53 protein-coding genes (2 of these 53 cut by a window edge) are annotated in these 57,671 nt (G+C 68.3%); 25 read left to right on the forward strand and 28 right to left on the reverse strand.

Features of this window, described 5'->3' with window-relative positions; all coding sequences use genetic code 11:
- The 4 genes in view from rhaI to AMD30_RS05430 are tightly spaced (at most 48 nt apart) and all read left to right on the forward strand, a layout consistent with a single transcriptional unit that may run on beyond the window.
- Positions 1–665, forward strand: the 3' portion of a protein-coding gene (gene rhaI / locus AMD30_RS05415) for an L-rhamnose isomerase (protein ID WP_055474925.1). It extends 496 nt beyond the left edge of the window; only the last 665 of its 1,161 coding nucleotides appear in the window; its start codon lies off the left edge, out of view; the stop codon is at positions 663–665.
- A gap of 48 nt (positions 666–713) precedes the next feature.
- The gene (locus tag AMD30_RS05420) at positions 714–2,750 is read left to right on the forward strand and encodes a bifunctional rhamnulose-1-phosphate aldolase/short-chain dehydrogenase (RefSeq protein ID WP_055474926.1); all 2,037 of its coding nucleotides are present in this window, start codon (positions 714–716) and stop codon (positions 2,748–2,750) included.
- Positions 2,747–4,234, forward strand: a complete 1,488-nt coding sequence (locus tag AMD30_RS05425) for a rhamnulokinase (protein ID WP_055474927.1) — start codon at positions 2,747–2,749, stop codon at positions 4,232–4,234. Before AMD30_RS05420 ends, AMD30_RS05425 begins: the two co-directional genes overlap by 4 nt.
- A gap of 20 nt (positions 4,235–4,254) precedes the next feature.
- Entirely contained in the window at positions 4,255–5,490 is a 1,236-nt protein-coding gene (locus AMD30_RS05430; protein WP_055474928.1) for an alpha-hydroxy acid oxidase, read from the forward strand.
- A gap of 40 nt (positions 5,491–5,530) precedes the next feature.
- On the opposite strand, the gene AMD30_RS05435 is transcribed toward AMD30_RS05430, so the two are convergent.
- A complete protein-coding gene (locus AMD30_RS05435; protein WP_055474929.1) occupies positions 5,531–6,988 on the reverse strand; it encodes an MFS transporter in 1,458 nt (485 codons plus the stop codon).
- A gap of 119 nt (positions 6,989–7,107) precedes the next feature.
- On the opposite strand from AMD30_RS05435, the gene AMD30_RS05440 reads away from it, so the two are divergent.
- The 3 genes from AMD30_RS05440 to AMD30_RS05450 all read left to right on the forward strand — a co-directional run bounded on the left by AMD30_RS05440 (position 7,108) and on the right by AMD30_RS05450 (position 11,253).
- A complete protein-coding gene (locus AMD30_RS05440; protein WP_055474930.1) occupies positions 7,108–8,121 on the forward strand; it encodes a LacI family DNA-binding transcriptional regulator in 1,014 nt (337 codons plus the stop codon).
- 104 nt (positions 8,122–8,225) lie between these two features.
- Complete coding sequence (locus tag AMD30_RS05445; protein ID WP_055474980.1) at positions 8,226–8,885, forward strand: TetR/AcrR family transcriptional regulator; 660 nt, start codon at positions 8,226–8,228, stop codon at positions 8,883–8,885.
- Between the two features lies 1 nt (position 8,886).
- Positions 8,887–11,253, forward strand: coding sequence for an MMPL family transporter (locus AMD30_RS05450; protein WP_055474931.1), 2,367 nt, complete (start codon positions 8,887–8,889; stop codon positions 11,251–11,253).
- A 6-nt stretch (positions 11,254–11,259) separates the two neighbouring features.
- Here the strand turns inward: AMD30_RS05450 and AMD30_RS05455 are convergent, their stop codons facing one another.
- The gene (locus AMD30_RS05455; RefSeq protein ID WP_010841768.1) at positions 11,260–11,580 is read right to left on the reverse strand and encodes a putative quinol monooxygenase; all 321 of its coding nucleotides are present in this window, start codon (positions 11,578–11,580) and stop codon (positions 11,260–11,262) included.
- Between the two features lie 183 nt (positions 11,581–11,763).
- On the opposite strand from AMD30_RS05455, the gene AMD30_RS05460 reads away from it, so the two are divergent.
- The 5 genes from AMD30_RS05460 to AMD30_RS05480 all read left to right on the forward strand — a co-directional run bounded on the left by AMD30_RS05460 (position 11,764) and on the right by AMD30_RS05480 (position 17,416).
- Positions 11,764–13,188, forward strand: coding sequence for an aldehyde dehydrogenase family protein (locus AMD30_RS05460; protein WP_055474932.1), 1,425 nt, complete (start codon positions 11,764–11,766; stop codon positions 13,186–13,188).
- A gap of 309 nt (positions 13,189–13,497) precedes the next feature.
- Entirely contained in the window at positions 13,498–14,433 is a 936-nt protein-coding gene (locus AMD30_RS05465; protein WP_055474981.1) for an alpha/beta hydrolase, read from the forward strand.
- 52 nt (positions 14,434–14,485) lie between these two features.
- Positions 14,486–15,298 carry an alpha/beta fold hydrolase gene (locus tag AMD30_RS05470; protein WP_055474933.1) on the forward strand — a complete coding sequence of 271 codons (813 nt, stop codon included), beginning with the start codon at positions 14,486–14,488 and terminating at the stop codon, positions 15,296–15,298.
- Between the two features lie 75 nt (positions 15,299–15,373).
- On the forward strand, positions 15,374–16,855 hold the full coding sequence (locus AMD30_RS05475; protein WP_055474934.1) for an alpha/beta hydrolase: 1,482 nt from the start codon (positions 15,374–15,376) through the stop codon (positions 16,853–16,855).
- A gap of 111 nt (positions 16,856–16,966) precedes the next feature.
- Positions 16,967–17,416 carry a hypothetical protein gene (locus AMD30_RS05480; protein WP_055474935.1) on the forward strand — a complete coding sequence of 150 codons (450 nt, stop codon included), beginning with the start codon at positions 16,967–16,969 and terminating at the stop codon, positions 17,414–17,416.
- A 15-nt stretch (positions 17,417–17,431) separates the two neighbouring features.
- On the opposite strand, the gene AMD30_RS05485 is transcribed toward AMD30_RS05480, so the two are convergent.
- The 3 genes from AMD30_RS05485 to AMD30_RS05495 form a co-directional block, all read right to left on the reverse strand.
- Positions 17,432–18,268, reverse strand: a complete 837-nt coding sequence (locus tag AMD30_RS05485) for an alpha/beta hydrolase (protein WP_055474936.1) — start codon at positions 18,266–18,268, stop codon at positions 17,432–17,434.
- 21 nt (positions 18,269–18,289) lie between these two features.
- Positions 18,290–18,679 (reverse strand): hypothetical protein, encoded by a 390-nt coding sequence (locus AMD30_RS05490; protein WP_010841761.1) that lies wholly within the window; start codon positions 18,677–18,679, stop codon positions 18,290–18,292.
- A gap of 140 nt (positions 18,680–18,819) precedes the next feature.
- Positions 18,820–19,749 carry an LLM class F420-dependent oxidoreductase gene (locus AMD30_RS05495; RefSeq protein ID WP_055474937.1) on the reverse strand — a complete coding sequence of 310 codons (930 nt, stop codon included), beginning with the start codon at positions 19,747–19,749 and terminating at the stop codon, positions 18,820–18,822.
- 128 nt (positions 19,750–19,877) lie between these two features.
- Between AMD30_RS05495 and AMD30_RS05500 the strand changes: the two genes are divergently transcribed.
- A complete protein-coding gene (locus AMD30_RS05500; protein WP_010841759.1) occupies positions 19,878–20,291 on the forward strand; it encodes a hypothetical protein in 414 nt (137 codons plus the stop codon).
- A gap of 88 nt (positions 20,292–20,379) precedes the next feature.
- Here AMD30_RS05500 and AMD30_RS05505 read toward each other — a convergent pair whose 3' ends face one another.
- Positions 20,380–20,883, reverse strand: coding sequence for a mycothiol transferase (locus AMD30_RS05505; RefSeq protein ID WP_014926057.1), 504 nt, complete (start codon positions 20,881–20,883; stop codon positions 20,380–20,382).
- Between the two features lie 69 nt (positions 20,884–20,952).
- Between AMD30_RS05505 and AMD30_RS05510 the strand changes: the two genes are divergently transcribed.
- The 5 genes from AMD30_RS05510 (at position 20,953) to AMD30_RS05535 (ending at position 26,766) form a co-directional block, all read left to right on the forward strand.
- On the forward strand, positions 20,953–22,533 hold the full coding sequence (locus AMD30_RS05510; protein WP_197282743.1) for an LLM class flavin-dependent oxidoreductase: 1,581 nt from the start codon (positions 20,953–20,955) through the stop codon (positions 22,531–22,533).
- Entirely contained in the window at positions 22,530–23,612 is a 1,083-nt protein-coding gene (locus AMD30_RS05515) for a methionine ABC transporter ATP-binding protein (RefSeq protein WP_055474938.1), read from the forward strand. The genes AMD30_RS05510 and AMD30_RS05515 overlap by 4 nt, the downstream gene beginning before the upstream one ends.
- A complete protein-coding gene (locus AMD30_RS05520) occupies positions 23,609–24,316 on the forward strand; it encodes a methionine ABC transporter permease (protein ID WP_010841755.1) in 708 nt (235 codons plus the stop codon). Before AMD30_RS05515 ends, AMD30_RS05520 begins: the two co-directional genes overlap by 4 nt.
- Before the next feature lie 168 nt (positions 24,317–24,484).
- Complete coding sequence (locus tag AMD30_RS05530) at positions 24,485–25,345, forward strand: MetQ/NlpA family ABC transporter substrate-binding protein (RefSeq protein WP_055474940.1); 861 nt, start codon at positions 24,485–24,487, stop codon at positions 25,343–25,345.
- 83 nt (positions 25,346–25,428) lie between these two features.
- The gene (locus AMD30_RS05535; protein ID WP_010841753.1) at positions 25,429–26,766 is read left to right on the forward strand and encodes a YibE/F family protein; all 1,338 of its coding nucleotides are present in this window, start codon (positions 25,429–25,431) and stop codon (positions 26,764–26,766) included.
- Positions 26,767–26,769: 3 nt separating this feature from the next.
- Here AMD30_RS05535 and AMD30_RS05540 read toward each other — a convergent pair whose 3' ends face one another.
- From AMD30_RS05540 to AMD30_RS05550, 3 genes are all read right to left on the reverse strand, one after another.
- Positions 26,770–27,615: a hypothetical protein gene (locus tag AMD30_RS05540; RefSeq protein ID WP_197282747.1), complete on the reverse strand. Its 846-nt coding sequence runs from the start codon at positions 27,613–27,615 to the stop codon at positions 26,770–26,772.
- A 163-nt stretch (positions 27,616–27,778) separates the two neighbouring features.
- Positions 27,779–28,723, reverse strand: coding sequence for a hypothetical protein (locus AMD30_RS05545; protein WP_055474942.1), 945 nt, complete (start codon positions 28,721–28,723; stop codon positions 27,779–27,781).
- Positions 28,723–30,414, reverse strand: coding sequence for a serine/threonine-protein kinase (locus tag AMD30_RS05550; protein WP_055474943.1), 1,692 nt, complete (start codon positions 30,412–30,414; stop codon positions 28,723–28,725). Before AMD30_RS05550 ends, AMD30_RS05545 begins: the two co-directional genes overlap by 1 nt.
- A 395-nt stretch (positions 30,415–30,809) precedes the next feature.
- On the opposite strand from AMD30_RS05550, the gene AMD30_RS05555 reads away from it, so the two are divergent.
- Complete coding sequence (locus AMD30_RS05555) at positions 30,810–32,036, forward strand: TerD family protein (protein ID WP_055474944.1); 1,227 nt, start codon at positions 30,810–30,812, stop codon at positions 32,034–32,036.
- Positions 32,037–32,046: 10 nt separating this feature from the next.
- Here the strand turns inward: AMD30_RS05555 and AMD30_RS05560 are convergent, their stop codons facing one another.
- From AMD30_RS05560 to AMD30_RS05575, 4 genes are all read right to left on the reverse strand, one after another.
- Positions 32,047–33,315, reverse strand: coding sequence for an SfnB family sulfur acquisition oxidoreductase (locus AMD30_RS05560; protein ID WP_055474945.1), 1,269 nt, complete (start codon positions 33,313–33,315; stop codon positions 32,047–32,049).
- Positions 33,312–34,439: a dimethylsulfone monooxygenase SfnG gene (gene sfnG, locus AMD30_RS05565; RefSeq protein WP_055474946.1), complete on the reverse strand. Its 1,128-nt coding sequence runs from the start codon at positions 34,437–34,439 to the stop codon at positions 33,312–33,314. The genes AMD30_RS05560 and sfnG overlap by 4 nt, the downstream gene beginning before the upstream one ends.
- Positions 34,440–34,492: 53 nt before the next feature.
- Complete coding sequence (locus AMD30_RS05570) at positions 34,493–35,671, reverse strand: LLM class flavin-dependent oxidoreductase (protein ID WP_035717112.1); 1,179 nt, start codon at positions 35,669–35,671, stop codon at positions 34,493–34,495.
- A 194-nt stretch (positions 35,672–35,865) separates the two neighbouring features.
- Positions 35,866–36,528, reverse strand: coding sequence for a TetR family transcriptional regulator (locus AMD30_RS05575; RefSeq protein ID WP_014926048.1), 663 nt, complete (start codon positions 36,526–36,528; stop codon positions 35,866–35,868).
- A 160-nt stretch (positions 36,529–36,688) separates the two neighbouring features.
- Here AMD30_RS05575 and AMD30_RS05580 point away from each other — a divergent pair, with 160 nt between their 5' ends.
- The 4 genes from AMD30_RS05580 to AMD30_RS05595 all read left to right on the forward strand — a co-directional run bounded on the left by AMD30_RS05580 (position 36,689) and on the right by AMD30_RS05595 (position 40,296).
- A complete protein-coding gene (locus tag AMD30_RS05580; RefSeq protein WP_055474947.1) occupies positions 36,689–37,810 on the forward strand; it encodes a ferredoxin reductase in 1,122 nt (373 codons plus the stop codon).
- 67 nt (positions 37,811–37,877) lie between these two features.
- Entirely contained in the window at positions 37,878–39,089 is a 1,212-nt protein-coding gene (locus AMD30_RS05585; protein WP_055474948.1) for a fatty acid desaturase family protein, read from the forward strand.
- A gap of 104 nt (positions 39,090–39,193) precedes the next feature.
- The gene (locus AMD30_RS05590) at positions 39,194–39,682 is read left to right on the forward strand and encodes a hypothetical protein (protein WP_035717111.1); all 489 of its coding nucleotides are present in this window, start codon (positions 39,194–39,196) and stop codon (positions 39,680–39,682) included.
- Positions 39,683–39,798: 116 nt separating this feature from the next.
- Complete coding sequence (locus AMD30_RS05595) at positions 39,799–40,296, forward strand: DUF4395 domain-containing protein (RefSeq protein WP_055474949.1); 498 nt, start codon at positions 39,799–39,801, stop codon at positions 40,294–40,296.
- A 93-nt stretch (positions 40,297–40,389) separates the two neighbouring features.
- Here the strand turns inward: AMD30_RS05595 and AMD30_RS25220 are convergent, their stop codons facing one another.
- The 15 genes from AMD30_RS25220 to AMD30_RS05665 all read right to left on the reverse strand — a co-directional run bounded on the left by AMD30_RS25220 (position 40,390) and on the right by AMD30_RS05665 (position 55,154).
- Positions 40,390–40,566: a hypothetical protein gene (locus AMD30_RS25220; protein ID WP_010841742.1), complete on the reverse strand. Its 177-nt coding sequence runs from the start codon at positions 40,564–40,566 to the stop codon at positions 40,390–40,392.
- 30 nt (positions 40,567–40,596) lie between these two features.
- Positions 40,597–41,544, reverse strand: a complete 948-nt coding sequence (locus tag AMD30_RS05600; protein ID WP_055474950.1) for a Ppx/GppA phosphatase family protein — start codon at positions 41,542–41,544, stop codon at positions 40,597–40,599.
- The gene (locus tag AMD30_RS05605; protein WP_055474951.1) at positions 41,541–42,086 is read right to left on the reverse strand and encodes a DUF501 domain-containing protein; all 546 of its coding nucleotides are present in this window, start codon (positions 42,084–42,086) and stop codon (positions 41,541–41,543) included. Before AMD30_RS05605 ends, AMD30_RS05600 begins: the two co-directional genes overlap by 4 nt.
- Positions 42,087–42,096: 10 nt before the next feature.
- On the reverse strand, positions 42,097–42,780 hold the full coding sequence (locus AMD30_RS05610; protein ID WP_055474952.1) for a septum formation initiator family protein: 684 nt from the start codon (positions 42,778–42,780) through the stop codon (positions 42,097–42,099).
- A gap of 12 nt (positions 42,781–42,792) precedes the next feature.
- Positions 42,793–44,076, reverse strand: coding sequence for a phosphopyruvate hydratase (eno, locus tag AMD30_RS05615; protein WP_010841738.1), 1,284 nt, complete (start codon positions 44,074–44,076; stop codon positions 42,793–42,795).
- A gap of 185 nt (positions 44,077–44,261) precedes the next feature.
- Positions 44,262–45,050, reverse strand: coding sequence for a lytic transglycosylase domain-containing protein (locus tag AMD30_RS05620; RefSeq protein WP_014926039.1), 789 nt, complete (start codon positions 45,048–45,050; stop codon positions 44,262–44,264).
- Between the two features lie 234 nt (positions 45,051–45,284).
- Complete coding sequence (locus tag AMD30_RS05625) at positions 45,285–46,082, reverse strand: formylglycine-generating enzyme family protein (RefSeq protein WP_055474953.1); 798 nt, start codon at positions 46,080–46,082, stop codon at positions 45,285–45,287.
- Positions 46,083–46,213: 131 nt separating this feature from the next.
- A complete protein-coding gene (cysC, locus tag AMD30_RS05630; RefSeq protein WP_055474954.1) occupies positions 46,214–48,151 on the reverse strand; it encodes an adenylyl-sulfate kinase in 1,938 nt (645 codons plus the stop codon).
- Positions 48,151–49,137, reverse strand: coding sequence for a sulfate adenylyltransferase subunit CysD (gene cysD / locus AMD30_RS05635; RefSeq protein WP_014926036.1), 987 nt, complete (start codon positions 49,135–49,137; stop codon positions 48,151–48,153). The genes cysC and cysD overlap by 1 nt, the downstream gene beginning before the upstream one ends.
- A complete protein-coding gene (gene stf0 / locus AMD30_RS05640; protein WP_055474955.1) occupies positions 49,134–49,943 on the reverse strand; it encodes a trehalose 2-sulfotransferase in 810 nt (269 codons plus the stop codon). Before stf0 ends, cysD begins: the two co-directional genes overlap by 4 nt.
- Before the next feature lie 142 nt (positions 49,944–50,085).
- Complete coding sequence (locus tag AMD30_RS05645; RefSeq protein ID WP_055474956.1) at positions 50,086–51,492, reverse strand: sulfatase family protein; 1,407 nt, start codon at positions 51,490–51,492, stop codon at positions 50,086–50,088.
- A gap of 190 nt (positions 51,493–51,682) precedes the next feature.
- Positions 51,683–52,333, reverse strand: a complete 651-nt coding sequence (locus AMD30_RS05650) for a GntR family transcriptional regulator (RefSeq protein WP_055474957.1) — start codon at positions 52,331–52,333, stop codon at positions 51,683–51,685.
- Between the two features lie 52 nt (positions 52,334–52,385).
- Positions 52,386–53,417 (reverse strand): isopenicillin N synthase family dioxygenase, encoded by a 1,032-nt coding sequence (locus AMD30_RS05655; protein WP_055474958.1) that lies wholly within the window; start codon positions 53,415–53,417, stop codon positions 52,386–52,388.
- A 76-nt stretch (positions 53,418–53,493) separates the two neighbouring features.
- Entirely contained in the window at positions 53,494–54,378 is an 885-nt protein-coding gene (locus AMD30_RS05660) for an ABC transporter permease (RefSeq protein WP_014926032.1), read from the reverse strand.
- On the reverse strand, positions 54,375–55,154 hold the full coding sequence (locus tag AMD30_RS05665; RefSeq protein ID WP_010841728.1) for an ABC transporter ATP-binding protein: 780 nt from the start codon (positions 55,152–55,154) through the stop codon (positions 54,375–54,377). The genes AMD30_RS05660 and AMD30_RS05665 overlap by 4 nt, the downstream gene beginning before the upstream one ends.
- A 302-nt stretch (positions 55,155–55,456) precedes the next feature.
- Here AMD30_RS05665 and AMD30_RS05670 point away from each other — a divergent pair, with 302 nt between their 5' ends.
- Positions 55,457–56,638, forward strand: a complete 1,182-nt coding sequence (locus AMD30_RS05670; protein ID WP_055474959.1) for a hypothetical protein — start codon at positions 55,457–55,459, stop codon at positions 56,636–56,638.
- 41 nt (positions 56,639–56,679) lie between these two features.
- A protein-coding gene (locus AMD30_RS05675) for an isopenicillin N synthase family dioxygenase (RefSeq protein ID WP_055474983.1) crosses the window boundary here: on the forward strand, positions 56,680–57,671 show its 5' portion. The gene runs 31 nt beyond the window's last position; the window shows 992 of its 1,023 coding nt (coding positions 1–992); it begins with the start codon at positions 56,680–56,682; its stop codon lies beyond the right edge, outside the window.

Below are 57,671 nucleotides of genomic sequence, written 5' to 3' on the forward strand. Positions count from 1 at the left end.
AGCACATCGGCGACGACCAGCGACTCGTGTTGGAGTACAAGTTCTTCGAGCCCGCGACGTATGTCACCGACGTCCCCGACTGGGGCACCTCCTACGCCCATGTGACCGCGCTCGGCGAGCGGGCGATGGTCTGCCTCGACACCGGCCATCACGCGCCGGGAACCAACATCGAGTTCATCGTCGCGCAGCTGCTTCGCCTCGGAAAGCTGGGTTCCTTCGACTTCAACTCGCGCTTCTACGCCGATGACGACCTCATCGTCGGTGCCGCGGATCCGTTCCAGCTCTTCCGGATCCTGTTCGAGGTGATCCGCGGCGGCGGGCTCGACGCCGGGTCGCCGGTCGCTCTCATGCTCGATCAATGCCACAACGTCGAGGAGAAGATCCCCGGCCAGCTCCGTTCGGTGCTGAACGTCGAGGAGATGACGGCCCGCGCACTACTCGTCGACACCGATGCGCTGACCGAGGCACAGGCCGCCGGAGACGTGTTGGGCGCGAACGCGATCGTGATGGACGCGTTCTACACCGACGTCCGTCCGATGCTCGCCGAGCGTCGTGTCCGTCGCGGCCTGCCCGCAGACCCGATGGCCGCATACGTCGACTCCGGATACCACGAGCGCATCGTCGCCGAGCGTGTCGGCGGTACCCAGTCGTCCTGGGGCGCCTGAGCCCTCCCCCAGCCCCAGTTCCCTGAACTCCCGAGGAGATCACCCCTAATGACCAATCCCGCAGTCGCCGCCCTCATCGAGCGGTCCAACCGACTCGGATCGGATCCGAAGAACACCAACTACGCCGGCGGCAACACCTCCGCCAAGGGCTCCGACACCGACCCGGTCACCGGTGAAGACGTCGAACTGCTCTGGGTGAAGGGCTCCGGCGGTGATCTCGGCACCCTCACCGAGAAGGGCCTGGCCGTGCTCCGGCTCGATCGCATGCGTGCGCTCGTCGACGTCTATCCCGGCCTCGACCGTGAGGACGAGATGGTCGCCGCCTTCGATTACTGCCTGCACGGAAAGGGCGGTGCCGCACCGTCGATCGACACCGCGATGCACGGCCTCGTCGACGCCGCGCACGTCGACCACCTGCACCCGGACTCCGGTATCGCCATCGCGACCGCGGCCGACGGCGAGGTCTTGACGCACAAGATCTTCGGTGACCGCGTCGTGTGGGTGCCGTGGCGTCGTCCGGGTTTCCAGCTCGGGCTGGACATCTCGGCGATCAAGAAGGACAACCCGCAGGCCATCGGTTGCATCCTCGGCGGCCACGGGATCACCGCCTGGGGCGACACCTCCGATGAGGCGCAGGCACATTCGCTGGAGATCATCCGCACCGCCGAGGAGTACATCGCCGCCAACGGTCGCCCGCAACCCTTCGGCGGCCCGATCGACGGCTACGGCGCATTGCCCGCCGAGGAACGCCGGGCCAAGGCCGCGGCGCTCGCCCCGTTCATCCGCGGCCTCGCCTCGATGGACAAGCCGCAGGTCGGTCACTTCACCGACGTCGACCCGGTCCTCGAATTCCTGGCGGCAGAGGAGCATCCGCGCCTGGCCGCACTCGGCACCAGTTGCCCGGACCACTTCCTGCGCACCAAGGTCAAGCCGATGGTCCTCGACCTCCCGGCCGACACGAGCGTCGAGGAGTGCAAGGAGCGCCTCACGGCACTGCACGAGGCCTACCGCGAGGACTACCGCGCGTACTACGACCGTCACGCCACCGCGGACAGCCCCGCGATGCGCGGCGCCGACCCGGCCATCGTGCTGATCCCGGGCGTCGGAATGTTCAGCTTCGGCAAGGACAAGCAGACCGCACGTGTCGCCGGCGAGTTCTACCTGAACGCCATCAAGGTGATGCGCGGCGCCGAGGCCATCTCGACCTACGCACCGATCGACGAGTCGGAGAAGTTCCGGATCGAGTACTGGTTGCTCGAGGAGGCCAAGCTCGCCCGCATGCCGAAGCCCAAGCCGCTCGCGACCCGCATCGCCCTGGTCACCGGGGCGGCATCCGGCATCGGCAAGGCCATCGCGACGCGTCTGGCCGCCGAAGGTGCATGCGTGGTGATCGCCGACCTCGACGCCGAGAAGGCACGGGCGGCCGCCGAGGAGATCGGTTCGACCGATGTCGCCATCGGGGTGGCCGCCGACGTCACCGACGAAGCGGCCGTACAGTCCGCGATCGACGCGACGGTGCTCGCCTTCGGCGGCATCGACCTCGTCGTGAACAACGCCGGCCTGTCGCTGTCGAAGTCGTTGCTGGACACCACCGCCGCCGACTGGGACCTCCAGCACAACGTGATGGCCCGCGGTTCGTTCCTGGTGAGCAAGGCCGCCGCACGCGCCCTCATCGATCAGAAGCTCGGCGGCGACATCCTGTACATCTCGTCGAAGAACTCGGTCTTCGCCGGGCCGAACAACATCGCCTACTCGGCGACGAAGGCCGACCAGGCCCATCAGGTCCGTCTCCTGGCCGCCGAGCTCGGCGAGCACGGGGTCAAGGTCAACGGCATCAATCCCGATGGCGTGGTGCGTGGTTCGGGGATCTTCGCCGGCGGCTGGGGCGCCAAGCGCGCTGCCGTCTACGGCGTCGAGGAGAAGGATCTCGGCAAGTTCTACGCGCAGCGCACCCTGCTCAAGCGCGAGGTGCTGCCGGAGAACATCGCCAACGCCGCGTTCGCACTCTGCACGTCCGACTTCTCGCACACCACCGGCCTGCACGTGCCGGTGGACGCGGGCGTCGCCGCCGCGTTCCTGCGATGAGCCGATCCACCCGGTCCGCCCAGGTCGCCGCGATCGACCTGGGCGCGACCAGCGGCCGGGTCATGCTGGCCGACGTCTCGCGCGGACGACTCGAGCTCGAACAGGTCGCCCGGTTCACCAACGACCCGGTCCACATCTGGAACGGGCGCAGGTCCGCTCTGCACTGGGATGTCCCGGCGCTGTTCCGCGCCGCGTCGGCCGGCCTCGCCGAGGCGGGCAGGCAGTCCGACGATCTGGTCGGGATCGGGGTGGACTCCTGGGCGGTGGACTACGCGCTCCTGCGGGAGGGCCGCATGATCGGGTTGCCGCACCACTACCGGGACACCCGGAGCGTGGTCGGGGTCGACGCCGTGCACGCCGAACTCGGTCCCGCGGACCTGTACGTGCGCAACGGCTTACAGTTCCTGCCGTTCACCACCGTGTACCAATTGGCCGCCGAAAAGGCCGACGGGTTGCTCGATCAGGCCGACACCGCCCTGCTGATCCCGGACCTCATCACATACTGGCTCACGGGCCGACGCGGCACCGAACGCACCAACGCCTCGACCACCGGATTGCTCGGCATCAACGGGCGGTGGGACACCGCGATGATGGAGCGTCTCGGATTGCCCGTCGGCTTGTTCCCCGACCTCGTGGAGACCGGCACCGACCAGGGCCCGTTGCTCGGCGACGTCGCCGAGCGCCTCGGACTGTCGACGTCGACCCGCGTCACCGCGGTCGCGTCCCACGACACCGCGTCGGCGGTCGCCGCCATCCCGATGGACCCGTCGCGGTCGGCGTACATCTCGTGCGGGACCTGGGGTCTGGTCGGCGTCGAACTCGAGCAGCCGGTCGTCTCCCGCGACGGGTGGAAGGCCAACTTCACCAACGAGGTCGGCGCCGACGGCCGTATCCGCTACCTGCACAACGTGATGGGCCTGTGGCTGCTCAGCGAGACGGTCCGCCAGTACCAGCGCGAAGGGTATCGCGCCGAACTCGGTGAACTGCTCGCGCAGGCCGCCGAGGCGCCGGCGACGGTCGAGATCTTCGACACCGACGACGCCCGGTTCCTCCCGCCGGGAGACATGCCCGGACGCATTCGCGACTGGTACGACGAGCGCGGCATGCGTCCGCCGATGACGCGCGCCGAGATGGTGCGCACGATCGTCGAGAGCCTCGCGGCGGCCTTCGCCGACGGGGTGGCGCGAGCGGCCGAACTGTCCGGCACGACGGTGGAGACCGTCCATCTCGTCGGCGGCGGCTCGCAGAACCGGCTGCTGTGCCAACTCACCGCCGATCGGCTGGGCCTGCCGGTGCAGGCCGGTCCGGTGGAGGCGACCGCGCTGGGCAACGTGCTGATCACCGCCCGCGCCCACGGTCTCATCGATGGCGACCTCGAGGCGATGAGGTCTATCGTCGTCGACAGGTTCCCGCCGCAACACTACGCACCCCGACACTCCCGCGGCACGCGCTCCCGCACCGCGGTGGGGACAGGAAAGGCATGACCATGCAAGGCAGTTCTCCCATGAAGCGTCGAGTTCCCAAGCCGCGCGACCTCGCGCCGCTGATGCAGTTCAAGAAGCCCCAGTTCGACGCGAAGAAGCGCCGCCTCGACGCCGCCCTCACCATCGAGGACCTGCGCGCGATCGCCAAGCGCCGCACCCCGAAGGCGGCCTTCGACTACACCGACGGTTCGGCCGAGGCCGAGCTGTCCATCGGACGGGCACGACAGGCGTTCGCCGACATCGAGTTCCATCCGGCCATCCTGCGTGACGTGTCCAAGGTCGACACCTCGTGCACGATCCTCGGCGGGCGTTCGGAACTGCCGTTCGGCATCGCACCCACCGGGTTCACCCGGATGATGCAGACCGAGGGCGAATACGCTGGTGCGCGCGCGGCCGGCCGGGCCGGGATCCCCTTCTCGCTGTCGACGATGGGTACGGCGTCGATCGAGGACGTCCGGGATGCGAATCCGCACGGCCGCAACTGGTTCCAGCTGTACATGTGGAAGGACCGGGAGCGCTCGATGGCCCTGGTCGACCGCGCGGCGAAGGCCGGGTACGACACCCTGCTGGTGACCGTCGACGTGCCGGTCGCCGGGGCTCGTCTGCGCGACAAGCGCAACGGCATGTCGATCCCGCCGGCGCTGACCGCCAAGACCGTGCTCAACGCCATCCCGCGCCCGCAGTGGTGGATCGACTTCCTCACCACCGAGCCCCTGGCGTTCGCCTCGCTCGATCGATGGTCAGGAACGGTGGCCGAACTGCTGGACACGATGTTCGACCCCACCGTCACCTTCGACGATCTGGCGTGGATCAAGTCGCAGTGGCCGGGCAAGCTGGTGGTCAAGGGCATCCAGACCGTCGACGACGCCAAGGCCGTCACTGCCCTCGGCGCCGACGGCATCGTATTGTCGAATCACGGTGGGCGCCAACTCGACCGCGCACCGATCCCGTTCCACCTCCTGCCCGAGGTGGCCCGCGAGGTCGGCGCGGACACCGATGTCATGCTCGACACCGGCATCATGAGCGGTGCCGACATCGTGGCGTCGGTCGCCCTCGGCGCGCGGTTCACGCTCGTCGGCCGGGCCTACCTGTACGGCCTGATGGCCGGCGGGGAGGCCGGGGTGGACCGGATGATCGAGATCCTCGGCGAGCAGATCGCACGCACGATGCGGCTGCTCGGTGTCGCCTCGCTCGACGAGCTGACCCCCGCGCACGTGACCCAGCTCGAGCGGCTGGTGCCCCGGGCGCGTTCCTGAGGCTCGACTGCCGAGGTCGCGTGGGCATCAGACCGGCCGCCTACGCGACCTCCGCGTCCTCGCGGCGGTGGGCGAAGTGATCCACGAGGCCCACCACCAGCGCGATCAGCACCAGGACCGCGGCCGTCGCCAGTCCGATCTGGAACGCCCGCGCCCAGTCGCCGCCGGTGTTCGCGACCTGGGCGAAGAACACCGCACCGACGAGCGCGATCCCCGCGGCGGCCCCGATGCGCTGACCGGTCTGCAGGACGCCACCGGCGATGCCCGCCTTGGTGACCGGCACCTGGTCGAGGCTGAGCGTGAGATTGGGCGAGATCACGAGACCGGAACCGATACCCGCCACCAGCAGCGGCAGCGCGGCGGCGTACCCGACACCGGGACCGGACACGAACGCGACGGCGACGATCGTCGCGATCATCCCCACGACCACCAGGCCCAGACCCAGCAACACCAGCGAGCGCCCGACCCGGTTGACGATGTTGCCGCCGACGCTGGCCGACACCGCCGAACCGAGCGCGAACGGGGTCACCGCCAGACCGGCCTGCAGTGCCGAATAGCCCAGGCCCTGCTGGACGAACAGCGTGTAGATGAAGAACACCGTGGTGAACCCGGCGAAGTAGACCATCGCGATGATGCACCCCAGCGTGTACGACCGCATGGAGAACAACGAGAGGTCGACGAGTTGCTGGCGGCCGACGCGGCCCTGCCGGCGTTCCCACAGGACGAACGCGCCGATCAGCACGGCCGCGAGGACGAGCAACAACCATTTACGCCCGCCGGGCCATTCCTGTTCCTGGACCATCGGCAGCATCAGTGCGAACACCCCGGTACCCAGGAGCACGACGCCAACGGGATCGAAACTCCCCCGCAGTGGTTGTTTGAGTTCCTCGGGCCGAGCGGGGATCAACCGTATCGCGGCGACGAAGGCCGCGATGCCGATCGGCACGTTCACGAAGAAGATCCAGCGCCACCCGTCGGCGGACCCGCCCAGCTGGATGAGGACCCCACCGAGCAGCGGCCCGACCGCGGTCGAGATCCCGATGGTCGCGGCGAACATGCCGAAGGCCCGGCCACGCTCAGCCCCGCGGAACAGCAGCTGGATGAGCCCAGAGACCTGCGGCGCGAGAATGCCGCCCGCAACGCCCTGGATCAGGCGGAAGACGACGAGTTGCGTCGGGCCCTGGGCGAACCCACATGCCGCCGACGCCAGCACGAACAGGGACAGCCCGATGAGGAAGGTCACCTTTCGGCCGCGCGCGTCCCCGACCCGGCCGGCCGGGACCAGGACGAGGCCGAAGGCGAGGGCGTAGCCGGACACGACCCACGACAGGTCGGCCGAGTTCGCGCCGAGACCGGATTCGATGGACGGGAGCGCGACGTTGACGATCGAGACGTCGAGAAGGGTCATGAAGCCGACCACCAGGCACACCGCGAGCGCCTTCCAGCGCCGCGGATCGGGTTCGTAGTCCGCGGAGAACGGGCTGGCCGGAGTCGACATGGATCGCCTTTCCTACAGGAGGTACCGCGGGTGTTCGTAGTCAATCAGCTCACGAGATGGGCGACCCTCCCGAGTCCGCGAAACGCGAGGACCGGCATCGCATCTGGTGAGATGGACACATGGGTGTGAGCATGCGGGATGTCGCGGCGGCGGCCTCGGTGTCGGTGGGCACGGTCTCGAACGTGCTCAACTCGCCCGGAAAGGTCTCGCCCGCGACCGTCGCGCGGGTCCAGGCGGCAATCGACCAGCTGGGTTTCGTGCGCAACGACGCCGCGCGTCAACTCCGTGCGGGCCGATCGCGTTGCGTCGGCATGGTGGTTCTCGACGTGGGCAACCCCTTCTTCACCGACATCGCCCGCGCCGCCGAACAACGGGCCGGCGAGCACGACCTCACGGTGCTGCTCGGCACCTCCGACGACGACGAATCGCGCGAACAGGCCTATCTCGACACCTTCGACGAGCAGCGGGTGTTCGGTCTGCTCGTCTCGCCGATCGGCGACGATCTGCGGCGGTTCGACTCGCTGCGCCGTCGCGGCACCCCGGTGATCCTCGTTGACCGGGACGCCGGCGGCTCGCCCTTCGATTCCGTCGCCGTCGACGACATCGCGGGCGGGCGGCTCGCGGTGTCGCACCTGTGCGAGACCGGTCGTCGCCGGATCGTGTTCGTGGGCGGACCGCCCGGACTGCGGCAGGTCGCGGACCGCCGCCGGGGCGCGCAGGAGGCGGTCGACGCCGTCGACGACGCCACGCTCAAGGTCGTGCAGACGGCGAACCTGAGTGTGCTGGCCGGACGCGAGGCGGGACAGGCCCTGCTGGCCAGGGCCCCCCGAGACCGACCGGATGCGGTGTTCTGCGCCAACGACCTACTGGCCATCGGGGTCCTGCAGGCGTTGACGATGCTCGGCGGCGACGTCCGCGTTCCCGACGACATCGCGCTGATCGGTTACGACGACATCGATTTCGCCCGCTCGGCCGTCGTCCCGTTGTCGTCGATCCGGCAGCCGACCTCCCGCATCGGCGTCACCGCGGTCGATCTGCTGATGAGCGCGGCCGACGATCCCGCCGAACGCCACGTCCCGTCGAACCTCGTGTTCCAGCCCGAGTTGGTCGCCCGCGCATCGACACTGGGCTGATGGTGTGACGCACGCCATCGCCGGGTAGACGGTGTGAGGACTCTCCTAATATTGCGTAGTCCTGCAAGTTTGCAGGGTTCTGCAAGTTCCGTACCGTGGGTGAGGTGAACTCCCCCGGACTCCGCGAGGCGAAGAAGGCGGCGACCCGTTCGGCGCTCGCCCGCGCTGTGCTGCGGTTGTCCACCAGCGCCGGGATGGATCACGTGACGATCGACGCCGTCGCGGCGGAGGCGAACGTCTCGGTCCGCACGTTCCACAACTACTTCAGCGGCAAAGAGGATGCGCTGCTGCACTTCGTGTCGTCGCTGTTCGACACGATCGTGGCGCGGATCGAGGCCCGACCGACGGACGAGAGCTTCTTCTGCTCGGTCCGGACCGCCCTCATCGAGGCCGCCACCTCGCCCGACGTCGGCGAACCCGCCGAGATCGTCGCGCTCCTGCGCCTCCTCGACACGGATCCGGGGCTGACGGCCAGGTCCCGCGACATGGAGTTGGGCGACACCGTCGAAGCGCGTCTCGCCGAACTGTGCGCGCAGCGCGGGCAGCCGGCACACACCCTGTATCCGCGCCTCGTCCTGCACAACGCGATCACCACCATCCGCGTCGCCCTCGAATTCTGGGTGACCCATCACGACGACACCCCGGGCACCGCTGCCGACCTGGCCACCGTGCTGGAGTCCGCCTTCGACCAGCTGGCGTCCGGGCTCGCACAACCCATCCCACCGTTGAACGAACTCGCCGACCCATCCCTCGAGGAGCACTGACGTGGCAACACACCTGTACCGACTAGGGCGATGGGCGTTCGAGAACCGCCTCAAGACGATCGCGATCTGGGTGCTGGTCCTCATCGGGCTGGGCATCGGCGCGAGCCTGCTGGCCAAGCCGACGTCGGAGTCGTTCTCGATCCCGGGTATCCCGTCGGAGAAGGCGCAGGACCTGATGGTCGAGCGCTTCCCCGGCGAGGCCACGTTCGGTTCCGACATCGGCGTCACGTATGTCGTTCGCGCACCGGAGGGTTCGACGCTCACCGAACCCCGGTACCAGGAGGCCATCGACTCGATGGTCGCCGGCCTCAGGTCCGTCGAGGACGTGAAGAGCCCGGACTCGATCACCAACCCGTTCGTCTCCTACGGCACCGAGCAGTCACCGGGTCAACTCCGTGAACTGTCGGCCGCCTTCCAGGAGAAGACCTTCGGCAAGAACGCCGAGGAGGCGGCCGCCGATGCGCAGGCCACCTCGCCGATCAACGCGGCGGGCACCGTCGCGCAACTCGGCGCCTCCTTCGACGTCGAGGCGTCGTCGGATGTCACCGAGACGATGCGGGAGCAGATGGACGCGATCGCCGACGACGCGCGGGCCGCGGGACTGACCGTCGAGATGAAGGGTTCCGCCACACAGCAATTCGAGCTCGGGATCACCTCCGAGCTGATCGGTATCGGCGTGGGCGCGCTGATCCTCATCCTCACGTTCGCCTCCCTCGTCGCGTGGGGCATGCCGATCATCACCGCGATCGTCGGAGTGGCGATCGGGATGCTCGGCGTCCAGATGGGCACCCACTTCTTCGATCTCAGCAACGAGACCCCGATCCTCGCGACGATGATCGGCCTCGCGGTCGGCATCGACTACGCGCTGTTCATCGTCTCCCGCTACCGCCACGAGATCCATCGCTCGGCGAACCGGGCCGATGCGGCCGGCCGGGCCGTCGGCACCGCCGGTTCGGCCGTCGTCTTCGCCGGCAGCACCGTCGTCATCGCACTGGCCGCGCTGGCGATCGTGAACATCCCGTTCCTCACCGCCATGGGTATCGCCGCGGCGGGCACCGTGGTCGCGGCCGTGCTGGTCGCTCTCACGCTTCTGCCGGCGATCCTCGGACTCTTCGGCGGCAAGGCGTTCGCCGGTCGCGTGCCGCGTCTCAACGCTCCCGACGTCGGGCCGCACGACACCGACCGCGTCCACAACGGCCAGCGCTGGGTCCAGCGCATCGTGGCGCGTCCGCGCACCGTGACCGTCGCGATCGTCGGACTCCTCGTGGTCCTCGCGATCCCGATGGCCGGCCTCAAGCTCGCACTGCCCAACGACGGGACCGCCGAACCGTCGGAGACCCAGCGCAAGGCCTACAACATGGTCGCCGACGGCTACGGCCCCGGCTTCAACGGACCGCTCGTCGTCGTCGCGGACGGTCGAGCCATCGAGGACACCGGCGAACGCCTGCGCGCCTTCGACACCCTCGTCGACGACCTCGGTCGTGTCGACAACGTCGAGGTCGCCCAGATCGGCGCCGGTGGACTCAACGAGGCCCGCGACACCGCCAAGATCACGATCATCCCGTCGACCGCCCCGGCCGACGAGGCGACTCCCGCACTGGTGGAGACCCTGCGCGAGATGGAGCCCCAGGTGCAGAGCACGATGGGCATCTCCTACGGCGTGACCGGCCAGACCGCGATCGAACTCGACATCTCCGACCGCCTGTCGAGTTCGCTGATCCCCTACCTCCTGGTCGTGGTGGGTCTCGCGTTCATCCTGCTGATCATCGTGTTCCGCTCGATCCTGGTGCCGCTCACCGCGGCCCTCGGCTTCCTGCTGAGCGTCGCCGCGACCTTCGGCGTGACGGTGGCGCTGTTCACCGACGGCGTGCTGGGCATCGTCGACAACCCGCAACCGCTGGTGTCGTTCCTGCCGATCATGTTGGTGGGCATCGTGTTCGGGCTCGCGATGGATTACCAGGTGTTCCTGGTGACGCGAATGCGGGAAGCCTACGTACACGGGGCCGACGCCAAGACCGCGGTCGTCGAGGGATACCGACACAGCGCCCGTGTGGTGGCGGCCGCGGCGGCGATCATGATCTCGGTGTTCGCCGCGTTCATGCTGCAGGACATGGCCTTCATCATGGTCATGGGCTTCGCACTGGCGGCCGCGGTGTTCTTCGACGCCTTCGTGGTCCGGATGACGCTGATGCCGGCGGTGCTGACCGTTCTGGGCGACAAGGCCTGGTGGCTGCCGCGCTGGCTCGACCGGATTCTCCCCGACGTCGACATCGAGGGCGAGAAGCTGGGGCTCGGCGACGATGCCGCCCGCCCGGCGGATGCTGCGGGAGAGGCCGACGCGGCGTCCGGGGTCCGCGCCGGCCGCTGAGCCGGGTCAGTCGACCCGGAACTCCCCGAGCTCCGACCAGCTGTCACCGTCGATCGTCGTGTTGATGACGTCGGGTGTGCGCTGGAGGTACTTGGGGAGTTCCTGCTGGGCCTGCTTGAAGTGCGGAGCCGTGACGTGCGCCTCCGCGGCGTCGTCGTCGAAGGCCTCCACCAGCACATAGGTGTTCGGATCCTCGATCGACCGCGACCAGTCGAACCACTTGTTGCCGGGCTCGGCGCGCGTCGCCTCGGTGAATTCGCGTGACAACTCGGGCCACTCGTCGGCGTATTCGGGTTTGATCGGGAACTTCACGACGATGAGGATCATGACTCGACCCTAGCTCCACACCGGCGGGCCGACCGTCGCAGATTGCGACTGGGACGGCTGTCCCAGAATCGGTCACAAAGTGTCACGACCGGAGGCTGGGATTCACGAGACCCCGGTCGCAGCAGCGCCTAGAGTGTGAAACAGACAACAATTGTCCTCACTTCAGGCTGCAACGGAGGCACCATGCCGGACATCACCAAGTTCTACATCGACGGCCAGTGGGTCGAGCCCGCAGAGCTCAACCTCATCGACGTCATCAACCCGGCCACCGAGAAGTCGGCCGGTCAGGTCGCCATCGGTGGTGCCGCCGACGTCGACGCCGCGGTCGCCGCCGCCCGCCGGGCTTTCGTCACCTGGGGGCAGACCACCGTCTCCGAGCGTCTCGAGGTGCTCAACCGGATCATCGCCGAATACCAGAACCGCATGGGCGACCTCGCCGCCGCGGTCACCGAGGAGATGGGCTCGCCGGTCGGCCTGACCAATGCCGCGCAGGTGCCCATCGGTCTCGGCCACCTGATGACCGCCGCCGCCCAGCTCCCGGAATACAAGTTCGTCGAGGATCGCGGCAGCTCGCGCATCGCCAAGGAGCCGATCGGCGTCTGCGGTTTCATCACCCCGTGGAACTGGCCGCTCAACCAGGTCATGTGCAAGGTCGCCCCGGCCCTGGCCACGGGCTGCACCATGGTCCTCAAGCCGTCGGAGGTCGCACCGTTCAGCGCGGCGATCGTCGCCGAGATCTTCGACGCCGCGGGCGTGCCCGCGGGCGTGTTCAATCTCGTCAACGGTGACGGCCCCGGCGTGGGCGCCGCTCTGGCGAGCCACGAGGGCATCGACATGATCTCGTTCACCGGTTCCACCCGTGCCGGTATCGAGGTCGCCAAGACCGCTGCGCCGACCGTCAAGCGCGTGGCCCAGGAGCTCGGCGGCAAGAGCCCGAACATCATCCTCGACGACGACGACTTCGCGAAGAACGTCGCCGGCGGCATCGCGACGATGATGATGAACTCGGGACAGTCCTGCAATGCTCCGAGCCGGATGCTCGTCCCCGCGAGTCGCGTCGACGAGGTCGCCGAGATCGCCAAGGGCGTCGCCGCCGAGCTCACCGTCGGCGATCCCACCACCGACGTGAAGCTGGGGCCGGTCGTCTCCGAGGCGCAGTTCGACAAGATCCAGGGCCTCATCGAGCGCGCCGTCGCCGACGGTGCCACCGCGGTCGTCGGCGGTGCCGGCCGTCCCGAGGGTCTCGAGACCGGTTACTACGTGAAGCCGACCGTCTTCACCAACGTCACCAACGACATGGAGATCGCCCGCACCGAGGTGTTCGGCCCCGTCCTCGTGGTCATCGCGTACGACTCGATCGACGAAGCGGTCAAGGTCGCCAACGACACCGAATACGGCCTCGCCGGCTACGTGTCGGGCAAGGACGTCGACGAGGTCCGCCGCATCGGATCGCAGATCCGCGCAGGCTCGATCTCGCTCAACGGCGCCCAGCTCGACCCGAGCGCACCGTTCGGCGGTTACAAGAAGAGCGGCAACGGACGCGAGTGGAGCGACTACGCCTTCGACGAGTTCCTCGAGGTGAAGTCGCTGCTCGGCTTCGGCGCCTGAGGGCGTAGACCTCTCGTACACCCGGTGACGCCGCCGGGCATTCCTGATCGGAGTGCCCGGCGGCGGCGTCGAGCGGTCCCGCCGCGCGGGTCGCGGCACGAGCGGTGGCCGAATCCGATATCTCGCAAGTCCGGACAGAGCTTCGCGAACGTCTTACGCTGGCCGAACGACTTCGACCGCGGCGGCTCGATGCCCCGCGGTCGATTCCACATCTTTCGGGGGGAAGAGCGTCCACGTGACGCAAACGGGGGGACAGTGTTTCGAGTTCTTCGCGCGGCGGCTGCCGCGTGTCTGGTGGTTGCGTGCCCGGTGGTTCTGACTCTGGCCGCCACGCCTGCGGTCGCGGCGCCCGCCGAGTCGCGCATCGTGTCGGTGGCGCAGGAGTCACCCACCCGCGCAGCGGTCTGGGTCTACTCGGCGGCGATGTCCAAGAAGATCAAGCTGTTCGTCCTGACGCCACGAGTCAAGACCGGGCCCCGGCCGACGCTCTACCTCCTCGACGGGGCGGGTTCGCGCGGCAACGACAGCGGCTGGCGCGGAGCCGGCAACGTCGATGAGTTCTTCGGCGACAAGGACGTGAACGTCGTGCTCCCGACAGGTGCGTACGGGAGCCAGTACGCCGACTGGGAGCGCCGGGACCCACGGGTGGGCCGACCCATGTGGGAGACGTTCTTGACCAAGGAACTTCCGCCGCTCATCGACGCGCGCTTCGAATCCGATGGTTCCCGGGGTATCGCCGGCGTCTCGATGGGTGGACAGGCGGCGTTCACGATCGCCTCCCGCACCCCGGCGCTGTACCGCGCGGTGGCCTCGATCAGTGGCTGTCCACCGGTGTCCTCGCCGCAGGGCGAGACCTACGTCCGGGCGACACTCGCCCGCGGCGGGGCGAACGCGGACAATCTGTGGGGAACGGTCGGGTCCCGGGGCTGGCGTGACCACGATCCCGCGCTCCGTCTGGACAGCCTCCGCGGGAAGGCCCTCTACCTGTACTCCGGCGCGGGCCGCCTCGGACCCGCCGACATCAAGCGCGACGTGACACCCGAAGAAGGCCTGTACCAGGTGGTGCTTGCCGCGTCATCGGCCTTCGAGATCGCGACCAGCGACTGTTCGCGCCGGTTCGCCGGGCAGTTGCGGCGCGCGGGCCTGCCCTTCACCGACGCCTTGCAGGACGTCGGAACCCACCATTGGTACTACTGGGAGAAGGAACTCCCCAACATGTGGAAGGCCATCGCGCCGGCCCTGTGAGGGGAATCCCGGTACATACGTATCCCCTTGTCCGCGTGGCTACGATCGGCGCATGCAGATCCCCGTCGTGTCCGACACCGGCCCCGTCCTCGACGCCGAGGTGTTCGGCGAGGGCGAACCGCTCCTGCTCATCGGCGGCATGTCCGCACACCGCGGGATGTGGACCGACGAGCTCCTCGACGAGTTGACGCCGCACTTCTCGGTTGCCGTCTACGACCACCGGGGCATCGGGGCGAGCAGTCGCGCCGAGGGGCCGTTCACCATCGCCGACCTGGCCGACGACGCCCGCGGAATCCTCGACGGACTCGACTGGGACAGCGCCCACGTCCTCGGTACCTCCATGGGCGGCATGATCGCGCAGGAACTCGCCCTCGCCGCCCCGGACCGCGTGCGCAGTCTCGTCCTCGGGTGCACCACCGCGGGTGGCCCCGGAGCCATCGGCGCGCCCGGCGCGATCCGCCTCGTCGAGGCGATCTCCTCCCGCGACGCCACGCGCGTCGCCCGCACCGCGTTCGAGGTCAATCTGTCGCCCGGGTACACCGCCCACACCGGGGCGTTCGACCGTTTCGTGTCGATGTCGACGCAGCGCCGCGTGCCGTCGGCCGTCGTCGCGTGGCAGGCGGGCGCATGCGCGGGACACGACACCCGCGACCGGATCGGATCACTCACCATGCCGACCGCGGTCATCCACGGGGACGTCGACGAGGTGATCGCGGTCGCCGAGGGCGAGCGTCTGGCCGATCTCATCCCGCAGGCGACCCTGACACGGTGGGCCGGCGTCGGGCACATGTTCTGGTGGGAACGTCCGGGCGACACCGCCGAGGTCGTCAGGAAAATTGCCCGAGAAAATCCGTCGGGCCGGTAACACCGGTCCCCTCTCCGAACGACATCCCTGACATCGGCACCGTGTGATCGGACGGCCGCGTATGTCAGGAGCTCCATGTCGCACTCGCACAGCGAACCGCCCGTTCCCTCCACCCCCGCGGGCCAGACGCCCGAGTCGCCGCGCAGATTCTCACCTCGACGCCGAGTCCTCACCGGCATCTCGGTGGTCGTGATCCTCACCCTCGGCCTGTTCGGGGCGAGCACGCTGCTCAACTCGTCGAACACCGCAAGCGCCTTGCGCGGGCATCCCGAGGTCCTGCGACCGGGGTGTACCTGGGACAAGTCGGGCAACTACGTCCAGAACTGCAAGGTGTGGTCGGAGTCGCAGAAGCGCGAGGTGATCGTCCAGATCCGCGCCTCGAGCGGCAGCGACAGCGGCGTCTACCTGCTCGACGGCATGCGGGCCAGCGAGACCCGCTCGGCGTGGACCACCGATGTCCAGGCCGCCAAGGTCTACGACGCCAAGGCCGACACCACCCTGGTGATGCCGGTGGGCGGCGCGTCGTCGTTCTACACCGACTGGGACGGCGGCGCCGGTGACAAGAACACGATCATCAAGCAGGAGACGTTCCTGACCTCGGAGCTGCCGGGCTACCTCGAACGCGAGTTCGGCGTGGCACGCAACAACAACGCGATCATCGGACTGTCGATGTCCGGCGGACCGGCGGTGACCCTTGCCGAGCGCCACCCGGAACAGTTCAAGGTGGTCCAGGCGATGTCGGGTTACTACCAGACCGACAACCCGGTCGGCGCCCTCGGCGTCATGGCCACTCAGACGATGGTCTCGAACTACGTCAACGGCGTCGTGAACATGTGGGGCGCGCCGGGAAGTACCCGCTGGACCGACAACGACCCGTCGAAGAACCTCACCCAGTTGGCCGACAACGGCCAGGTCCTCATCATCTCCTCGGGCAACGGATTCCTGTCCCCCTCGGAGATGGCCAAGCTGTCGCCGCAGGACCAGCTCAGCGCGATGGCACTCGAGATCCTGTCCGCGGTGTCGACCGTGCTCATGCAGCTGCAGGCGAAGCAGGCCGGCGTATCGGTGATCTCGTTGCCGAACTACGGCGGCCACACCTGGGAGAACTGGGGACGGGCCCTCGGCGACGGTAAGGACCACGTGCTGACCACGCTGCGCAACAACCCGCCGGTGACCGCGAAGACGACGGTCGTCTCCGCCTCGGGCGAACCCGATCCCGAGGCACCCGCGAAGGTGACCCTCGCGGCGAAGAAGGCAGCCGAGGAATCGCCGGCCCTCGACCTCTTCGGTCTGTCCGCCACGGACTCCTCCGCATCCGAATCCGCTTCGGAGTCGGCGTCCTCTGCCGCCGAGTCCTCGTCGGCCGAGTCGTCCTCATCGGAGTCCTCGTCGGCCGGACTCGCTCCGTCCGCGGTCTCGGGGTCGGAGTCGGTGGACGCGACCGCCCCGGAGTCCAGCACCGAGACCAGCGCGCCGAATGCACCGCGGCTCGCCCCCAGGGGTCCGGGCTCGTCGGCCCCCAGCAGCTCGAGCACCACCCCGGTTCCGTCTCGCTGAACCCACTCCACGCTCGCCGTTTCCCTACCCGCTCACCGAAATCGGGTGAGCGGGTACGGGACAGGTGAGCGACCGGTCCTCGACGGCCCGATCTGCTGCTAGCGTTCAGCCATGACCGCCGCCGACCACGATCTCGCCGATCTCGTCGGCGTCGACACGACCGTCGTGGTCCTGGCCTCCGGAGCGATCCTCGTCTGGGCGCTCGCGCTGGGTGTGTGGAAATACCACGGCATCCGCACCTCGCCGGAGCGGACGGCGCACGTGTACGTCGACATCGCGCATCGGGCGGCACTGATGTACTCGTTCGCCACCCTCGTGCTCGCGGCACTGGTCGCGCTCAGCGCCTTTCCGACGGCCGTCAACGTGATCGCGGCCGCGGTCCCGATCGTCTTCTTCGTCGGCGCGATCGCCGCGTACTGCGTCCACGGGGCCCTGCGGGACACCACGAATCAGTTCGTCGATCCGACGCGCGGCACCTACCTGTTCATGCTCGCGCTCATCGTCGGCGAGATCGGCGGCGTACTGGTCCTGGTGGCCGGTGTGCTGGTGCGAGTCGCGTGAGGGGTGCTCCGCGGCTCACCGGTCCGCGGTGTGGCCGCGCAACCACGTCGTGACCGCGTCGAGCACCACCTGCCGCTCGGGCTCGTTGAAGATCTCGTGGAACAGGTCGTCGTAGATCACGAGCGTCTTGTCCGCCGACCCGGCGAGTCGCTCGACGAGTTCGCTACCGCGCGGATCGGTGAGCGCGTCCTCGCTGCCGTGCATCACCAGGACGGGCACCTGCAACGACGGTAGGCGCTCGGGAAACGACCGCATGGTGCCGATCATCGCGCCGCCGAGTCCGGCCGGGATCTTGCCGCGCGTCACGAGCGGATCGGCGTCGTAGGCGGCGACGACGGCCGGGTCCCGGGAGATGCTCGACGAGCTCAGCTCGGTGGTGGGCAACCCCGGTGCGATCCGTCCGATCAGCGGCGCGAATCGCACGGCCAGGTCGGGCAGGTCGTCGCCGGGCAGAACGGCGGCGCCCGACAGGATCAGACCGTCGAGCTTGTCCTGGTGATCGAGCGCGTAATCGAGGGCGATGCACCCGCCCATGCTGTGCCCGATCAGAAACGTCGGGACGCTTCCGTCGGCGACGTGGGCGAGGACGGTGTCGAGGTCGTCGGTGAAGTCGGCGAACCGGCGTAGCCGAAGGCGCTTGCCACCCGACCGTCCGTGACCGACATGGTCCGGGATGGCCACCAGGTAACCCTCGTCGACGAGCCGCTCGGCCACATGCAGATATCGCCGACCGTGCTCGGCGAGACCGTGCACCACGACGACGACGCCGCGCGGACTCTCCTGGGGCCGATGGATGTCATAGACGATGGTGTGCCCGTGCCGACCGCGAAAACTGTGTTCTTCCGGTGTCATTCCCTGATCTCGTTTCGATGTTCAGCGCCAGCCGAGCCGGGCGACCACGGACTTGCCCGCCGACTCCAGGGCGCCCAGCGGCTTGAGGGCGGTTTCGCCGATACCGACGAGCGCCTCGACCCGTCCGACGACGCGCTCGAGCCGGCCGACGATGTCGGACATGCGGTCGACGGTGGCGTCGACCTGGTCCAGGGTCCCCGAGAGGCGCACGAGCGTCGAGTCGAGTTTCGCGATGGTCGAGTTCAGTCCGTCCAGCGTCGGTCCGAGTCCGTCGAGGGTCTCGCCCATGTCGGCGAGGATGCCCTCGAGTTGTTCGACGGTCACATCGGCATTGAGTGCGGCCTGCGCCAGCTTCTTGATGCGCTGACGTTCCGGCGGTCTCGGTGATGCGTGCTCGCCCCTGTCGGCCATGGGGTGGATTATGGCCCATCCGGGCCGCGCCGGGTGCCGGGTCGGGCGAACCCTTCGAGGCTCGTCGCCATCGCTCCTCGCACCACAGGAGCAGCGGGGCGGCGGTCGTGACCTGACAAGCTCTCGTGACCGACAGACCCTCACGCGAGCTGCGGGGCGACCTCCGAGGCGACCAGCTCGAGGTGGTCGAGGTCCGACAGATCCAGGGTCTGCAGATACATGCGTGTGACGCCCAGCTCACCGTAGGTCGCGATCTTCGCGGCCACCTCGTCCGGCGTTCCCGCAGCCCCGTTCTCGCGCAGCTCCTCCGGCTCCCGGCCGATGGCCTCCGCCCGGCGCCGGAACTCGGCTTCGTCGCGGCCGCAGCACAATACGAGCGCCGCGGAGTAGGTGAGGGACGCGGGGTCGCGACCCGCGTCCAGACACGCCGTGCGGACGCGTCCGATGAGATCACCGGCGACGTCGAGGGGTTGGAACACGACATTGAACTCGTCGGCGAAACGCGCCGCCAGCGCGGGTGTCCGCTTCTTGCCGCTGCCTCCGATGATGATCGGCGGGCGCGGACTCTGCACGGGTTTGGGCAGGGCCGGTGACCGCGAGAGGTGAAAGTGCTTGCCCTCGTAGTCGAACTCGTCACCCAGCGGGGTCTGCCAGAGCCCGGTGATGATCTCGAGGTTCTCCTCGAGGCGGTCGAACCGCTCCTTCAACGGCGGGAACGGAATCCCGTACGCCTCGTGCTCGCGCTCGTGCCAACCCGTCCCGATCCCCAATTCGACACGGCCACCGCTCATCTGGTCGACCTGGGCGACCGCGATCGACAACGGTCCGGGCAGGCGGAAAGTGGCCGACGACACAAGGGTCCCCAACCGGATGCGTGAGGTCTCGCGGGCCAGGCCGGCCAATGTGATCCACGCGTCGGTGGGTCCGGGTAGGCCGTCGCCGCCCATGCCGGTGAAATGGTCGGAACGGAAGAATGCGTCGTAACCCAGTTCCTCGGTCGCCTTGGCGACGGTGAGCAGGTCGTCGTAGGTCGCACCCTGCTGGGGCTCGGTGAAGATTCTCAGCTGCACGTTTTCAACCTACGCCGAGTGGGCACACCTCCGATGGCGAGGCGGCGTCCGGCCGGACCCCATCCGGCCCGACGGCCATTCCGAATCGCTCCACGCACGACACCGTTCCTCGACAAAGGAGTTCCATCATGAAGACGGTCACTCGCACAGCACTTGGATTCGTCGTCGCAGCCGCAGGTGCGACCGCGGTATCGCTCGCAGCCGCACCGTCCGCGAGCGCAGCACCCACCATCTGTCCGGCGCTGCCCGGACAGTCCGCGTCGGCGGACTCCTGCAGTGCGGAATCCGGCCCGTCCGGACTCGCACTGGCCATCACCGACAACGGCGGCATCGCCTCCTCCACCGCCGACAACTTCGCCGGACCCGCGGCGATCGCCCTCGGCCCCGGCGCGACGGTCACCATGGACGGAATACGCCCCGGACTCGCCATCGGTATCGCTGGGCCCGGCGGCGAAGTCGTCGTCGATGGCAAGAACGGGCCGACCTGCAAGGGACCGGCATTCGCGGGCGACTTCCAGACCTTCAAGGGCTGCCTGTCCTGACGCCGCTCCCCTTCCGCCACAGGGATTTTCAGCGCAGCCGCCCTGCTCCCTGAGGGTGTGCGATTCTTTCGGATCAGGGCTTTGCGCGTCAGGACAGCAGCCCGCGCACGTATGCGGCCTGACCGATGTGCTGGGTGTCGTCGTCGATCACGCTGAGGAGTCGTACGCCCAGCGTGACCGGCGGGTCCCAGTTCCGGTCGACGATGCGATCGAGATCTGAATCGGTCAGCGCGTCGATGTAGTCGACGCTCACCGCGTGGGTTGCGTCGTAGTAGTCACGGAGCAGGCCTGCGTCGTCGACGATCACCCGTGCCGCCTCGTCGGCGGATTGCCCGTACCCGATCTCCGCCGGGGAGAACGGGAGACCGAAGCGGTCGGCCCATCCACCCGTCGTCCAGACCTCGTCGGACCCGGCCACGTCGGCGACGTGGGAGTCCTGCACGCGGGTCAGATGCCACACGAGCCAGGCGATCGTGTTGGCACCGGGTGCCGGTGCGGTGTTCAACAGCTCAGACGTGGCCCCGTCGAGAACGGCGTGAACGTTCTCGGCAACTCGTCCGAGACCGTCGAGCAAGACCTCTGAAGATCGCATGGAGCAAGTTTAGGTTCGCCGTGGGCACAACGATGGCTACTCCCTCGATCCGGCAGCATCATTCCTCCGGTGTCAGAACCGAACACCCCCCGCAAGATCCGTTTCAACGCCTTCGACATGAACTGCGTTGCGCACCAGTCGCCCGGACTGTGGCGTCACCCCGACGACCGGTCGCGGAACTACAACACCATCGACTACTGGGTTGACCTCGCCCGACTGCTGGAGACCGGCGGATTCGACGGCCTGTTCATCGCCGATGTCCTCGGCACCTACGACGTGTACGCCGGCAACGACGAAGCCGCGATCCGCCAAGGTGCGCAGATCCCCGTGAACGACCCGCTGCTGCTGGTCTCGGCGATGGCGCACGCCACCGAGCACCTCGGCTTCGGGGTCACCACCGGCACCGGTTTCGAGCATCCCTACCCGTTCGCCCGCCGTCTCTCGACGCTGGATCACCTCACCCGCGGCCGGATCGGCTGGAACGTCGTCACGGGTTATCTCCCTGCCGCGGCCCGCAACATGGGCGCCGACGACCAGCTCGAGCACGACGAGCGCTACAACCAGGCCGACGAGTACCTGACCGTGCTGTACAAGCTGTGGGAGGGTTCGTGGGAGCGCGATGCGGTGCTCCGGGATCGTGAGGCGGGCATCTTCGCCGACCCGGCCCGGGTCCACCACATCGGTCATCGCGGCAAGCATTTCACCGTGCCGGGAATCCATCTCGCCGAGCCCTCGCCACAGGGTTCGCCGGTCATCTACCAGGCCGGCGCCTCGCCGCGCGGTCGCCGCTTCGCCGCGGAGAACGCGGAGGCGATCTTCGTCGCCGCGCCGACCAAGGCCATCCTGCGCGACGTCGTGAGCAAGGTGCGCGACGAACTGGTCCTCGCCGGGCGCGACCCGTACGACGCGAAGATCTACACGCTGCTGACGATCATCACCGATTCGACACCGGAGGCCGCCCGCGCCAAGGCCGCGGAGTACCAGTCCTACGCCAGCGCAGAGGGCGCACTGGTCTTCATGTCGGGATGGATGGGCATCGACCTGGCCGGTTACGAGATCGACGAACCGATCGGCAACGTGCACAGCAATGCCATCCAGTCGGCGGTGGCCGCGTTCCAGCAGGCCAGCGACACCGGCGAGGAATGGCGCGTGCGCGACATCGCGGCGTGGGGCGGCATCGGCGGGATGGGGCCCGTCCTGATCGGCTCCGGGGACGAGGTGGCCGAAGCCCTGCAGGACTGGGTGACCGAGACCGACGTCGACGGCTTCAACGTCGCCTACGCGGTCACACCCGGATCGTTCGAGGACATCATCACCCACGTGGTACCGGCCCTCGAGCGACGCGGGCTCTACGACCGGTCCTATGTCCCGGGAACCCTGCGCCACAAGCTCTTCGGGCGCGGAGATCAATTGCCCGAGAACCATCGCGGGTCGACCTACCGGGTCGGCGGGGTCAACTCGACCATCGACGATTCGATTCGGGTCACCGGCGCCGGGAGCGGAGCGAGCGGGCCGAATGTCACCGGCGCCGGGAGCGGAGCGAGCGGGCCGAATGTCACCGGCGCCGGGAGCGGAGCGAGCGGGCCGAATGTCACCGGCGCCGGGCGCGGAGCGGAACTGATCGGCGCGGCAGAGGGGAAACTCCGGTGATCGAGGTAGTGGGGCTGACCAAGGTGTTCGGGGTCGGTTCGCCCGATCCGACGACGGTTCTCGACGAGGTCGACTTCACCGTCGATGCCGGTGAGATCTTCGCTGTCGTCGGCCCGTCGGGGGCGGGCAAGAGCACCCTGGCCCGGTGTCTGAACCTGCTGGAACGCCCGACGTCGGGAAGGGTCGTCGTGAACGGTGAGGATCTCACCGCGCTGGGCACCTCGGGTCTTCGCGATGCCCAGCGCCGGATCGGAACAGTGTTCCAGTCGGCGAGTCTGCTGTCCCGCCGCACGGCGGCGCAGAATGTCGCACTGCCTCTCGAATATCTCGGTGCGACAAAGCGGTCGACCGCGTCGAGGGTCGGTGAGCTGCTCGACCTGGTCGGCCTCGCCGACAAGGCCGACCGGTACCCGCATCAGCTGTCCGGCGGTCAGCGACAGCGCGTCGGCATCGCGCGGGCGCTGGCACTCAAACCGTCGGTCCTCCTGTCCGACGAGGCGACGTCGGGTCTGGATCCCGCGGCCACGGACACGTTTCTGCGACTCCTCACCGACGTGCGGGACGAACTGGGCCTCGCGGTGGTGTTCATCACCCATGAGATGGACACGGTCGTGCGCGTCGCCGACACTGTCGGCCGACTCGACCGTGGCCGCATCGTCGAACACGGCCGGCTGGAGCAACTCGTCCTGGACCCGGATTCCGTTCTGGGGCGCGCATTGCGACCGCGTGGCCCGAGCGCCGAGCCGGCGTCGGCCGAGACCCCGGTCTCGGTTGTCTACAACTCCTCGACGGTTCCCGCGGACTGGCTGACGCGCCTGGGCAAGCGCCTCGACCTCTCGATCTCGGTTCTCGGCGCCAACGTCCAGACCATCGACGGGACCGTCTTCGGCGACCTCACCGTGTCGGTGCCGACCGGGCACGCGGCGGCGTTCATCGGCGCCGCGGGCGAGTTGGGCCTGGCTGCAGGGCTTCTCACCGAGGCCACCGTCCAGGGCGGCGCCGGCGAGGAGACACCGGGCGCCTCCGGCACCAAGACAGAGAGCGCCTCCGGCACCAAGGGCGCGGAGGTGGCCGCGTGAGCACCACATACTCGGCGAACATCACGGTGCCGCTCGACGAGATCCCCGACCTGCTCATCCCGGCGGCGATCGACACGGTCCTGATGGTGAGCATCGTGATGGTCGTCGTCCTGGTGGTGGGCGTGCCACTGGGCGCGCTCATCCACAATCTCGCTCCCGGTGGGCTTTTCGCGAGGCGGTCGCTGCACACTCCCCTGTCGTGGGTCATCAGCATCGGGCGTTCGTTGCCCTTCCTGGTGCTGATGACGGCGATCATCCCGTTCACCCGCCTCATCACCGGCACCAACATCGGTATCGCCGCGGCGGTGGTCCCGATGTCGATCGCCGGAATCGCCTTCTTCACACGCATTGTCGAGAATTCGCTCCGGTCGGTCCCGGCGTCGACCATCGACGTCGCACGCGCCTCCGGCGGTTCCAATGCGCAGGTCATCTGGAAGGCACAGGTTCCCGAGGCACTGCCGAGCATCGTGGGCGGTCTGACGATCAACACGATCGCGATGATCGAGTACTCCACCATCGCCGGCACGATCGGCGCGGGCGGACTCGGCTACGTCGCGGTCACCTACGGATACCAGCGATTCGACCAGGGGGTGATGGTCGCCACCATCATCGTGCTCATCGTGACGGTGGCGATCATCCAGGTCGCGGGCGACGCGCTCGCCCGCAGCCTCAACCCGGTCACATCCCGCCGGGTCAATCACTGACCCGGACAACCCCATTCGCACACCGCACCTTGCTCACTCCCTGAGGTGCGTCACACGCGCGACCCATCCACACCCGAAAGGCCACCACCCATGACATAGGACACCGGAGCCACCACCGGCACCTCGCCGGCTTCTCCCGGAACACCCTCTCCCCCTGGCGATTCCGGGATCGAGATCTCGACCCGACGACGCTGGCCGCTGATCGTCGGCGCACTGGTCGTGGTCGCCGTCATCGCCGCGGTGATCGGCTGGCGCTTCCTCGGTTCGGACTCGACGTCCCCGAACGAGACCGCCGGTGCGACACTGACCGTCGTCACCGCCGAGGGCAACGCCTCTGAGCAGGCGCTGGTCGAGTTCATCGCTGACGAGGTCGCACCCCGGTACGACATCAAGGTCGCGTTCAAGGGCCTGTCCGACTCCACGACGCTCAACCGCGCGGTCAGCGACGGGGAGGTCGCCGGCACCGTCTATCAGCACAAGCTGTGGCTGTCGCAGGTCCTCGAGGCCAATCCGGACTTCCAGGAGGAAGCCGCGACCCCGGTCTTCCGCTGGGGATTCGGGATCTGGTCGGACAAGTACCGGAATGTTGCCGACCTGCCGCAGAACGCCCGGGTGTCCCTGTACTCCGATCCCGCCAACGAGGCCCAGGGACTGTGGCTGCTCGAGCGCGCCGGACTGATCACGCTCAAGCCCGGTGTGGACAAGTGGAAGGCTACCCAGAAGGACATCGCGACGAACCCGCGCAACCTGCAGTTCGTCCTGCTCGATTTCGCCGCCCAGTCGCGCTCGCTCGCCGACCTCGATGCGACCGTCGGCTACACCGAGTACTACCTCGCCGCGAACATCGACATCGCCAAGCAGATCTATGCTCCGCCCGCTCCGGACGAGTTCGCCGGGCAGCTGACCATCGGGACGAAATGGAAGGACACCGAGAACATCAAAAACCTGGTCGCCGCTTTCAAAGACCCTGCCGTACAGGAGTTCCTGCGCACCGATCCGCGGGTGAAGGGCATCCTGCTGCCCTTGTGAGCAGCAGCAGCGCCGGAGCACACGCCGTCGCCGCACCCGGGTCGCCCATCGCGACCCGGGTGCGGTACGCATAGGCTCACCGCGTGAGCCGCACACATCACGGGCACGGTCACGCGCATTCGCTGTCCGACATCAGCCACACGCTCTCGCCGTTCGCCCGATGGTTCGTCATCGGAACGCTCGCGGTGACCGCGATCGCGGTCGCCGTCGGGATGGTCGTCCTGTGGCCGTCGGACTCCGAGCACCCGATCCCCACCCAGTTCCGGTCCGCCGACGGCGGGCCGATCACGACGGTCGACGGCGAGATCGTGGACCAGTTCCATGCGAACTGCCTCAACTCGGTGGCCGGGTCGGTGCTCGAGACCGCCGACATCCCGGTGAACCCGGTCCCGGGCGGACCGTGCATCCTCAACGCGGTCCGGTTCTCCTCCGGCGAAGCAGCCGGTCAGTACACGGTGTTGGAGATCCCGACGAACCGGGCGCAGGCCGGATCGGGGCCCGACACCGTTGCACCCGCGGCCGGCACCCTCGACGACCCGCAGGCCGGGCAGCCGACGCTGAACGTCGGGGACGGCATCCGGCTCTCGACCGTCCCCGGACCCGACGGCAACCGGTACACCTTCTTCGACTTCCAGCGTGGCTCGGCGATCATCTTCTGGGCCGTGCTGTTCATCGCCGCGATCGTGCTGGTGGCGGCGTGGCGCGGCTTCCGCTCGATCATCGGCCTGGCGATCGCCTTCGGAATCCTCACGGTGTTCACCCTGCCGGCCATCCTCGACGGGGCGTCGCCGGTCGCGGTGGCGATGGTCTCGTCGGCGGCGATCCTGTTCGTGGTCCTCTACCTCGCGCACGGGGTGAGCTTGCGGACGAGTTCGGCTCTCCTCGGGACGCTGACTTCCCTTCTCCTCGCCGGCTTTCTGAGTTGGCTCGCCATCCGGACGATGAACCTCACCGGCCTGTCCGGCGATCAGACCACCAATCTGCAGGTGTACCAGGGCAACATCTCGGTCAGCGGCCTCCTGCTCGCCGGGTTCATCATCGGCACCCTCGGCGTGCTCAACGACGTCACGATCACCCAGGCCTCCGCGGCGTTCGAACTGGCCGCGGCCGGCGAACCCTCTCGATTGGCGACCTTCAGCGCCGCGATGCGCGTGGGTCGCGACCACATCGCCAGCACGGTGTACACCCTCGTCTTCGCCTACGCGGGCAGTGCCCTACCGCTGATGCTGTTGTTCTCGGTGGCCCAGCAACCGCTGGGCGGACTGCTCACGACCGACGTCGTCGCGGTGGAGCTGGCCCGGTCCTTCGTCGGCGGTATCGCGATCGCGCTGTCGGTTCCGTTGACGACGGCCATCGCCGCCGCGCTCACCACTCCGGCGGGCGCGGCACGGACGACCGCCGCGCACGCCGCGGCCGGATGACGGTCAGCACCTGCCCTTCGGCAGGTCGGCCAGATTCTTGCCGAGCCAGTTGCCCAGGCGCGTCAGCATCTTGGTGCCATCGGTGAACGACCCGCTACGCGGTATCGCGGCCATCGACACCGCCACCTGACCGCCGGTCGTGCTGATGATGCCCAGCTGGCGGACGAGGTGCGCCGACGATTTCGACGTCGCCGGACCCCACCCGCCCTTGACCGCGGTCACCGCACCCTGATTGCGTCCCACCTTCGCGATGCCCCATTGCTGATTCGGGGCGACCCCGCTCATCAGCCGGACGATGTGCTCGCTGCCGGGGAGGCACGGCAGGTGGGCACCGAAGATCGCCTGGTCGCGCAATGCCCACGACGTGTGTCCGGGGTACGACGGCGGGTTGTCGACCTCGGAGGACACATGTGTCCGGACATCGTGACCTTCGCGCAGGACTGCGCTGACGGCATCGACGGAAGCCTGTCCGCCACCGAGCACCCCCCACAGCTCGCCGGCGGCGTCGTTGTCGGAGAACGTGATCGCCTTGTCCTCCATCGCGGCGACCGCCGGCCCGCGCTCGCGTTGCGCGGCCAGCGAGACCGGGACCTTCATCGTCGACCACGCGCGCCCCGATTTGAGCGATCCGAGGGATATGACCTCATCGCCGCCAACCGGCACGATCGCGATCCCGAGCTGTCCGGGCAACGACTTCCGCATCGACTTCGTCAAGGCGGCATAGCTCCTCGCCAGCTTCTTGTCGAGCGGCTCGGGCGGTTTGAACCACGTCGCGAAGGGCTCCGGCAACGGCGGCAGCACGGGGAGCGGTATCGCCGTCGCCGAGCCCGCACCGATCACGACCGACATCGCAACCGCGCAGAACACCACGCCGATCCTTGTCACAACTTTCACAATTGTCTCCTGAGTCACTCCAGTCACATGAGCCTAGGGTGGTTCGGGAGCATGGACCAGGCTGTATACCCAATCGGAACCTTGCTGCGACCGGTGTCACATCTGACCACCGGAGACGTCAGGCGGGGCAGCGACCGCGCGGAAGGGCGGCCAGGTTCGTGTCGAGCCAGTTGGCCACCGAGTTCAGCGCCGCGATCCCGCCGGACATCGAGCCCCCGACCGCGCTCATGGCCACCGCGGTTCGTTGGCCGTCGCGAAAGGAGAGGATTCCGATCTGTCGGACGAGGTATCCGTCGGTCATCCCGGGACCCCAGCCGCCCTTGACTGCGGTCGCGCGCGGTGCCGGCATGATCTCGATGCCCCACTGCTGGTTTCCGGACACCCGGCCCATGAGCGCGACCACGTTCCGCGCACCGGTGATGCACGGCAGTCCGGCGGTGAAGGTCGCCGCGTCGGGCAACGACCACACGGTCTGCCCGAAGACGGTGAAGCCCGCACGACGCTGCGTCGCCGGGACCACCGTCGTGGAGTCGCCACCATCACGCAGCACCGCCGTCACCGCGCCGGCCGCGGCCTGTCCGCCGCCGAGCGAGGACCAGAGGCTTTCGGCAGCGGCGTTGTCGGAGTCGACGATCGCGGCGCGCGCCGCCGGACTCGGGCCGTTGGCGCGTTCCGCAGCCACGGCCAGCGGAACCTTGATCGTCGACCAGGCCACCCTGGGCATGTCGTCACCGAGCGTCAGCGCCGGGACGACCTGCCCGCCGACGGGTGCGATCGCGATACCGACGGTCAGTCCCGTCGACGCCGCGACCTTCCCGAATGCGGCGGCCAGTCCCCCGTACGACGCACGTGGGACCGTCGGCGACGAGGCCGGCGCGTTCGGGCCGGGCCCGGCGGATATCGATACAGACGAGTCCGCGGTCACCGTCACGGTGACCGGGTCGATGGGCTCCGGATCGGGGTCGCCCGCGCATCCCGCGAGGAGCGCAATGGCGCCGAGTACGACGATCCCTCGGGTCCTCAGAGTCGGCGTGTGTCGTGACAACCGGTCGGCGATCCCCATCAGTAGATGTGCACCACAGCGTCATTGCCTCCACGGCACGCGACGATCGCGCCCTCGGGTACACAGTTCATCGCATAGGCCTGGCCGGTGACCGGGCTGATCGCGACGACCACACGCGGCGCCCGCGCGGCACCGGAACTCGTATACGCGTCGCGGACCGCGAACGCGAACGGGCAACTGGTCACCGGCGAACCGATCCCGACCGTCGCATCGCACGGGCTCGAACCCGGTGGCGGTGCGGCCGGGGCGGCGGGTGCCGGCGGTACGTTCTGGACGGTCGGCGGGGGTGCGACCGTCTCTGTCACCGTGGGCGTCGTCGGTTCGTCGTCGGCCCGGGTCGTGGTGTCGTCGCCCGAGCCTGCGATCAGGACCCCGCCGAGGACGGCGAGTCCGACGAGAGCCACCCCGATCAGCGCGATGAGGACCGGAATAGCTGCCGAGCGCCGCCGTGGCGGTGGATATGCGGGCGGATATCCCGATGGTCCGTACGCCGAGGCGCCGGCGTAAGGACCCGAAAAGTCCGATGGACGCCCACGATCGGGACCCACGGGGTACTGAGCGCCCGAGAACTGCTGCGGCCCCGCGTAATTGAGTGGCCCCGAGAACTGTTGCGGGCCGGAGAACTGCTGTGGCCCCGAGAACTGTTGCGGCCCCGAGAACTGCGTGGTCCCGGCTCCGGTCTCGGGGCCAGTCGTGTGTCGCACCAGTGTCGGCTCGTACACGGGGTCGGTGGGGGCGATGACCGTGTCGGGAGCTCGGACGACACCGGTCGGCGCTTCCGGTGGCACGGGCGGCGGATCGACGAGACCCGGCTCCGACCGGCCCGCGTCTCGAGCATCACCTCCAGCCCCCGGATCCTGCCGGCCTCCGACGAGCGCTGCGCGGGCCGCACGGGCGAGCGCGACCGCGGAATCGTGACGCGATGCGGGATCGGCCGCGAGGGCCGTGCGGATCACCCCGTCCATCGCGGGCGGCACGTCGGCGTTCACCGCGCTCGGCGACGGAGGTGGTGACAGCACCGCCGCCTTGATCGCGGCACTCACCGTCGTCGCCGGATGCGGGACCCGGCCGGTCAGACACTCGAAGAGCACACACGCCAGGGCGTAGATGTCGCTGGCCGCGCTGACCTGCGCAGCGTCGAACAGCTCCGGGGCCATGTACGCGATCGATCCGACAGCCGTACCGGCCTGGGTGAGATGGGTGTCCTCGGCGGCATGGGCGATACCGAAATCGACGAGATAGGCGAAGTCGTTGGCGCCGACGAGGATGTTCTCCGGCTTGATGTCGCGGTGCACAAGCCCCTCGGCATGCGCGGCATCGAGCGCTGCGGCCACCTGTTCGACGATCGACACGGCGCGTTCGGGGGCAAGTCGGGTGTCGCGGGTGAGCAACGCGCGCAGGTCCTCGCCGACAACCAGGCGCATGTCGATGAACAACACCCCGTCGATCTCACCCCAGTCGTGGATCGGAATGACGTGCGGTTCACCGAGGCGGGCCGCGGCATGCGATTCACGACGAAACCGCTCCTGGTACATCGGATCGTGGGCCAGCCCCGGATTGAGCAGCTTGAGGGCGACGACCCGGTCCTTTGTCGTGTCGTACGCGCGGTAGACCTCACCCATCCCGCCACGGCCCAGCAACTCGTCGAGGCGGTACGGCCCGAACTGTGTGTTGACCCGACTCCCACCCATACGCAGGAGCATATGCCCCCAATCGGACACCGTCTGTCGGCCGCTTGATCGCAACTTCCGAGGCCGGCTGTCGCGTCGTGCGCGCGGAGGTCGCCGGCGCGCATGACTACGCTGTGCGTCGTGGCGCCGTGAACTCGGCGGGACCACTTCGGCCTGCCCGCTTCGCTCCCGGCGCCAGGACGGATTCGGCCCGCCCGCTTCGCTCCCGGCGCCAGGACCACTTCGGCCCGCTCGCTTCGCTCCCGGCGCCAGGACGGCTTCGGCCCGCCCGCTTCGCTCCCGGCGCCAGGACGGCTTCGGCCCGCCCGCTTCGCTCCCGGCGCCAGGACGGCTTCGGCCCGCCCGCTTCGCTCCCGGCGCCAGGCGCCCCGACCCATGTGAGGAATCACCCGGACATGTCTGCTCTGACCAAAGGCCAGAACGGCCCGTTGTCGACCCCCGATGTCGTCATCTCCGTGGAGCTCGCGACGGCCGCCGACCTGTCGGCCCTCCTGGTGACCGACCGCGGCGTGGTCCGCACCGACGACGACTTCGTCTTCTACAACCAGCCCTTGGGACCGGGCGTCCGGCTGCAGCAGGTTCCCGGAGGTACGGCGCAACTGCACATCTCGACCGGCGCCATCCCAGCGGACATCGACGCGGTACGCGCGGTGATCACCCTCGACGATGCGTCGACGACCTTCGGGCGGTTCGCGCCGCCGCTCGCGCGGGTCGCCGACTCCGCCGGGCGCCCGCTGTACGACTTCACCGTCACCGGTCTCACCACCGAGTCCGTCGTCGTCGCGCTGGAGGTGTACCGGCGCAACGACGACTGGAAGGTCCGGGCGGTCGGTCAGGGGTACGCGGGTGGTTTCGCCGATCTCGTCCGTGACCACGGGGTCAGCGTCGACGACGAACCACAGGCGGCACCGACCCCGCCCGCACCGGTCAGCTACTCGCGTCCGTCCGCGCCCACGCCGCCCCCGGCCCCGCCACAGCCCACCGCCCCGCCGCAGCCCGCGACTGCACCGCCCTCCCCGACCCCGACCGCCTCCCCGGAGATCAGCCTCCGCAAGGGTGCGCCGGTCAGCCTGGCCAAGGGACAGCGGGTCACTCTGCGCAAGGAGGGCGGAGTGGCGCTCACCGACATCCAGATGGGGTTGGGGTGGGACCCGGTGCGCGGGGGATTCGGTCGCGGGGGCTCGATCGACCTCGACGCCTCGGTCCTCATGTTCTCGGGTGAGAAATGCGTCGAGACCGTCTACTACGGTCATCTCAACAGCAAGAGCCGCTCGATCCTGCACTCCGGGGACAACCTCACCGGCGAGGGCGAGGGCGACGACGAGGTCATCCGCGTTGCGCTGCAGTCGGTTCCACCCGAGGTCGACGCGCTGGTGTTCATCGTGACGTCCTACCGGGGCCACACATTCGAAAAGATCGAGAACGCATACTGCCGGCTCGTCGACGAGACGACGTCCGCCGAGCTGGCCCGCTACACACTCAAGGGCGGTATGCCGTTCACCGCGGTCGCGATGGCCGTCATCTCCCGCGACGGCGGCGAATGGAAGCTGCGCGCGATCGGCGAGGGATTCAACGCGAAGACACCGAAGAAGGCCGTGTCACACGTCGGCCGCTTCCTCTGACGCCGATCAGTCAGATCACGCCATGCAGTGGCGGTTCCTCGCCGCGCAACACCCAGCGACCGATGTGCTGGTACTTCCACCGGACGGGATCGTGCAACGTGTGTGTCCGGGCGTCACGCCAGTAGCGATCGAGACCGCTTCCGGCTGCGGCGCTGCGGGTCCCACTCACCTCGAACAGCGCCGACGACACCGGGGTGGCAACACGATCGGCCACCGCCTTGGCCGTCGCGACAGCGATCGAGGCCTCCGCGACAGCGGTCGACGAGACGGCGACGTCGGTACGGCCCGACCGGCCCGACGCTGCGCCGACGGCCGTGTCGACCCGGCGCCCGGCGGCGGCGAGAGTCGCCTCCGCGGTCGCCACGTCGACCTCCAGCTCGCCGAAACGCTGCACCACGAGCGGATCGTCGACGGCGCGGTCCACACCGGCCTCGAACCACGGACGGGACTTGGTGCGCACGAACTCCGATGCCTCCCGCAGCGCGCCGCGGGCGATACCGACGTCGATCGCCACGTGCAGGAGTTGGGCGAACGCGCCATACCCGGTGGGTGCGGACGTGGCCGGTGCCCGCGCCACCAGGTCCTCGACACCGACGCCCACTCCGGTGAACCGCACGGTGCCCGATCCGGTCGTGCGCTGCCCGACCGCATCCCAGTCGTCGACGATCTCCACGCCGTCGGCGTCGGCCGGGACGAATGCCACGTACTCGCCGGGCGCGAGGTCGCCGGCGGCGACGTCCAGCCTGGCGAGCACGGCGAGCGTGTCCGCGAACAGCGAACCCGTGCAATAGAACTTCTCACCGTCGAGGACGAAACGCCCATCCTCGCCGTCGATCGGGGTCAGCCGCGTCGAGATGTCGGCGACGGTCTTGCCGCCCCGCTCGGACTGGGCATTGGCCACCCGGCCACCGGCGAGCACGTCGGTGAAGATCCGCTCCTGCAACGCATGTCCGGCCGACAGCCGGACGAGGTTGAGATACACGAAGTGGCTGTGCGGGATCTGCGCGATGCTCGCGTCCGCGGCCGCAAGGATCGCCACCACCTCGGCGAGCACGCTGGGCCGCACGTCGAGACCGCCGAATCGCGCGGGGACGGTGAGCGCCAGCAGACCCGACTCCGAGAGCCGGTCGATCTCGGCACGGGGCAACCGCCGTTCGCGGTCCCGTTCGGCGGCCCCCACCGCGAATTCGGCGGCCAGTTCCCGCGCGACGGACAACGCCTCGGCGTCGGTCCCGATTCGCGTGGCGGACCGGGACCGTGCCTGGCTCACTGCGGTCACGCCACTCCCGCAGGGGCCTGGGCAATGTCGCTCTGGGCACCCTCGATCTCACGGACCAGGGGAAGGACTTTCTCGCCGAAGTACTCGATCTCCTCCTGGAAGTGCAGGAAGCCGCCCAGGATGAGGTCGACGCCCAGACGTTTGTAGGCGACGATGCGCTCGGCCACCTGCTCCGGGGTACCGATCAGCTGGGTGCGGAAGCCGTCGTTGTACTGCACGAGGTCCTCGAACGACGAGTCCGCCCACATGCCCTTCTTGTCGCCGGTGGAGTTGCCCGCCTGCTGGACGGCGTCCCGGAAGCCCTCGACCGCCGGACGATTCGCCTTCTCGACGATCTCGCGCAGGGTGTCGCGGGCCTCCTTCTCGGTGTCACGCGCGATGATGAAGCCGTTGAGCCCGAACTTCACCTCGCGCTCGTGAGCGCGTGCGACGGCGCGGAGGTCGTCGAGTTGTTCGGTGACGCCGTCGAAGTCCTTGCCGTTGGAGAAGTACCAGTCCGCATAGCGTCCGCCGTTGTTACGGGCGGCAGAGGAGTTGCCGCCCTGGAACAGCTCCGGGTTCGGACGCTCAGGTGTGTTGAGCGGCTTGGGCTTCAACGTGAAGTCGTGGATCCGGTAGAAGTCTCCGCGGTAGTCGACCTCGTCCTCGGTCCAGATCTTGCGGATGACCTCGAGGAACTCACCGCTGCGCCGGTACCGTTCGTCGTGCTCGAGCCACGGCTCGCCGAGGTGGGTGAACTCGTCCTTGAACCAACCGCTGACGACGTTGATCGCGAAGCGGCCCTTGGACAGATGGTCGGCGGTCGCGCCGAGCTTGGCCAGGACGGCCGGATGCCAGAGACCCGGGTGCACCGCGGCGATCACCTTCAGCCGCTGCGTGGCGAGCAGGAGCGCAAGGCTGAAACTCGTGGACTCGTGCTGGTACTCGGCTCCGTAGCTCGCCTCGTACCGCACCTGCGACAGCGCGTACTCGAAACCGTTGTTCTCGGCGGTCTGTGCGAGTTTGACGTTGTAGTCGTAGTCCCAGCCGGTGCGCTGCTCGATGGTGCTGGTGACCAGACCGCCGCTGACGTTGGGCACCCAGTAGGCGAACTTGATCTGGTCCGCGATGGACTCGGTGGACATAACTACCTCCGCGAGGTGTCGGTGACGTGACTAGGGACGAAAAGGTTTGTCGTTCAGGACGATGCGGCCTGCAGGCGCGGCAGGAACGCGGTGCGCACGGCCTCGGACGGGCCGGCCGAGGCCGGGTCGAGCAGCCCGAGCCGGGCGAGAGCGGGCCGGACACCTTCGCCGAAGTGGTAGGCCTCCTCGAGATGCGGGTAGCCCGACAGGATGAAGTGATCGAGCCCGAGCGCGGCGTACTCGCCGATGAGTGCGGCCACCTCGTCGTACGAACCGACCAGAGCGGTACCGGCGCCGCCTCGGACCAGTCCGACCCCGGCCCACACGCCGGGGTGGATCTCCAGCGAGCGCGGATCGTCGTGGTCGGCGAAACCGGCTCCCCGGCCGTGCAGTTCGGACATGCGTCGCTGCCCCTCGGACTCCGAACGCGCCAGATTCTGTTGGGCGGTGGCGACCTGTGCGGGGTCGAGCGCGCCGAGCAGACGAGCCGCCTCGGCCCAGGCCTGTTCGGACGTCTCGCGTGCGATCACGTGGAATCGGATGCCGTGCGAGAGTTCCCGCCCCTGCGCGGCGGCGAGGCCGTTGACCCAGGCGATCTTCTCGGCGACCGCCTCCGGACGCTCACCCCAGGTGAGGTAGGTGTCGGCGTGCTTGGCAGCGACATCACCAGCGGCCGGCGACGATCCCCCGAAGAAGATCTCGGGAGTCGGGTCGGGGCGTCGTCCGAGCTGCGCGCCTTCGACGCGCAGATACTTGCCCACGACGTCGACGGGTTCTTCCTCGGTCCAGAGCCGGCGGATGATCTCGAGGTATTCGTCGCAGCGCTCGTACCGCGCGTTCTTCGCCAGGAAGTCACCGAAGGCGCGCTGCTCACTCGACTCGCCGCCGGTCACCACGTTGACCAGCAGGCGGCCCTGCGAATGCCATTGGAACGTGGCGGCCATCTGCGCCGCCAGCGTCGGCGAGATGAGTCCGGGACGGAACGCGACCAGGAACTTGAGGCTCTCGGTGGCGTCGATCAACGCCGCCGTGGTCAGCCACGCGTCCTCACACCAGAGACCGGCCGGCGTCAGGACGGCCTCGAAGCCGTTGGCCTCGGCGGCGCCGGCGAGCTGCTTGAGGTACCTCAGATCGGCCGGGCGGTCCCCTGTCATCTGGCTGCCGTGTCCGCCGGCGATCAGGTTGCGCGAGTCGCCGTAGGTGGGCAGGAACCAGTGGAAATGCAGAGACACCGCGAGGGCACCTTTCGGTCGGGGCAGCATGACGCGAGCACGACACCGCCACCAGGACTGCCGGCGGTGTCTCGGCCCAGTGTCGGGCACCATCACGACGACGGACCACAGTTGAAATCGCCCTGAGGCCAACTCGACAACCGCCGGTCCCGAGAGCTACGAGGCCGGTGCGCCGCTGGTCAGACCCCCGCAGCTCACTCCGACGACGGGCGCCACTGGCCCATACCGAGGAACACCATCACCAGCTGCCGCTCGGTCCGCTCGACGATCTCCTGTTCGGCGCCACGACCGCGGTACTCACCGTCGAGCAGATCGGCCACCGCGGTGAGCATGATGGTCACGATCAGTTCGGCCGCGAGTTCGAGGTCGTCGGGCTGCCACCGCGCCAGGTCGGGCAGGCGGGCGAGATCGATCGCGAGTTCTTTGGAGAACAACCGGAGTTCGGTGTCGATGGCACGACGGATCTCGGCGATACCGCCGTGCTGTTCACGCACCAGGAACCGGAACTGCGATTCGTTCTCGCGAACGTGTCGCAGCAAGATGGCCAGCGAGTTCTGCGCGGTCGGGAGGGCCTCGCGCGCCGCCAGGTCGCGTCGCCCGTCGCGCAGCGCCCTGCGCAGGACGCGCATCGAGTCCTCGACGACGGTGACCCCGAGATCCTCCATCGACGCGAAGTGGCGATAGAAGGCGGTCGGCACGATTCCGGCACCGCGGGCGACCTCGCGGAGGCTGATGCTGCCGAAGCTGCGCTCACCGACAAGTGACCGCGTGGTGTCCAGCAGCGCCTGGCGCGTCTGGTTCTTGCGGTCCGCACGCGTCTGCGCGTCGCGCCGTCCCGACTCTCGCGTGCGTGTCACGCACCCGAGTCTATGCGTCGCGTCGATCGCCGACCCGAACCGGCCGAGAGGTGTCGTGATGGCAGTCACATGACCGAACACTTGACGACCACCCGTGGCCCCGTGACACACTAATCGGTGTACACATGTACACCGAAATACATCGAACGGAGCCCAGCCCATGAGCATCCGCACACCCCAGGAGCTGACCCACTCCGACTCCGGCGCCGCACCTGGCCGATGGAGCCGCCTGGTCGGTTCGATCGTCGAGGCAGCGCTGTCGCCGCATCCGGTCGACCGCTACCTCGAACTGCTCGACCCGATGATCACCTGGCGCGATCTGCGGGGCGAGATCACCCGTGTCGAGCGTCCGACGTCGCGCACCGTACGTCTCACCATCCGCCCGACACGGCAGTGGCAAGGCCACGAAGCCGGCCAGTTCGTGCAGCTCAAGGTCGTCATCGACGGCGTCCGACATACCCGCTGTTTCTCGCCGGCCAATGCGGCCGCGGGTCCGGACGGCGAGATCGAACTGACGATCACCGCCCACGACGACGGTTTCGTGTCCACCCACCTGCGCGAGCACGCCCGCGCCGGGGACGTCGTCGGCCTGTCAGCCGCGAGCGGCGACTTCCTGCTCCCGGAGACCGATCCGACATCGGCGGTCTTCGTCAGCGGCGGCAGTGGGATTACACCTGTACTCTCGATGGCCAGAACACTCGTCTCCCGACAGTACGCCGGACCGATCACGTTCGTGCACTACGCGCGCACCCCGTCCGACGTCGCCTACCGGGACGCACTGCAGGAGCTGGCAGCAGCCCATCCCCGGTTCGACCTCCGCCTGCACCACACCCGTGACGAGGCCGACGGGCACTTCACCGCGGAGCACCTCGACGGGATCCCCGGACTGTCCGACGCGGACGTGTTCGTCTGCGGCCCGGCCGCACTGATGGACGAGGTCGCACGAGCTCACGCCGACCTCGCCATCACGCAACCGCTGCACAGTGAGGCGTTCGCCCCGGTCGTTCCGGAGGTCGACCCGGACTCCGTCGAGGGCGAGATCACGTTCTCCTCGTCGGGGGCGGCGGCGACCAACGACGGCCGTCCCATCCTCGACCAGGCCGAGGCCGCCGGACTCACGCCCGACTCCGGGTGCCGGATGGGCATCTGCTTCTCCTGCACCGCGACGAAGAAGTCGGGTTGCACCCGCAACGTACTGACCGGCGAGATCGACGACGAGTCCGACACCCAGATCCAGTTGTGCATCAACGCCCCGGTCGGTTCCGTCGACATCGACATCTGACGTCCGCGAGCCGGCATCGACATCCACTTTTCCCAGCCACATCTCCTCTCCGACAGGAGGCACTGCAATGACCATCGACATCAGCCGTGACATCGAGACCACGATCCCCGACGAGCTGCCCGCGCTGCGGGAGGCCACCGTCCACGACGCCGCGCAGGACCCCAACACCGTCATCCTGTCCTACGAGCAGGTCGAGTCGCTGGGACGCGACCTCGACGAACTCCGTGCCCGCATCGTCGCCGACCTCGGCCAGAAGGACCGCGATTACCTCTACTCGGTGATCCGTGCCCAGCGCGGCTTCGAGATCGGCGGTCGCGCGCTCATGTATCTCGGGTTCTTCCCGCCGGCGTGGATCGCCGCCGTGGGCGCCCTCTCGGTGTCGAAGATCCTCGACAACATGGAGATCGGCCACAACGTCATGCACGGCCAGTACGACTGGATGCGCGAGGACACCTACAACTCCCGCGAATTCGAGTGGGACACCGTGTGTCCGGCCGACCAGTGGAAGCACAGCCACAACTACCTGCACCACACGTTCACGAACATCCTCGGCGAGGACCGCGACATCGGCTACGGCATCCTCCGGATGGCTCGCGACCAGAAGTGGAATCCCTACTACCTGGGCAACCTCGGCTATGCGACGGCCCTCATGCTGCTGTTCGAGTGGGGCGTCATGCTCCATGACCTCGAGGCCGAGAACGTCATCCAGGGCAAGCGCAAGTGGAGCGACATCAAGGGACTCGTGAAGGGGATGTGGCGCAAGGCCGGTCGCCAGGTCCTGAAGGACTACGTCGTGTTCCCGGCGCTCACCGGGCCGCTGTTCGTCCCCACGCTGATCGGCAACGCCACCGCCAACCTGGTGCGCAACGTCTGGACGTACTCGATCATCTTCTGCGGCCACTTCCCCACCGGCGCTCAGACTTTCACGTCCGAGGAATGCCAGAACGAGACCCGCGGCCAGTGGTACCTGCGGCAGATGCTCGGGTCGGCGAACATCACCGGAAGTCCGTTGTTCCACATCATGAGCGGCAATCTGTCTCATCAGATCGAACACCACCTCTACCCAGACATCCCGGCGAGCCGCTACCCGGAGATGTCGGCCGAGGTACGCGAGATCTGTGAACGCTACGGCCTGCCGTACAACACCGGGTCGTTCAGTCATCAGCTCGCGTCCACGTGGAAGAAGATCGCCAAGCTCTCACTGCCCAACTGGATGACACGCGACGACGACGATCTGACCGTGATCGTCGAGCGCGAGAAGCCCGGTGCCGTCGCCTGAAGAACAGTTCTGAGACGGTTTGATCGGTGTGCCCCGGGGTAGTCTCGGGGCACACCGATCCAGTCGTAAGTCCACAACCGACTCAAAAGGGGATGCCCGAGACGATGGTCGACAGCATCGAACGCAACAAGGATCTGTTCCAGGAATTGATCGAATCAACGGCCACTCACGTCGGCCGGATCGCGACGATCATCACCGGCGCCGTCGCGGGCGTGACCCGGGAGATCGGTGAGATCGTGACCGACGGGTTCGAGATGCGTGAGGCCGCCCGCAAGGCCAAGGCCGACGCGGGGTCGGCGGAGACCTTCGGCATCATCGATGCCGAGTTCGCGGACGCATCCACCGAGGTCGACGAAACAGATCCGTTTGCCGAATCCGAACAGGCGAGAGAGGTGACCGGAGTGGACATGGACGAACTCCCCGACCGCATCGACGTCGGCGAACAGGCCGGGATCGACCAGGAGGGCGAGGTCTCTCGTGAGGCCGAACTCGCCTCCGACGGCGGCGAGACCGACAAGGACGAGCCGGACGTCGACGATCCCCGCACCGTCGCGGCCTCGGAACCGCGGATGGACCCGACCGCAGGGTCCTGACGTCAGGGCCCTGACCGGGCCTTATCGGATCACGCTGGGCACAATCGTTGCCCACGACGACGACCGCACGTACGTTGGTGGCGGTTGTCCCTGCTCTCTCGGAGGTTGTCTGCCCGATGTCGGTGCGCTCTGTTCTCACGTTCCCGAACCCGGTCAACGACTACGCTGCACGCGCCACCGCGGGACTCGTCGTCGCCCTCGCGATCGTCGCGGTCTCGGTGGACACCCCCGTGCTCTACGGGATCCTGGCCCTCGGCTTCGTCCTGCGTGTGGCATCGGGACCCACGCTGTCCCCGTTCGGGCAGCTCTCGGTGCGTTTCCTCGTGCCGAAGATCATCCGGAAAGAGAAGCTGGTACCCGGCCCGCCCAAGCGGTTCGCCCAGACCATCGGACTCGTCGTGAGCGGGACCGCGTTCGTACTGAGCCTGCTCGGCTTCGGGCTGGCCGCGCAGATCACCACAGGCGTGCTGATCGCGGCCGCGACCCTGGAGTCCGTCTTCGGCTTCTGCCTGGGGTGCACGATCTTCGGATTCCTGCAGCGCCGGGGCGTCATCCCGGAGACGGTGTGCGAGGCGTGCAACAACATCTCGCTGCGCACCCCGGCTGCGGCCTAGGGCGCCTCAGCTCCGCCGCACATTCTCCACGAATGGACATACCCACCACCTCGCTGGTGGTGGGTATGTCCATTCGTGGTGGATGTGACCCAGTCAGCCGTCGGACTTCACCGATCGGTCCGGGACCGTCATCGCCATCATCATGATCTCTGTCTCGCTGTAGTCGCGCCCGGGGTGTTCGGCCGCGAGGTGGGCCTGGACAGCCGGCACGAAGTCGGCCTCGAGGGCCGTGATGGACTCGCCGCAGGGGCACCGCAGGTTATATGCCATGTGTCGCATGGTAACCGGATCACCGGACCCTCAGTCGAGGATTCCCAACGCGATCCCGTCGAGAATGTCGTGTTCGCTCACGACCAGCCCGGTGATACCGGCCCGCTCGGACAGGACTCTCGCAAGTTCGAGGGTGACCACGGCTCCCCCGCCGATCACGTCGACGCGACCGGGGTGCATCGGCCCCAGGGCCGCGCGGTCGGCACGTGTCATGCCGATCACGTTTCGACAGACCCGGTCGAGTTCGGGTAGCGAGATCGTCGACAGGTGGATCTTCTCGGAGTCGTACTCGGGCAGGCCGGCACCGAGCGCGGCGAGGGTCGTCATCGTCCCGGCGACGCCGACCCAGGTGCGGGCCGACTCCACCGGCACCGCGGCGAACGCCTCGGCAAGGCGTGCGCGTGCGAACTCGGTCGCGGCGGCCAGTTCCGCCGGGGTCGGCGGGTCCGAGGGCAACGCCCGCTCGGTCAGACGGACACATCCGATGTCGGCCGAATACGCGGCGGTCACGCCGTCGGAATCTCCGAGGACCACCTCCGTCGATCCGCCGCCGAGGTCGGTGACCACGAAAGGCCCGTCCGCCGAATCCAATTCACCGACGGCGCCGCGGAACGACAGCCGCGCCTCCTCGTCGCCGGTGATGACCTCGGCGATCGCACCCTCGGACACGCAGCCGAGCAGATCGGCGGTCATGGCGAAGAACTCGTCGCGGTTGGACGCGTCGCGGGTGGCCGACGTCGCGACCATCCGAACCTTCTCGACGCCGAGCGACTCCATCGTGTCGACGTAGTCGCTCAGCGCGACCCGCGTCCGCTCGATGGATTCCGCGGCGAACCGTCCCGTCGCATCCACCCCGTAACCCAGTCGGACGACCCGCATCTCACGATGGAGGTCGATCAGGCGCCCGTCGGGACCCGGCTTCGCCACGAGCAGCCGGATCGAGTTGGTGCCGCAGTCCACGGCTCCGACGACGGTCATCCGTCGTCCCCCGTGGGCTTGGCGGGCTCGGCCGGCTCGGGCCAATCCTGCGGAATCGCGCTGCCGCGCAATCCGTTCGCGGCCGCGAGCGCCACCGCCTCGTCACCGAGCGGATTGAGTCCGGGCCCCTTCGCCAGCGAGTGCGCGATCAAGACGTGGAGGCACTTCACCCGGTCCGGCATGCCCCCGCCGGTGAAATCGGTGCCGAGCGGCTCGATCGCGTCGCGTTCGGCGAGATAGTCCTCGTGCGCGCGCCGGTAGGCGGCGGCGAGTTGTGCGTCGTCGTGCAGGCGCGCGGTCATCCCCTTCATCACGCCGGCCGACTCCTGACGACTGGCCTCGGCGGTCAGACGCGGATCGGTCAGGTAGTAGAGGGTCGGGAACGGCGTGCCGTCGGGCAGCCGGGGCGCGGTCTTGACCACGGCGGGCTTGCCGTCGGGCGTGCGGTAACTGATCTCGAGGACCCCGCGCGGTTCGCGCCCGAGCTGGGCGGCGACCGTGGCGAGATCCTCCGCGGAGACGTTGTTGTCGGCGGTGTTCACTCGACGGGACTCACTGCACGCCGGGTGGGGTCGACAAGGTGTCCCAGAGGTTTCCGTACCAGGGCGCGCGGGCACGCTCCTCGGCGCGTTCGGCGGCCTCACGCCGCGCCTCGTCGGCGGGGAACAACATCACGAGCGGGATCTCTCCTGGTTTGACGAATTGCAGACGCGTCCGCGCCTGGGCCTCGATGTAGGCGGGATCGTTCTGCTCGTTGACCTTCTGCTGATAGTCCGCGACCTCGCGCTGTAGCTGCTCGTTCGACGCGGTCAGCTGACGGAATTCCGACCGCTGACTGAAATACGTCCGCAGCGGCATCGCGAGGGTCAGCGCCACGACGCACACGACGACGACGGTGATGACGAGCGTCGCGAGACTCGCGGGAGTCATCTCGATTCCGCGTAACCGGGCACCGAGTCCGCCGCGGGCGGGGCGGCGGCGCCGGTTCCGCGACGCCCGGTCGCGTCCGACCCGACCGGCATCGACGTCGGTATCCGGTGCGTCGGCGGCAGCCGGGCCGGTCGCGTCGGTCGGCGGCTGCTGCCCACCCACCTCGACCATGTCCTCGGGCGTCACCGGCTGGGCCGGACGAGCGTGCCGCCGCGTGCGACGGGCGCGCTCGCGTGAGCGCGCGTCTACCCGACGATCGCGCCCACGCTGACGCCCGTCACCGCGGTGACGTCGCTGCGAAGCCATGCAGACAGCTAATCACGAACCAAACGAGAATCGCGGGAAGGCGAGGTCGCCCGCGTACCGTGCCGCGTCACCGAGTCCTTCCTCGATGCGCAGCAGCTGGTTGTACTTCGCGACGCGCTCCGAGCGGGCCGGGGCACCGGTCTTGATCTGCCCGCAGCTACAGGCCACCGCGAGGTCGGCGATGGTGGTGTCCTCGGTCTCTCCCGACCGGTGGCTCATCATCGTCTTGTAACCGTTGTTGTGCGCCAGCGCGACGGCGTCGAGGGTCTCGGTCAGGGTGCCGATCTGGTTCACCTTCACCAGCAGCGCGTTCGCGATGCCCTTGGAGATCCCCTCCTCGAGACGCTCGGGGTTGGTCACGAACAGGTCGTCACCGACGAGCTGCACCCGGTCGCCGATCGACTCGGTCAGCTTCGCCCAGCCGTCCCAGTCGTCCTCGGCGAGGCCGTCCTCGATCGAGACGATCGGGAAATCGGTGATGAGCTTCTCGTAGAACGACACCATCTCGTCGGCGCCGAGCTCCTTGCCCTCGAGCTTGTACACACCGTTGGAGAAGAACTCGGTCGACGCGGCGTCGAGCGCGATGACGACGTCACGGCCGAAGTTGTAGCCGGCCTTGCCGACCGCCTCGCCGATGATCGCGATCGCGGCTTCGGTGTTGGGCAGGTCCGGGGCGAAACCGCCCTCGTCGCCCAGCGCGGTGTTGAGGCCCTGCTTGTGCAGGACGGACTTCAGCGCGTGGTAGACCTCGGCGCCGCAGCGCAGTGCTTCTTTGAAGGTCGGCGCACCGACCGGGGCGATCATGAATTCCTGGAAGTCGATGCCGTTGTCGGCGTGCTCGCCGCCGTTGATGATGTTCATCATCGGCACCGGCAGGATGTGGGCGTTGGGTCCGCCGATGTAGCGGAACAGCGGCAGCCCGGCCGATTCGGCGGCGCCCTTGGCGACCGCGAGGGAGACACCGAGCAGCGCGTTGGCGCCGATCCGGCTCTTGTCGGGGGTGCCGTCGCAGTCGAGCAGCGCCTGATCGACGAGGCGCTGTTCCTCGGCCTCGATACCGATCACGGCCGGGGCCAGGTCCCCGAGGACACCTTCGACGGCCTTGGTGACGCCCTTGCCCAGGTACCGTTCGCCACCGTCGCGCAGCTCCACGGCTTCGTGCTCGCCGGTGGACGCACCGGACGGCACTGCGGCACGGGTGAAGGTGCCGTCGTCCAGGACGACCTCGACCTCGACCGTCGGGTTGCCCCGCGAATCGAGAATCTCACGCGCACCTACCTGCTCGATGATTGCCACGGTTGCACCCCAATCTCGGTGGACTACTTCGTCGGCGATATCCCAGGAGGCGAGTCCTCCGACGGGGCCGCCTGCGCCGACGACGGCCGGTTCTGGTGCCGGCCGATACGCAAGAGCCTAGTGGCTGCGCCGAAGCCGCACGTGACAAGGTCGGCGCAACCGGCACAGCTGTTCACCCGCGACGGTCAGAAGCGGACGTTGATCGAGTAGGCGTTGGCGTGGTCACGCACGTCGAGGACGTAGGCCATCGAGTTGTTGTAGGTCCGGACGGCCTTCTCCCACCCCTCCGGATTCGTCATGTCGTTGCCGGAGGAGACACAGAGGTAGCGAGCCGCCGAGAGAGCGGCGTCGTCGATGTTGTCGGGGTCGGGCACACCGTCGCCGCTGGCGTCGACTCCGTAGCGCTTCCACGTCTCGGGGATGAACTGGAACGGCCCCATCGCGCGGTCGTGGGTGGCGTCGCCGTCGAGGGCGCCGCCGTCGGTGTCGCGGATCTCCATGTTCCCGCGGGTGCCGTCGAGTTTGGCGCCGCGGATGGGCGGGCTGACGTCTCCGTTGTCGGCCACCTCCGATCCGCGGTACTGGCCGTGCTTGCTCTCGACGCCGGCGATCCCGGCCAGTGTCGTCCAGGCGATGCCGCACTCGGGATGTTGCTGGCGCTGGATCTCGGCGGCGTTGCCGTAGGCCTGCAGGGAGACGATCGGGATGCCGGTGGACTCCGAGATCGGCACCGCCCAGTCGTGCATCTTGTTCGCGGTACGTCCGGGCGCGTTGATGTCGATGTAGGGCTGCGGCACTCCCGCTCCCGGCGGGATACCCTCCGGGATGTCCGGCCTGCTCAGCGACGGCAGGTCGATGCAGCCGGCGAGCAGGACCGACGACGCGATCGCCACGGTCGAGGCCACGAGGCCGTTCTTCCACGACTTCGGCCGCCTCGCTCGTCGACGCACCGCATCCCGGCCCTCCACACGCATGCCTGCCCTACTCCTGTCCCGGTCGGGGTGATTTCGCGGGCGGAACCGCCCGAGGGGACCACGATCGCACAACCGATCGGCTCTCGGCGAAAACCACCACACAGTCTGCTGACTCAACTGACCGCGGTGGAGTTCGGTTCCCGGGCGCCGGGAGCGAAGCGAGCGGGCCCGATGTGTGCGGCGCCGGGAGCTAAGCGAGCGGGCCTGTTGGTGCGGGGGCGCCGGGCCCCGCCGTCAGCCGACCGGTGGGCCCACGGTCCGGAACCCGATGTTGCTCGCGGTCGATTCCGGCGTGTTGTGTGATCGCGCGGCCACCCGGTAGCGATGGCAGTACGAGTCGTGGCAGAGGTGGCTGCCGCCGCGGAGGACGCGGGCGCTCCCCCGACCCGGCCCCGTCGGATCGGTGCGGTCGGACACGCGGTAGTACCGCGCGCTGAACGTGTCGGCGCACCATTCCCACACGTTGCCCGCGCATTGGTACAGACCGTGACCGTTGGGCTCGAACATCCGCACGGGCGTGGTGCCGACCCGGTCGGTCGGCTCGTTCGGGAAGTCGCCTCGGAAGATGTTGCACCGCGGATCGTCGGCGGTCGGCGGCTCGTCGCCCCACGGGAACCGCGCCCCGTGCAGTCCTCCCCGGGCCGCGTACTCCCACTGGGCCTCGGTCGGCAGGGCGCGTCCGGCCCACGCGCAGTAGGCCTGCGCGTCGCGGTGACTGACGTGGACGACGGGATGGTCCGCCAGGCCGTCGACGACGCTGCCCGGACCCGCGGGGCGACGCCACGACGCACCGTCGACGGCTAGCCACCACGGGGTGCCCGGTACGGGTTCGCCGGGCGCGGTCGCATAGGTGTGGAAGACCGCGGAGCCGCCGAAGATCTCGGCGTCGGTCCGGTGACCGGTTGCCGCGACGAAGGATGCGAACGCGGCGTTGGTCACCGCGGTCGCATCGATCGAGAACGCGCTGAGCTCGACCTCGTGCACCGGCGTCTCACCGTCGGTGCGATACCCCTCGTCGAACGCATCGCCCATAGCGAAGACCCCCGCCGGGATGTCCACCGTCTCGACGAGGTGCGGCCCGGATCCGCCGCCGGCCGGCTCGCCCGCCGGCGGAGGCGACCCACCCGCGTCGTGGTGGGCGGGTCGGTGGGGATGACAACAACTCACCCCGCCATGATGCCGCGATCCATCAGGGCACCGAGGATGAGCGACGCCAGCCGGTCGATGTCCGCGCCGGTGGTGTCGAATCGCAGGTCGGGGTTCTCGGGACTCTCGTAGGGCGCGTCGATGCCGGTGAGCCCGCGCAGTTCGCCGCGGCGGGCGCGTTCGTAGAGTCCCTTGGGGTCGCGGCGCTCGCATTCGGTGACGGGCGTCGACACGTGGACCTCGATGAAGTCGAGGTCGGCGGCGCGATGGAGTTCGCGGGCGATCTCTCGGTCGGAGCGCAGTGGCGAGACCATCGACGCGATCGCGATGACCCCTGCGTCGGCGAAGAGCCGGGCGACGTGTCCGACACGGCGGATGTTCTCCGCACGGTCGCCGGCCGAGAAGCCGAGGTCGTCGGAGATCCCGTGCCGGATGTTGTCGCCGTCGAGGAGATAGGCGACGCGGCCGCGGCTGACGATGGCTCGTTCGAGGGCGACGGCGACCGTGGACTTGCCCGACGCCGGCAGACCGGTGAGCCACACCGTCGCGCCGCGCTGTTCGGTGTGCGCCCAGCGCTCGGCTCGTGCCAGTGAACTCGGGTGCCACTTGATGTCGTTGCGGGTTGCCTTGCCGGGGATGACTTCTCGCGGCTCGAGGATCGTCCCCGCGCCCACCGTGTCGTTGGACGCCTCGTCGATGAGGATGAACGCCCCGGTGTCCCGGTTGCTCAAGTAGGGATCCGCCGGCACCACCGACGACGTCCGCAGCGTGACGGTGCCGATGTCGTTGAGCGCGAGTTCGCCGGGCGCGACGTGCTCGATCAGGGTGTCCGGGTCGAGACGCCGCTCCAGGGACTGGACGGTGGCACGCACCGTGGCGGGGCCGTGTTTGAGCGCGACGCGGTCCCCGGCCCGCAGCGGAGAGTTCGACAGCCAGCACACGTGCGCGTCGATCTCCCGGGCGAGGACCGGCAGGTGCGCGCCCTGCGCACCGCTGACGATGATGTCGCCGCGTCCGATGTCGATGTCGTCGGTGATCTGGATTCCCACCGAGAGCGGGGCCACCGCAACGTCTCTCGACGGGTCGAGGGTGTCCAGCGCGGAAACGGTCGATCGACTGCCCGAGGGCAGCACGACGATCTCGTCACCGACGCGCAGGGTTCCGGAGGCGAGTCGGCCGGTGTACGTACGCCGGTCCGACCCGGCCCGATTCGACTCCCCAGGACGCGACACCCACTGGATCGGGAGGCGCAGTTCCTCGGTCACCGGCGCGGGCGCGTGCAGTTCGACGTCCTCGAGGTACTCCAGCAGCGTCGTGCCGGAGTACCACGGTGTGTTCGACGAGCGGTGCACGACGTTGTCCCCGTGCTTGGCGGCCACCGGGATCGCCGGGATCTCCCCGATCCCGAGTTGCACGGCTAGTTCGGCGAGATCGGCGCGGATCTCGTCGAAACGGTGCTCGGAGTAGTCGACGAGGTCGATCTTGTTGACTGCCGCGATCACGTGCGGCACGCCGACGAGTGTGGCGATCCGCGCGTGCCGCCGGGTCTGCCGCAGCAGACCGTGCCGGGCGTCGACGAGCAGGATGGCGACGTGCGCATTGGACGCCCCGGTGAACATGTTGCGGGTGTACCGCTCGTGCCCGGGAGTGTCGGCGAGGACGTAACTACGTGTGGGCGTGGAGAAGAAGCGGTAGGCCACGTCGATCGTGATGCCCTGCTCGCGTTCGGCGCGCAGGCCGTCGGAGAGGGCCGCGAGGTCGACGTCACCGTCACCGTCGGTGACCGCGGCGAGGTGATCGGTCGGCAGGCTGCCCGTGTCGTGCAGGATCCGGCCGATCAGCGTGGACTTCCCGTCGTCGACGCTGCCCGCGGTGGCGATGCGCAGGAATTGCCGTGCGGCCGTGCTGGTCTTGTCGTCACCGGGGACAACCGGCTGCGGAGAGGTGAGAGTCATCAGAAATACCCTTCGCGCTTGCGGTCTTCCATGGCGGCACTGGACGTGCGGTCGTCGGCGCGGGTCTCGCCACGCTCGGAGACGGTGGATTCGCTGATCTCCGCGATGATCTCGGAGATCGTGGTCGCCCTGGACCGGACGGCGCCGGTGATCGTCAGGTCGCCGACGGTGCGGTAGCGCACCCACTCGGTCCGCACCTCGTCGTCCTCGCGGGGCCGGGAATGCTCTGAGACCGAGAGCAGGATGCCGTCCCGGTCGAACACCTCCCGTTCGGCGGCGAAGTAGATCGACGGGAGCTCGAGGTCCTCGAGCTCGATGTAGCGCCAGATGTCGGTCTCGGTCCAGTTCGAGAGCGGGAAGACGCGCACCGACTCCCCGCGACGGATCCGCCCGTTGTACAGCGACCACGGCTCGGGCCGCTGTGCGCGGGGATCCCACTGGCCGAACTCGTCGCGAAAACTGAAGATGCGCTCTTTGGCGCGGGCACGCTCCTCGTCGCGGCGGGCACCGCCGAACGCGGCGTCGAACCCGCCCGCCTCGAGTGCGTCGAGCAGGGTGCGCGTCTGCAGCCTGTTCCGCGACCCCGACGGGTCGGTCGACTCGGCGATGCGTCCGGAATCGATGGACTCCTGGACCGAGGCGACGATGAGTTCGATGCCCTCGGGGTTCTCGGCGGTCGGCGCGACCCGACGGTCACGGAACTCGATCACCTCGTCGAAATTGTGTCCGGTGTCGACGTGCATGATCGGGAACGGCAGCGGTGCGGGCCGAAAAGCCTTCTCGGCCAGCCGGAGCAGGACGATGGAGTCCTTGCCGCCGGAGAACAGCAGCACCGGACGTTCCAGTTCGGCGACCACCTCGCGGATGATGTGCACCGCTTCGGCTTCCAGCACACGGATGGCGGTCACATGGTCGAAGCCACCGGGGTTGCCGGGCCCGTCCCGGCCGGTTGTCTGATCGAGCGAACTCTCGTCTACAGCGGTCACAGTGGATATCCGTTTCGTTCGGCGTCGTCTCGATAACGTCGGGCCCACTCCTTGGACCGCGAATTGGACTGAGGTTTCAGTGGCGGCGGGGGTGCCAGTTCCGGATCCTGCCCGATCTTCTCCAGCACCCGCGCCGTCGCCTTCGCGGGATCGTGGACCAGGTCCCGGAACTCGATGTCGAGCGGTTCGATCCCCTCGGTGGCAAACCAGTTGCGCCACTGCCGTTCCTGGTCGATCAGGATGCCGGCGAGGTGCGCGATGCCACATGCGTGATACACCGCGTCGTCGTGCTCGTCGGCGTCGGAGCCGTCATGACGCCACACGCGGGTCTGCACCGCGCGCCACATCGACACCGCCTGCGGCACAACGTCATCGCGATAGACGTGCACGTAGAGCGGGTCGGCTCCGTCGAACAGCCAGCGGACGGAATCGCGGAGCGCACCCGAGGCGATTCGGCTGCGCGAGACGAGCAGCGGCGTCTGGTTCCACATGAGCTTGCCACCCCACACACCGTTCGGGGTGCGTCCCGCGGCCCGGACGTCAGACCGCCAGGTCGACGAATCACGGGTGTCGACCACGCCCGGATCGAGTGGATCGAGCAGGTCGAGGATCGTGGGATCGGTGACCCCGGCGAACCACTCACGCGGCTGCGGCGCCTGGGAGGAGGCGGGAAAGTACTGGAAGAACTCCTCCGGACGACCCGCGACGCCGGTGGCGGCGAGCGACTCCACCAGCAGCGTGCTGCCGCTGCGCTGGCTCGCGCACACCAGATAGTTTGCCGGTCCCGATGAGGACGTCACTGACATGAAAGATGAGTCTAGCGAGCCGAAAAACCTCCGCAAGCTGGCCTTTTACGCGCACGACGGTCGAAACCATTGACACTGCGACCGCGCTGTGCAGCACGCAGGCCCGCGGTGTCCGAGATGACGGTTTCGCGCCCCGCGCCCCTCAGCGCTCGCCCGACGTGATGTCGCCGGCCAGCTCTCGCCGAGCGCCCAGCGGACGCCGCGACGGCAACGCCTCTTCCTCCGCCGCGACCTGCGCCGCCTTGGTGTGGAATGCGTCCATGAAGGCCTGCGCGATGGCCGTTCCGGCCTCGTCGTCGGGCAGTTCGTCGCCGGTGCGGACCCGCCAGTCGGCCAGCGCTCGCGCGAGCTCGGAACGGACCTGGGCGTAGGACGGGTCGTCGGCGACATTGTTGCGTTCATGGGGATCGGAACGCAGGTCGTAGAGTTCGACCCGAGACCGATCCCGTTGTATTTCTTGCTGATCCAGCGATCGCGCGGACAGGCTGTCGGCTATGTCGAGCGGCAGCAGCAACGCCGGCCGGGCCGCGTAGTTCTCGATGTAGCTGAACTCCTTGGTGCGCACGGCCCGCATCGGGTCGAAGGCATCGTGGTAGGTCTTCTCGGTGAACACCTCGGTCCGGACGGCCGAGTCTGCCGCGCCCGCGAGGGCCGCGGCGTGCGAGTCACCGTCCACGGCATCCGGGATGTCCAGACCCACCAACTCCAGCAGAGTGGGCGTGAGGTCCACCCCGGAGAACAGGTCGTCGTAGACCGCCGGGGCGATGCCGCGCCGCGTGGGCGGCCGCATGATCAGCGCGACCCCGGTGCCCTCGGCGTACAGCGTCGACTTCGCGCGCGGGAAGGCCAGGCCGTGGTCGGTGACGAACACGATCCAGGTGGAGTCGTCGAGGCCGAGTTCGGCCACGGTGTCGAGCAGCCGGCCGACGGCGGCGTCGGCCTTGGTGATGGATCCGTGCAGGCCTGCCAGATCGTCGCGTACGTCGTCGGTGTCCGGCAGGAAGCCGGGTACGGCGATCGTGCTGGTGTCGGCGGGTTTGTACTCGTCGGCCGGGTAGGGCCGATGCGTCTCGAAGAAGCCCGCGGTGAGGAAGAACGGGCGTCCGTCGTGGGCGTGACGCCGCAACCAGTCCTGGGACTGGTCCACCACGTAGTCGCACCGCGAGTCCGAGACGTCCACCGAGTCGAAGCCGAGCCGGCCGGGATCGGCGCTCTCGTGCTGCATGCCGAAGAGCGCCGAACGGTATCCCGCGCCGGCGAGGAGCGCCGGGAGGGTCTGCACGTCCGGGAAGTACTCGAACCCGTGGTGGGCGAGACCGACGAGCCCGTTGCCGTGTGGATAGCGTCCGGTGAACAGCGAGCCGCGGGCGGGCGAGCACAGGGGTGCCGTCGCGTGCGCGTCGGCGAATCGGATACCGGACGCCGCCAGGTCGTCGAGAACAGGGCTCTCGACGCCGTCCGCGCCATAACACCGCAGATGGCGACCGAGATCGTGCCAGTGCACCAGGATCACGTTGTCGCGGCGCGCGGCATCGGGGGAAGTGACCATGCACCCATGATGACGCAGACGACTCGCGTCGCGGTCCCCACCCGTTGGGGCTGCATCCGACAATCCGCCCACCGCACGGCCGGACGACATCGGATCAGCGTGCGCAAAAGTCACACCGACGACCTCCCGTGACGTATGAGCCGCTCGCGCGCGGGCCGCCCACGCTCCACCTGACGCGGCAACCGCGGCCTCACGTCCGGAGCAGGCGGACGAGCACGCCGGCGGCGTGGGCTCGCGCGGCCCGGTCCGCCTCGTCGGCATCGCCGGCCTCCAGCGCCGCGACGATCCTGCGGTGTTCGGTCACGGCATGCCGGCGGTTGTCCTCGTTCGACCACATGTCGGATCGGTACAGATGTGACTGGGTGTCGAGTTTGAGCAGGGCATCGCACAGCGGCGCATTGCCCGACAGCGACCGGACCGCGGTGTGGAAGTCGAGATCGAGTTGGGCGTCGCGGCGATGATCGGGACCGGTGTGGAGCAACCGCTCCTGCTCGCCGAAGCGCTCCCACAGGTCCGCCAGCTCGGCGCGGGTCACCCGGACCGTCGCCTGACGGGCGGCGAGTCCGTCGAGAATCTCACGGACCTCGAAGACGTGCCGCAACATCGTGTCGTCGAGCACCGCGACCTTCGCCCCGACGCGCGGGGTGTAGACGGCCAGTCCGTCCATGACGAGTTGCTGGACCGCCTCCCGGACCGGGCTGCGGGACACGTCCAGTCGGGCGGCCAGCCCCGGAACCGAGAGCGCCGCACCCGGTTCGAGGGTGCCGTCGAAGATCTCGTCGCGTATGCGGCGCAGGACCGACTGCATCAGCAGGGCGCCGTCGTCTCCGTTTCCAGTCATGACCGTCTCAGCGTAGAAGGCCGGGGCCCAGAAGGCATGATCCCCGACGACCTCATCCCGCGGCCATCACGCGCTGCGCCTCACGCTCGGCGCCGGCGGGTGCGACGCCGCTCTTCATCCCGGCCAGCTTCGCATTGATGTTCTCGGCGACGGTGATCGGCGGATATCCTGGGTGATCGGTACGGGCGCACCCGGGCAGCGTCTCGATGACGGCATCGGCGTTGCCGTCGAAGAAGAAGGCCGCCGACCGGCGACGGAGGATCCGGCCGTCGACGACCGGCGGATCGACGCGGTGCACCGTCGAGCGCCAGCGGTCATTCGTCCACCGCGCCATGGCATCCCCGAGATTGACCAGCAACGCGCCGTCGGCGGGTGCCACGTCGTGCCACTGCCCGTCGTGATCGAGCACCTGGAGCCCGGGAACCTGATCGGCCCACAGCACGGTGAGGATCCCGAAGTCGGTGTGCGCGCCCATCCCGGTCAGTTCCCCGGCGAGCTCGATCTCCCCTTCGGGCAGGGTGTAGTTGTTGAGCTTGAGAGCGTCGATGGAGTGATCGGTCATCGTGTCGAAATACCCGCGCGGCAGGCCGAGAGCATCGGTGAACGCGGTGAGCAGAACCCGGGAGAGCCCGCGCGCGGCATCGAACCAGGTTTCCACGGCGGGGCGGAATCCCGGCGCCGCGTCCGGCCACGTGTTCGTCGGGTAGCTGGACTCCGGCAGGTCCAGGCCCGGGAACCACGAACCCTCCGATCCGACGGTGAACGCCTCGTAGAAGTCGTTCATCTGGTTGGCCGCGGCCACCCCGAGGCTCATGCTCAGCGATTCGCTCTTCGGGGGACTGTAGCCACGGTTCTGACCGGGCCGGGCGTATCGCTTCTTCACCTCGAGCGGGAGCGCGTAGAACTCGTCGAGGGCAGCGGTCAGCGCGTCGATGACACCGGGAGCGATGCCGTGGCCGACCACCTGGACGAAACCGACTCCGCTGCAGGCGTCGTCGAGGGCCCGCGCCACCGGGGCGCGTTCCGCAGGCGAGCCGAGTGGGTCGAGGTAGGGCGAGATGTCGATCGTGGGAACGGTGAACATATGTGTCCTCCGGGTGGGTTCGGGACGACGGTGGAGTGGTGGGAGATGCCGGATGAACAGTTGGTGCGGGGCGTCGTCAGCGGCGACGATTGACGGCGGCGTTCAGGATGCTGAACACACCGAAGACGAGGATGCCGAACACCGATGCCAGGACGATCGCCGCGATCAGGTCGTCGGACTGCAGACGAGCGCGATAGATGTCGAGCAGTGTGCCGATTCCCGGCTCGCCCTTGGCGAAGAACATGTCGCCGATGATGGCGCCGACCACGACGAGCCCGGAGGCGGTCCGGAAACCGGTCATCATCGACGGCAGCGCCGACGGGAACTCGAGCATCAGCAGGCGCTGCACCGGTGTCGCCTTGGACAACGTGAACAGTTCCTGCGAGGACTTGTCGACCGAGACCAGACCGAAGTGCGTGTTGGCGATGATCGGGAAGATGGCGATGATCACGCACACGATGGTGCGGGCGACCATCCCGTACCCGAACCACAGACCGATCAACGGGACGATCGCGAGCACCGGGATCACCTGTAGCACAACGGCCCAGGGGTAGATCGCGCGTTCGAGAAAGGACCCGCGGCTCATCAGGACCCCGATGGACACCCCGATGAGCGCGGCGAACACGAACCCGACCACACAGACCTTGGCCGTGACCCACAGCGCATCCAGCATGGGCCCCACGTGATCCGGGTCCAGCAGCGACTCGAACAGCACGGTGTGCGGGGGCGGGAGCAGGAAACGCCGTGCGGGACTGAGGATCAGATAGGTGACCGCGTACCAGGCGCCGATGCCGACGGCGAGCGACAGCACGGGAGGGGCCCCGTACCGCAGCACGGCCGCGATCCGGCGACGCGCGGCACCCTGCCGCGACGGTGTGGGCGGCTCTGCAGCGGGCTCCGACGGCGAGGCGGGTCCGTGTTCCGCGCCGGTGGCGGGACGGGATCGGGCAGCGGTGGTCATCGTGCACCTCGGAGGGTCTCGGAGATCTCGGCGACGCGATCGGTGAAGCGGGCGTCGTAGCGCAGGTCGGGATGTCGGGGGTGGGCGAAGTCGATGCCGATGTCGGCGACGATCCGCCCGGGGCGCGCCGACATGACGACCACCCGGTTGGCGAGGAAGACCGCCTCCGACACCGAGTGCGTGATGAACATCGCGGTGAACCGTCGCTCGGCGTAGAGCCGCTGCAACTCCGATTGCATGTCGAGCCGGGTCATCTCGTCGAGCGCACCGAAAGGTTCGTCGAGAAGCAGCAATTCGGGTTCGGAGGTCAGTGAGCGGGCAAGCGACGCGCGCATCTTCATGCCACCGGACAGCATGCGGGGCAACTGGGACTCGAATCCGGTCAGACCGACCGCGTCGATCGCCGCCTGTGCCCGGCGCCGGCGTTCACCACGCGGCAGCCGGGCGATCTCGGCACAGAGCTCGACGTTGCCCCGCACGCTGCGCCAGGCCAGGAGGGTGGGTTCCTGGAAGATGAACCCGACCGATTCCGTGGCGAGCGCCACGCTCCCCTCCGTGGGCTGCTCGAGCCCCGCAACCATCCGGAGCAGGGTCGACTTGCCGCATCCCGACGGTCCGACGACGGCCACGAAGTCGCCGGCGCGCACGTCGAGGTCGACTCGGTCCAGCGCACGAGTCCCGGAGTCGAATCGCTTCGTCACCCCGGAGACGGAGGCGACGACATTCTTGGTGAGATGACGTGCATCCACGTCGTTCACCGTGTCGTAGAGTTTCATCCGGCCTTCCCGTTCCCCACTTGTCTACATGTAATCAACGGCTATTGTCTGCACTCTCATGATTGGTTACATGTATTGCGGAATGATGACCACGTGTAAACACTGTGTCACCAGGACCCCGGTTTCGACCTCGACGCAACGCTCTGTTGTGGCCATAATTCCAGTTCAGATAGGTTTTTGGTCGTAGGTGGGTTGCTGCGGCCAGCATCCGAGACCGGCTGGCGCAATTCGGATCAGACATTTAGCTTTCACATGTAGATCGCGAAAGTGTCGCGAATACCGGCATCAGTCCAGGAGATCCCATGACCCCTCACCCACCGTCCCGTATCCGCCACTCGCGTCTGGCCGCGGCCGCCGCGGCGGCGACGGTCTGCGCGGCCGTTCTCGCCGGATGCTCGAGCTCCGGGTCCGACGACACCGCGGCGTCGACCCTGCCGTCGGCGCCGGCCGAAACCACCCTCGTCGGGACCTGCCCCGACAACATCGTGATCCAGCTCCAGTGGCAACCGCAGTCCGACATGGCCGGGGTCATCGGACTTCTCGGCCCCGGGTACACCGTCGACACCGACAACAAGTCGGTCTCCGGGCCCCTCGCCTACGACGGCATGGACACCGGAGTGGACATCACGTTGCGCGCGGGCGGACCCGCGATCGGATTCCAGTCGGTCCCGTCGGCGATGTACTCCGACGACTCCATCCACCTCGGTCTCGTTCACGGAGATCAGATGATCTCGGCGGCCAAGGACCAACGAGTCGTCGGCGTGACGCCACTGCTGCAGTACAACCCCTCGATCATCATGTGGGACCCCGCGTCTCACCCGGGGGTGAAGACGATCGCCGACATCGGCCGGTCTGACGCCAGCGTCGTGGTGTCGAAGGATCAGATCTTCCCGCAGTGGCTGGTGGCGAAAGGCCTGCTCAAGCAGAGCCAGCTCGACACCAGTTACGACGGCGCGCCGGCTCGTTTCGTCGGCGACCCGTCCATCACCCAGCAGGGGTTCGCGAACTCCGAGCCCTACACCTACGAGAACGAGACCCCGTCGTGGAACAAGCCGGTGGGCTACGCGATGGTGAAGGACGCCGGATACGACGTGTACGCGTCGAACGTCTCGGTGCGCGCCGATGACGTCGCGGAGATGTCGCCATGCCTGGAGAAACTAGTCCCGATGATCCAGCAGACCGGCAAGAACTACGTGGCCGCGCCCGACGCCGTCAACGCCACCATCGTCGACTGGGTCTCCCAGGACGTCTCGTTCACGTCGTACACCGCCGGTGAGGCCGCGTACTCGGCCGGCCTGCTCAAGGACCGCGCGGTCATCGCCCCGGGCGCCGACGGCGTGTACGGCAGTTACGACATGGCCAAGGCGCAGAACGTGATCAACGACCTCGTGCCGATCCTGAACGCCGGCGGCGCCGACCTCCCGCCGTCGCTTCCCGCCGACCAGCTGTTCACGACCGAGTTCATCAGCGAGCAGATCCGCTGACCGACGTGACAGCATCATCCCTGACCACAGTGAGGACCACGATGACCGAGACCACCCCCATGCACTCACCAGCCGACCTGGAGAACATGGCCGACATGGCCGAGCTCGATCGCGAACGCCGGATGGGCGGGCTGGGAACCGAGACCACCGCCCGCGAGATCCGACGCATCAGCCTCGCCGACCTGGACAACCGCCGGGACGAGATCGCCCACCAACTCTGGTCGGCCGCAACCGACATCGGATTCTTCCAGGTCGTCGACCACGGCATCGACCTGGCCGCGGTGGACCACGCGTTCGACATGTCCGCCCGGTTCTTCGCACTCCCCCGCGAGGTCAAGGCGCAGTATCCGCTCAAGAAGGGGCAGAACGCCGGCTGGGAGTATCGCACCCAGGTCCGCCCGTCGATCGGGACCCCGGACCAGAAGGAGTCCTATCAGTTCACCCGCCCCCGCATGGAGGGCCTGTGGCCGAGTGAGGACGAGCTGGCCGGGTTCCGCGCCACCATCGAAGATTTCGAGCACCGGTGCTGGTCGCTGGCGATGACACTGCTCAGCTGCTTCGCCGAGCGCCTCGGTCTCGAGCGGGACTTCTTCACCCGGGCGCACGACCCCTCGTCGGACACCTACCAGAGCACCCTGCGGCTGCTGCACTACTACGCCTTCCCCGACGAGCTGATCGATACCGAGAACAGCTGGCGCGCAGGCGCACACACCGATTTCGATGCCCTCACCCTGCTGTTCCAGCGGTCCGGCCAGGGAGGTCTCCAGGTGTTGCCGGGGGCGGAGGCCGAGGGTCAGGCCTGGACGTCGGTCGAACCGTCCGACGACGCCATCACCTGCAACATCGGCGACATGCTGATGCGCTGGTCCGACGACCGGCTGCCGTCGAACTTCCATCGGGTCCGGGCTCCGCGGCGGGGCGAGTACACCGGTCCGCGCTACACGCTCGCGTACTTCGCACAGGCGAACTCCGACGTGCTGATCGAGAGCGCCGGTGGCACCTATCCCCCGATCACCGCTGCCGACTATCTCGC

The organism is Gordonia sp. HS-NH1 (assembly GCF_001418765.1).
In the GTDB taxonomy this organism is placed as follows: Bacteria; Actinomycetota; Actinomycetes; order Mycobacteriales; family Mycobacteriaceae; genus Gordonia.

Excerpts from the sequence above, each read along its gene's own strand:
- AMD30_RS05420 (WP_055474926.1), top strand. The coding sequence starts at position 714 with ATGACCAATCCCGCAGTCGCCGCCCTCATCGAGCGGTCCAACCGACTC.
- AMD30_RS05425 (WP_055474927.1), top strand. The coding sequence starts at position 2,747 with ATGAGCCGATCCACCCGGTCCGCCCAGGTCGCCGCGATCGACCTGGGC.
- AMD30_RS05430 (WP_055474928.1), top strand. The coding sequence starts at position 4,255 with ATGAAGCGTCGAGTTCCCAAGCCGCGCGACCTCGCGCCGCTGATGCAG.
- AMD30_RS05435 (WP_055474929.1), bottom strand. The coding sequence starts at position 6,988 with ATGTCGACTCCGGCCAGCCCGTTCTCCGCGGACTACGAACCCGATCCG.
- AMD30_RS05440 (WP_055474930.1), top strand. The coding sequence starts at position 7,108 with ATGGGTGTGAGCATGCGGGATGTCGCGGCGGCGGCCTCGGTGTCGGTG.
- AMD30_RS05455 (WP_010841768.1), bottom strand. The coding sequence starts at position 11,580 with ATGATCCTCATCGTCGTGAAGTTCCCGATCAAACCCGAATACGCCGAC.
- AMD30_RS05460 (WP_055474932.1), top strand. The coding sequence starts at position 11,764 with ATGCCGGACATCACCAAGTTCTACATCGACGGCCAGTGGGTCGAGCCC.
- AMD30_RS05470 (WP_055474933.1), top strand. The coding sequence starts at position 14,486 with ATGCAGATCCCCGTCGTGTCCGACACCGGCCCCGTCCTCGACGCCGAG.
- AMD30_RS05475 (WP_055474934.1), top strand. The coding sequence starts at position 15,374 with ATGTCGCACTCGCACAGCGAACCGCCCGTTCCCTCCACCCCCGCGGGC.
- AMD30_RS05480 (WP_055474935.1), top strand. The coding sequence starts at position 16,967 with ATGACCGCCGCCGACCACGATCTCGCCGATCTCGTCGGCGTCGACACG.
- AMD30_RS05485 (WP_055474936.1), bottom strand. The coding sequence starts at position 18,268 with ATGACACCGGAAGAACACAGTTTTCGCGGTCGGCACGGGCACACCATC.
- AMD30_RS05490 (WP_010841761.1), bottom strand. The coding sequence starts at position 18,679 with ATGGCCGACAGGGGCGAGCACGCATCACCGAGACCGCCGGAACGTCAG.
- AMD30_RS05500 (WP_010841759.1), top strand. The coding sequence starts at position 19,878 with ATGAAGACGGTCACTCGCACAGCACTTGGATTCGTCGTCGCAGCCGCA.
- AMD30_RS05505 (WP_014926057.1), bottom strand. The coding sequence starts at position 20,883 with ATGCGATCTTCAGAGGTCTTGCTCGACGGTCTCGGACGAGTTGCCGAG.
- AMD30_RS05540 (WP_197282747.1), bottom strand. The coding sequence starts at position 27,615 with ATGTCGGTCGTGATCGGTGCGGGCTCGGCGACGGCGATACCGCTCCCC.
- AMD30_RS05545 (WP_055474942.1), bottom strand. The coding sequence starts at position 28,723 with ATGGGGATCGCCGACCGGTTGTCACGACACACGCCGACTCTGAGGACC.
- AMD30_RS05550 (WP_055474943.1), bottom strand. The coding sequence starts at position 30,414 with ATGGGTGGGAGTCGGGTCAACACACAGTTCGGGCCGTACCGCCTCGAC.
- AMD30_RS05555 (WP_055474944.1), top strand. The coding sequence starts at position 30,810 with ATGTCTGCTCTGACCAAAGGCCAGAACGGCCCGTTGTCGACCCCCGAT.
- sfnG (WP_055474946.1), bottom strand. The coding sequence starts at position 34,439 with ATGTCCACCGAGTCCATCGCGGACCAGATCAAGTTCGCCTACTGGGTG.
- AMD30_RS05580 (WP_055474947.1), top strand. The coding sequence starts at position 36,689 with ATGAGCATCCGCACACCCCAGGAGCTGACCCACTCCGACTCCGGCGCC.
- AMD30_RS05585 (WP_055474948.1), top strand. The coding sequence starts at position 37,878 with ATGACCATCGACATCAGCCGTGACATCGAGACCACGATCCCCGACGAG.
- AMD30_RS05590 (WP_035717111.1), top strand. The coding sequence starts at position 39,194 with ATGGTCGACAGCATCGAACGCAACAAGGATCTGTTCCAGGAATTGATC.
- AMD30_RS05595 (WP_055474949.1), top strand. The coding sequence starts at position 39,799 with ATGTCGGTGCGCTCTGTTCTCACGTTCCCGAACCCGGTCAACGACTAC.
- AMD30_RS25220 (WP_010841742.1), bottom strand. The coding sequence starts at position 40,566 with ATGGCATATAACCTGCGGTGCCCCTGCGGCGAGTCCATCACGGCCCTC.
- AMD30_RS05600 (WP_055474950.1), bottom strand. The coding sequence starts at position 41,544 with ATGACCGTCGTCGGAGCCGTGGACTGCGGCACCAACTCGATCCGGCTG.
- AMD30_RS05610 (WP_055474952.1), bottom strand. The coding sequence starts at position 42,780 with ATGGCTTCGCAGCGACGTCACCGCGGTGACGGGCGTCAGCGTGGGCGC.
- AMD30_RS05620 (WP_014926039.1), bottom strand. The coding sequence starts at position 45,050 with ATGCGTGTGGAGGGCCGGGATGCGGTGCGTCGACGAGCGAGGCGGCCG.
- AMD30_RS05625 (WP_055474953.1), bottom strand. The coding sequence starts at position 46,082 with ATGGGCGATGCGTTCGACGAGGGGTATCGCACCGACGGTGAGACGCCG.
- cysC (WP_055474954.1), bottom strand. The coding sequence starts at position 48,151 with ATGACTCTCACCTCTCCGCAGCCGGTTGTCCCCGGTGACGACAAGACC.
- stf0 (WP_055474955.1), bottom strand. The coding sequence starts at position 49,943 with ATGTCAGTGACGTCCTCATCGGGACCGGCAAACTATCTGGTGTGCGCG.
- AMD30_RS05645 (WP_055474956.1), bottom strand. The coding sequence starts at position 51,492 with ATGGTCACTTCCCCCGATGCCGCGCGCCGCGACAACGTGATCCTGGTG.
- AMD30_RS05650 (WP_055474957.1), bottom strand. The coding sequence starts at position 52,333 with ATGACTGGAAACGGAGACGACGGCGCCCTGCTGATGCAGTCGGTCCTG.
- AMD30_RS05655 (WP_055474958.1), bottom strand. The coding sequence starts at position 53,417 with ATGTTCACCGTTCCCACGATCGACATCTCGCCCTACCTCGACCCACTC.
- AMD30_RS05660 (WP_014926032.1), bottom strand. The coding sequence starts at position 54,378 with ATGACCACCGCTGCCCGATCCCGTCCCGCCACCGGCGCGGAACACGGA.
- AMD30_RS05665 (WP_010841728.1), bottom strand. The coding sequence starts at position 55,154 with ATGAAACTCTACGACACGGTGAACGACGTGGATGCACGTCATCTCACC.
- AMD30_RS05670 (WP_055474959.1), top strand. The coding sequence starts at position 55,457 with ATGACCCCTCACCCACCGTCCCGTATCCGCCACTCGCGTCTGGCCGCG.